The following is a 57,671-nucleotide window of genomic DNA, read 5'->3' on the forward strand; positions in this document are numbered from 1 at the left end:
TTCTTAAACAAAATGGTAAAAATGTTATTCCAAATACCCCATTAGAAGCACTTGAGGAGCTAACCGATAAGCTTGGCGGGAACTTTTATCAAGGCAGACTAAGCCGCCAAGAAGTTGCCAGCATTACCAACAAAAAACGTGATAACAAGCAAACACAGCAGGCTGATAATAAGAGCATTAATTGGACAGAACAGGGCCATTGGTTTGCTTTACCCTTCTTATTATGGCTTGCCTTACAGTTCAGAAAAGGCGCCTTGATGCTGCTACTGCTCGGTATTTTTACCTTGCCTTCGCAAAAACTCATGGCGTCCCCACTTGATTGGTTTATGACTCAAGACCAAAAAGCACAACAGGCTGTCGATCAAGGCAACTGGCAACAAGCCGATGAACTCTTTCAGCTACCAGAATGGAAAGCCGCTTCCTCATATGCCCTAAAGAACTATCCAGAGACGATAGCATCCCTTGAAAAAATCGATCGTAACGCGGCAGCAAATTACAATCTCGGTAACGCCCTAGCCTTAGCCGGCAAAACACGAGAAGCCATGCAAGCCTACGAGAAAGCATTAGAGCAAGATCCTTCTTTCAAGGAAGCAAAGGACAATCTAGACTATCTAAAGCAACAAGAAAAACAGCAGCAAAAACGTCAGTCCGACAACAAAAAACAAGATAGCCAACAAGGTCAAAAGCAAAACCAACCATCAGCGAACGATAAGAAAGATCAAAACCAGCAACCTGACTCAAAAAAAGATAATAAAAAGAACGAAAAACAAGACAACAAGAAAGCGTCTGAGGATAATGAAGAAGATGGCGATCAAGACAAACAACCATCACTTGAAGAAGCGCAAAAGCAAAAAGAAGATAAGCAAGCTCTAAACCAGTGGCTTAGACAAATTCAGGATGACCCAGGATTACTTCTTCAGCGTAAGCTCTGGTATCTACACCAAGAGCGACGTAATGAAAACCGATATAAGCAAGAGGATGGGCTAAACCCATGGTAGCAAAGCACTATTTCTTTTTTCTAAAACAAAAGGATAAATTTTATCCTTTGCTTTTTATACTCATGCTGGCCTTGCTATTCACCCTGCTACCCACATCAGTCTATGCAGATACCGTTAGTGCTTCTCTGGACAAAACAACCACGACAGAAAATGAAGTCGTCCAACTCACTCTACGAGCAGATTTTACCAATACGGGAGATGGGCCAGATTTAAGCTCTTTGCAAAGAGATTTTGAGGTGCTAGGAAAAAGCCAAACCAGTCAATTCAGCTTTAATTTAGGTACCAATAAGGCTTTAAGCTATTGGGTCGTATCCCTGATGCCTAAGTCTGTCGGCACCTTTGAGATCCCCCCAATTAAAATTGGTGATCATCAATCACAGCCTCTTAAATTAATTGTGAAAAACTCACCTCAATTACTCGATGCCAACGGCAACCCTCCTGTCATAGTTAAAATATCGGTGTCCGAGCTCAACCCCTACCTACAACAAGAAGTCGTATTAAGCGTCAAACTCTATACCTCAGTGACCTTACAAAATGCCAATCGCTCGGTTCCCACTCATCCAGATCTTGTCATTGAGCGACTCACTGATGACCAGATGGATTACCAAACCGTCAATGGCACCCAATATCAAGTATTAATACGCGACTATTTAGTGTTTCCACAACGTAGTGGTGAATTGTCTATCCCACCACAAACCTTACAGGCGATGATCAATACTTCTACTGGCAGAAGAATGATCAAGGTACAAAGTGAAGCAATTAATCTGCAAGTGCTCCCGATTCCAGCCAGCTACCCAACGGATACCTGGCTACCCAGCAAACAAGTCTCTATCTCCACTGCACTCACTAAAACCTCAGACAAACCTAGAGTGGGCGACACTTTAATCTGGACCATAAATATTGATGCAAAAGGCGCCTTACCTGAGCAAATCCCACCATTGGATTTTAATAGCACCCGATCCTATAAGCTTTATCCAAAGCCAGCACAATTTAGTAGTCAAAAAACCATCAACGGTGTCACTGGCAAGCAAGTCATCAGTGTCGAAGTGGTTCCGACAGATAAGGGCGTTATTTCTCTACCTGATGTCAGCATCACCTATTGGAATACAAACAAACGCGCTGTTCATACAGTAAGCGCCAAGACTAAAGGCCTTGATATTGCCCCCTTACCTATGGGCTCAAAATTATCCAATGAAACCACCGAAAATAAAAAACTCAGTGAACCGCTACCACCACAAACGCGCTCTGTAGCCCCTATTTCTCTGGCTAAAAAACAGCTAGAAGACACTAACAATGTGGATACGCCAAAATCCATTGATGTGGCACTAAGTCATAAAAACTCTGGCTTTTCATGGCGTGACTATACTATTTTTGGCTTGCTCATTGTCTCAGCTGCCATGCTTGCTAGTTGGACTTTTATTTGGTTCAAAAGGAAACAGCAAACACCTACAGAAGAAGCGGTTCCAACCTTACAAGAGTTTGCTCCGTTAAGTTCATCAGATGAAAAAAGCGCCTACAGAAACCTAATAGCCTGCTGTCGAAACAGTGATTTAACACAATTGCGCTCTCACCTTTTAGAATGGGCACGCCATAGATGGGGTGACAGCGAAATACGCACAATTGATGATATAAAACGCCTTTCCTCCTCAGTACTCATCACTCAGCTACTAATGGAAGCCGAGTTAATGATGTATTCCAATAATACTAGCCACCAGTGGCAGGGAGACGCTCTTGCTGATGCATTGGAAGAGTATTCAACGGGAGAGGCAAAACAAACTCAAGAAAGTCAGTTAAAGAGCCTCTACCCTAACTTTTAAAAACAGCAACGCATACTAAGGAAAAGACAATCATCATGGTAGCATTTCAATCTGGCATTATTGCAGAAGCGTCAAGTGATGCCCTTTTTATTACATTCAATGTTAATTTATCTCAAATTGATAAAGTCAAAGCCGCCCTAGCGACCTACCCTGAACGGGTAATACAGTTTCAACAGCAATTCCCTAATGCAGATCCTCACGCTGTAGTTGGCATTAGCAGCCAACTCTGGGATCATTTAGATCACAAACGGCCTATTCATCTCACTACCTTCCCTCATATAAAGGGCGCTGAATTTGAAGTAAAGCCCACCGATGTCGATCTCGTACTGCACATTCGATCTTCACGACGCGATGTGACCTACCAGCTATCTAACGCTCTATATGACACACTAAAATCAAGCGTTTCACTGGTAGAAGAAATCAGTTGTTTTCAATACTTAGACAACAGAGATTTAACTGGCTTTGTTGATGGCACAGAGAACCCTGAAGGAGATAACCGCAAAAACGTTGCGCTAGTAGGAAATGAAGACACAAACTTCCAAGATGGTTCTTATTTTAACTTAATGCGTTTTATTCATGACTTAAATAAATGGGAAGCAGAGGATCTAAAAACTCAAGAGGACACTTATGGCCGAACAAAATACGCCAACGAGGAATACCCTGCTACGGAAAAGTCCGCCCACGCCCATACTAAGCGAACCTCACTGAAAGATGAAAATGGTCAGTCTATGGAAATACTCCGCCATAGTATGCCTTATGCCTCAATGACAGAAAAAGGTTTAATGTTTGCCAGCTACAGTAAAACACCGGTTATTTTTAACCTTATGCTTGAAAGCATGATAAAAGGCGATCAAGACGGTAATACTGATCACATAATGAAGTACACCAGAGCAAAAACAGGACAAGCCTTCTTTGCCCCTTCTAACCACTGGCTAACCTCATTAGCTCAATAAATCATTCGTTCAAAAAGCTATTATTGGATAAATCGGCGTAAAAAAAAGACCACTCAATGTTTGAGTGGTCTTTTTATTTTAGAGTAGAATAATTTTGTTAAATCCACTCCCTATGTTTAGAAAGCAGCCTATAACCTAACGCTGAATTTCTGCTTTACCCTTCAGTAAATCCAGTTGCGACTGAGTACTCAGACTCGTTTGAGTTTGATTCAAGTAACGTTCATACGCCAGTTTCTGCTCTTCTGGAACCTCTTCAGAACTAGCAACCACGTCATTCAACTTAATCACCGCCAAGTCACCATTAGTAAGGCTCTTCACCTCAACCACTGGCTGCCCTTCTGGATGCGGTAACGTGAATGCCAAAGAAGTCAATTCATCCTGACCACGCTTAGCAAGAGCAACAGAAGTCCATTTAGTATTCACGGCACTCTTAGCAGCTTCCGCTTTAACTTTCAGTGACTCTAATGCTTTTTCTTGCACAACCGCAGAAGTTACCTTGTCTTTGACCTCATCATAAGACTGAACCGCTTCTGCTTTATGATCTTTCAAACGCAATACAACTACCTGATCATCACTTAACTCAATCAGGTCACTGTTTTGGCCATCTTCAAGCACAGCGGCAGAAAATGCGGCAGCAATGGCTGCTGCATTGCTTGTGACATCATCTGAGCCACCGTCACGGCCAAAATAAGCACTTTGCAGAACATCTACACCGTATTCTTTCGCTAACGGTTCTAGCTTGTCGCTTGCGTAGGCCAAATCGGTAATATCCTCATGGGCACTCAATAAAGCATCACGCTCTTTAGCGACCGACAGGCTTTGTTCTAATTCAGCTTTTTTAGACTCAAAACTTGGCACATCCGCTTTTGCAATATCATTCAGCTCAACGAGATGAAAACCATATTGAGTTTTAACCGTTTGTACTTCACCTTTTTGCATAGCAAATAGAGCATCTTCAAAATCTTTGTCCATTGCCCCTTTGGCAATATAACCTAGACTACCGCCATCATTCTTAGAACCAATATCATCAGAATATTCAGCAGATAGATCAGAAAATGTTTGGCCTGCTGCTAATTTCGCTTTGACTTCATCGATACGCGCCTGCGCCTCTTCTTCTGAGCGACTAGTAGTATCAATCAGAATATGTGAAGCCTGCCTTTCTTCTTGCGGCACATCGGCAAGAGAAGCTTGATAAGCGTCCTGTAATTCAGCATCTGTCACACTGACTTTATTTTTAAAATCAGTAGAAGAAATAACGACATAATCCACCTTAACTTGTTCTGGTGTTTTAAAGCCTTCTTTATTCGCTTCATAATATGCGCTTAACTCGTCATCTGTAACATTGGTATTCTCAGCTTCGTCAGCCAAAGACAAGGTCACATAATCATAAGTTCGTTGTTGTGACTGAAGTTGCGCCACATCCTTAATTTGATATGGCAAAACAAACTCAGAACCAGCAATCGCATTACGTGGTTGCTGAATCAAAACATCTTGCTTAATACGTTGCTTAAACGCTAAAGGCGTAAAACCAAGCGAACGTATAAAGTTCAGGTACTTATCCTGATCAAACTGACCCTCTGTCTTAAATTGCTCAGCCTGTAACAAATAAGCGTTTACTTGAGCATCAGAAACACCAAGCTCTAAGCCTGTTGCCTGATTAAATAAAATAGCGCGTTGAATAAGCTCATCCAGTGCTCGACGCTGTAATAAATTATCTTCTAATAACGCGGGATCAACTTGCCCCCCCATCATAGATATTAACTGGCGGCGCTGAGTTTCTGCCCCTTGCAACATTTGAGTTCGCGTAATATCAGTACCATCTACTTCAGCGACGGTATCAGAAGAATTAAAACTGCCTACTAAGGCATCGACGCCAAATAGAGCAAAAGTCACGACGATAAAACCAACGATGATCTTTACCACAATACCTTGTGACTTATCTCTTATATCTTGGAGCATTACTGCCTCCATAATGAGTTTAAATAAAAAAGGTGCATTCCGCTTGGAATACACCTTTTGTGTCTAATGGCGGAACAGACGGGACTCGAACCCGCGACCCCCTGCGTGACAGGCAGGTATTCTAACCAACTGAACTACTGCTCCACATGCATTAGTTTACAGCGTCTTTAAGACCTTTGCCGGCTTTAAAGCCAGGAACCTTCGCTGCTTTAATTTGGATTTCCTCACCAGTTTGAGGATTACGGCCTGTACGCGCCGCACGCTCTTTTACTGCAAAAGTACCAAAACCTACCAATGTAACTTGGTCACCTTTTGCCAAAGCCGCTTCAATTGCTTTTAGTGTAGCGTCAAGTGCGTTGCTTGCAGAAGCTTTAGATAGGTCCGCAGACGCAGCAATAGCATCAATCAATTCAGATTTGTTCACGTTTTACCCCTTCAGTATTTTTTTTTCATGGTTCCTTTAGTAACATTTCGGCACTGTATAAAAGCCTACCGACAAGGCCGAGCAAGAAGTTATACAAGCCTGTACTACTTCCTGTCAACACAGTATCTAACTTAATGATGACTCACAGACTCTTGTTCATCAACAGTTTTTTCCTTCGAAGGTAAGGTTTTTACCTTTTTTGGTGAAGGAATGTACTCCAAAGCAATATCCAGCACTTCGTCAATCCATTTTACAGGAACAACTTGAATATCCGCTTTGATATTATCCGGTATTTCTTTTAAATCTCGTGCATTTTCTTGCGGGATAATAACGGTCTTGATACCCCCCCTGTGAGCCGCGAGAAGCTTCTCTTTAAGCCCACCTATAGGTAGCACCTCCCCACGCAGCGTAATCTCCCCAGTCATCGCCACAGACGCCCTTACAGGAATTTTTGCAAGCACCGAGACGATAGCAACGCACATAGCAACCCCAGCACTTGGCCCATCCTTCGGTGTCGCCCCTTCTGGAACATGCAAATGCAGGTCAATTTTTTCATGAAAATCTTCTTCAATTCCCAAGCCAGCCGCCCGACTCCGTACAACGGTCAGAGCTGCCTGAATAGATTCTTGCATCACATCCCCCAAAGAGCCGGTTTTTACATGACGCCCCTTACCCGGAACGCCCGCCGCCTCTATGGTGAGCAACTCTCCGCCGACAGAAGTCCAAGCCAAACCAGTAACTTGCCCAATCTGATTTTTTTCTTCTGCTTTACCGTAACTAAATTTGTGCACGCCAGAAAATTCTTCGAGATTCGCACTGGCCACTTCAACCGCTTTCTTTACACTTTCTTTACTTAGTGCTTGCTGTTTAACGACACGACGACAAATTTTACTCAACTCTCTTTCTAACCCACGAACACCAGCTTCCTTAGTGTAATAGCGAATAACATCCATCAGCGCATCGTCCGAGACCTGAATTTCTTGCTCCTTCAAACCCGATAATTTTATTTGTTTCGGTAGCAAGTAACGCTTAGCAATATTGAGTTTTTCATCTTCGGTATAACCAGGAATCCGAATCACTTCCATACGATCCAACAATGGCCCCGGAATATTCATGCTATTAGAGGTACAGATGAACATCACGTCCGAAAGATCATAATCCACTTCAAGGTAATGATCGTTAAAGGTGTGGTTTTGCTCTGGGTCAAGTACTTCTAACAAAGCTGACGCTGGATCACCACGCTGGTCCATGCCCATTTTGTCAATTTCATCGAGCAAGAAAAGCGGGTTTCTAACCTTCACTTTGGCAAGTTTCTGCAGCAGTTTACCCGGCATTGAACCAATATAAGTACGGCGATGGCCTCGAATTTCAGCCTCATCTCGCACTCCACCTAGGGACATACGAACGTATTTACGATTCACCGCTTTCGCGATTGATTGCCCTAGAGAGGTTTTACCAACACCTGGAGGCCCAACTAGGCAAAGCACGGGCCCTTTTACCTTTTTCACTCGCTGCTGAACAGCCAAGAACTCTAAAATGCGTTCTTTCACATCCTGCAAGCCATAGTGATCTTGGTTAAGAATTTTTTCAGCATAAGCTAGGTCGTTACGTACTTTGCTGCGTTTTTTCCAAGGCAGAGAAATCAACCAATCAATATAACCACGAACCACAGTTGCTTCAGCCGACATAGGAGACATCATGCGCAGCTTTTTCAATTCAGCTTCTGCTTTCTCCGTCGCCTCAACAGACATACCTGATTCAGTAATTTTTTCTTGCAGCATATCCAATTCGTTGCCGCCATCTTCCATATCACCCAGTTCTTTTTGAATGGCTTTCATTTGCTCATTCAAATAATACTCACGCTGGCTTTTTTCCATTTGCTTCTTAACACGACTACGAATGCTTTTTTCTAAATGCGCTATATCTAGCTCGCCATCCATCAAGCCCATCAGATATTCGCCACGCCCAGTCAAAGACTCTATTTCTAGCACTTTCTGCTTATCTTCAAGCTTAAGGCTCATATGCCCCGTAATACTATCAATCAGCTTAGACAAATCATCTATCGATTTAACCGAGGTGACGACTTCAGCAGGAATACGCTTACTACCAGCAACATACTCATCTAATTGTTTAAGCAAGGCATGACGAATAACACTATGCTCTTCTTGGTTTTCACCCTCCGCCTCCACTTCAACAACTTTACCTAGCACAAAGCCATCAGCATCTTCCATTGACTCAAGACGAGCTCGGCTTCCCCCTTCAACCAAGACTTTAACAGTCCCATCAGGGAGGCGAAGCAATTGCATCACCTTGGCCGTTGTACCAATAGAATATAAATCCGCCAATTGCGGATCATCCTTAGAAGCATCTTGCTGAGCCACTAAAAAGACATATTTATCATTTTCCATTGCCGACTCTAGAGCCGCGATAGATTTGGCTCGACCCACAAACAAGGGCAATACCATATGAGGATATACCACCACATCACGAAGTGGCAGCATTGGAAGGAGCAAAGATTCTGACATAGATTTTTTTCCAATCTGGGCGCATAAAAGAAAAAGCGCACTTTATATTTCAACTTTGATTAGGAAAGAGATAAGGACTAACCCAAAAATTACAAGCGTAGCAGTACTTTGAATTTAGTCTAGTTAGTGTTTTATATACAATTTTATAATAAAAAGGCCGAAATTAAGTCACTAATACTCAATTTCGGCCTCATAGACAGATAACAGTAAAATCAGCCTTTTTTAGCCAACTCTTCTTTTTCCAATACCATCAATGGTGGTGATTCACCTCTAATAGAAGACGCATCCATCACCACTTTAGTTACATCATTACGCGTTGGAAGGTCATACATACAATCCAGTAAAGCAGACTCTAAAATACTACGTAACCCTCGAGCACCCGTCTTACGCTCTAGCGCCAACTTCGCAGCTTCACGCAGTGATTCGTCGGTAAACTCCAACTCAACACCTTCCAGCTCAAACAAGTGCTGATACTGCTTAGTAAGCGCATTCTTCGGCTGACTCAAAATGGTCATCAGCGCTTCTTCATCCAATTCTGAAAGCGTCGCCACCACCGGCAAGCGGCCTACAAATTCAGGAATCAGACCAAATTTAACCAAGTCCTCAGTTTCAACACGGTGTACCGCTTCAGAGAAGGATCGCCCTTCATCTTTGCTTTTCACTTTTGCTGAAAAACCAATACTGCTCTTTTCTGTTCTTTCACTAATAACGCGCTCAAGACCTGCAAATGCCCCGCCACAGATAAACAGAATGTTTGAAGTATCTACTTGCAAAAACTCTTGCTGAGGGTGCTTACGTCCGCCTTGAGGAGGCACAGAAGCAACCGTGCCTTCAATTAATTTCAATAAAGCCTGCTGCACACCCTCACCCGATACATCACGGGTAATCGAAGGGTTATCAGACTTTCTTGAAATTTTATCTATCTCATCGATATAAACAATACCGCGCTGCGCTTTATCCACATCATAGTCACAATTTTGTAAAAGCTTCTGAATGATGTTCTCTACATCTTCCCCCACATAACCTGCTTCGGTTAGTGTCGTCGCATCAGCAATCGTAAAAGGCACATCCAAAACACGAGCCAAAGTCTGCGCAAGCAATGTTTTACCACTACCCGTTGGACCAATCAGTAAGATATTACTTTTACCAAGTTCAATGCTGGTATCAGTTTTACCTTGATGGCGCAAACGCTTGTAATGGTTATAAACCGCCACAGCCAAAACACGCTTAGCTTTATCCTGACCTATTACATAGTCATCAAGAGAAGCACTTAATTTAGATGGTGTTGGCAAATCATCTTCAACATCACCTTCTGCACCAGCCTGAGAAAGCTCTTGTGTAATAATGTTATTACACAGATCCACACACTCATTACAGATATAAACAGAAGGCCCTGCAATCAGCTTCTTAACTTCGTCTTGACTCTTTCCACAAAAAGAACAATACAATAGTCGATCAGAGTGGTCGCCACGGCTAAAATTATCATCCGACATTTAATCCACCCTTTTTAAACTTCACGTTTCTGTAAAATATCATCAATTAAGCCATAGTCTTTTGCTGATTCTGGATTCATGAAATTATCACGATCCGTATCAATAGCTACCTGCTCAATGTCCTTACCAGTATGGAAAGAAATAATCTCATTAAGCTTATGCTTGATACTTAAAATTTCACGTGTATGAATTTCAATATCAGAAGCTTGCCCCTGATAACCACCTAGAGGCTGATGAATCATAACCCGTGAATTAGGCAAGCAATAACGTTTACCAGCCGCACCAGCCGTTAATAACAAGGCTCCCATGCTCGCTGCTTGACCAATACACATAGTACTAACATCAGGCTTAATAAACTGCATGGTGTCATAAATAGACATACCCGCTGTAACTGAGCCACCGGGGGAATTAATATACAAGTGTATATCTTTATCAGGATTTTCTGACTCTAAAAATAATAACTGAGCGACCACTAGATTAGCCATGTGATCCTCGACTTGACCAACCAAGAAAATCACTCGTTCCTTAAGCAAACGCGAATAGATATCAAAAGATCTCTCGCCACGAGCCGTTTGCTCAATAACCATTGGAACAAGTCCATTACTCGTAATCGCAACAGGACCAGTAGTTGGGTTCGTCAAATTCATATTGCATTCCTTAAAGCAAAAAAAGCCGACATAGCATTAGCTATGTCGGCCTATTTAAAAAGATAAGATGAGTCTTATGCTTCTTCCCCAGCTTCTTCAGCTTGGGCATTTGGCTTGATAGCATCTTCATATCCCAAAGTTACTTCCGTAACTTGAGCAGATTCTAGCAGTTTATCAACAACTTGCTCTTCAAGTACAGCAGATTGCACCTGCGCTAGTTGCTCTTTGTTCTTCAAGTAGTATTCAACCACTTGCTGTGGTTCTTGATACGCTTGAGCCATGTCTTCTAGGAAGGCACGTACACGGTCATCATCCACTTTCAACTCTTCTTGCTTAATCACTTCAGAGATCAACAAACCAAGTTTAGCGCGTTTTTTTGCTTCGTCTTGAAATAGTTCAGCAGGTAATTGAGAAGCATCAAAACCTTCCCCACCAAATTGTTGAGCTGCTTGCTTACGCAAAGCATCTACTTCTTGATCAATCAAGGCAGAAGGAACTTCCACTTCGTTGATAGATGACAAACCATCAAACAAAGCCGTCTTAAGCTTAGCCTTAACCGCTTGATTAAGCTCACGCTCCATATTCTTGCGCACTTCTACACGCAAAGCATCAACTGTCCCTTCTTCTAGACCAAATTTCTCAACAAAAGCATCGTCAATTTCTGGAAGAATTTGCTCGGCAACTTCAGACACTGTAATTTTGAAGCTAGCCTCTTTCCCTTTCAGGTTTTCAGCTTGATAATCGTCTGGGAAAGTAACAGCGATTGTACGCTCTTCGCCAGCCTTAGCACCAACAATGCCAGACTCAAAGCCTGGAATCATAGTATTAGAACCAAGAACTAATTTATGACCTTCAGCTGAACCACCTTCAAAGGCTTCATCACCTAGGTAACCAACGAAGTCGATAGTAACTTGATCGCCATCTACAGATGCACGCTCAACAGCAGACCAATCAGCATTCTGTTTACGCAAGGTTTCTAACATAGTATCAAGGTCAGCATCCGTTACTTCTGACACAACACGCTCGACTTGAATCGTCGCGTTATCAGCCAAAGTAACTTCAGGATAAACCTCTACCTTAACAACAAACTCTAGATCAGCCCCTTCGTCGAAGTTCTTAGGTTCAATGGAAGGCATGCCAGCAGGCTGAATAGATTCTTTTTGGATCGCCTCAACATAAGCATCACGCATCGTTTGCTCAACAACATCCATGCGAATGCCTTGGCCGTAGCGTTTTTTTACAAGACTAACAGGCACTTTACCTTTACGGAAACCATCAATACGAACAGTCTTTGCGGTTTTAGCCACTTCAGAACTTACTTTCTCTTCAATACGAGCAGCTGGAACACTAATTGTTAGAACGCGCTCGATTGGAGACGTTGTCTCTACAGAAACTTGCATAAATCTTCCTCTCGGGAAACTTGCTTTATTTGTTGACGTCGTCGTGAAAAGCACGACCCGTATCCGATTACAGCCAACAAAACCTAAATTAAAACGTATAAAGTAATGGGCTGAAATGGTACGCCTGAAGGGATTCGAACCCCTGACCGTCCGCTTAGAAGGCGGATGCTCTATCCAACTGAGCTACAGGCGCAATACTCATTACATTTCATGTGGTGGGCTATTATAGGGATGGATTATCAATCGTCAACCAATAGACATAAAAAAGCCCAGTTAAACTGGGCTAAAATGACTTATTGCCACCAAGGAACCGAAAATAGAAGCAACGAATGCTTTTACTAACTATCCGGTACAAAAATCACAAAAGGAACGGGATAAATGATATAAGCAATGATCAAAAAAAACAAGCTGAACGCGCCACGATGAAGCATCTTGCATCATATTTGTGCATTTGACACAAAAGCACTCACAACCCTTAATAATCAACACTCTCTTATGGTATTCTAGCAACTTCTTTTTTACACAAAAGCTGCCCCATTATCATGTTTGAGCGTTTCACATCCATCAATCTAATCATCAAACGCTACGGACACCTCACTCTTACTAGCTTTAAAAGCAGCAATCTCTCACAAAAAGCCGCCCAGTTAACACTCTCAAGTCTGCTAGCAGCCGTTCCCATTATCACGATTATTCTTGGCATTCTCAGCTTCACCCCCACACTCAAGAATATGCAAGCTCAGCTATTTCAGTTTATAGAAGTACACCTAGCACCCGGCTCTAGCGATATCATACTGCCTTATTTTATCCAGTTCTCTGAACAAGCAAAAAATCTACCATTAGCAGGTTTACTTGCCCTCTTTGTTACCGCTTTGTTGCTGTTAAACAGTTTTGAAAGCAGCGTACAATCCATCTGGCAAATAAAAACACCTAGAAAAATCAGAGAAAGACTTCTCACCTACTGGGCAATTTTAACACTAGGACCTATTATTTTTGCCGCATCTCTTAGCCTATACGGCACCTTAATTTCAATGCAAATAGGAAAAATAGAAACCAACTATTTCATCAATGCTTTACTAGAACTAGGCTCTGTTATTCTCTATTTCCTAATGTTACTAACACTAAACTTTCTAACCCCTAATGCTGATGTCTCAATAAAATGGGCCTCCATAGCAGCCCTATCTGGCAGCCTTGGGCTTTTTATTCTTAATGGAATTTTCAGCTCATTTGCCCAATTTTTTTCAAACTATCAGGTTATTTACGGAGCCTTTGCCGCCGTCCCCATTTTTCTTATTTGGCTACAAACCACCTGGTTAATCATACTAGCCTCCATTTGCCTATGCGCTTCATTACACAGAATTAAGCCTTAGCAGCTTCCATATATTCATGTAAAATCCGTTCTATCATCTACAATCAAGGTACACCATGACAAACTCAATCAATGACCTCAACAAAACTTTAAGTGAAGCTGATTGCTTAATTAATGAGGCTCAGATCAATGAAGCCCTTGATAAAATGGCAACACAAATTACTAAAGACTTAGGCGAAAAACGCCCGCTTGTTCTTTGTGTAATGAACGGTGGACTCATACCTACCGCAGGCCTATTAGAACGCTTAAACTTCCCGCTTGAGCTAGACTACATCCATGCAACTCGCTATGGCATGGCGACAGAAGGCGCCTTACTTAAATGGTTGAGCTACCCGCAATCCAGCCTGAAAGACAGAGACATTCTGGTGATTGACGATATATTTGATCAAGGCTATACGCTTCAGGCCATTATCCATTGGCTAGAGGGACAAGAAACCAAGAGCGTTTCAACAGCCACTGTCATCAACAAACTACACGACAGAAAAGTAGACATGATGCCAGATTATATTGGCGTCGACGCTGAAGACCGCTTCCTATTTGGTTACGGTATGGACTACAACGGCTTTTTCAGAAACCTAAAAGGTGTATACGCTATTAAAGACAGCTAAAGCTTATTCAGCACAGCTCATGAGAAACGAAAAAAGCGCCAAACAGGCGCTTTTTTTTGAATCCTATAAAAAACTAGAAGACTCGGTTAATACCATTCAAAGCTGCCACCCGGTAGGCTTCCGCCATGGTCGGGTAGTTAAAGGTCGTATTAATAAAGTACTTCAGCGTATTCTGCTCACCCGGCTGCTTCATAATCGCTTGGCCGATATGTACAATCTCTGATGCCTGGTCTCCAAAGCAATGAATCCCCAACAATTCCAAAGACTCTCGATGGAAAAGTATTTTCAACATACCTACATCTTCACCAGTAATCTGTGCGCGCGCTGTGTTCTTAAAGAAAGCACGACCTACTTCATAAGGCACTTTTTCGGCGGTTAATTCTGCCTCGGTTTTGCCCACAGAACTGATCTCAGGAATAGTATAGATACCTGTTGGCACTTCATTAATAAATTCACCACCCGGCACCCCCATCATATTCGCTGCAGCGGCACGACCTTGGTCATAAGCCGCACTCGCCAAACTAGGCCAACCAATCACATCTCCGGCAGCATAAACATTCTCGACTTGCGTCTGGTAAGTATCGTTAACCGCAACCTGACCACGGCTATTCACATCCAAGCCAATGGCATCTAGACCTAGGTTATCCGTATTGCCCGAGCGGCCATTACAAAACAATAGAGCATCAGCTCGTAATTTCTTACCAGAAGCCATCTGCATCACAACGCCACGGTCGGTTGTTTCAACAGACTCAAACGTCTCATTATGACGAATTAATACACCACCATCACGCAAGTGGTAACTTAAAGCATCAGTGATTTCGTCGTCCAAGAAGCTCAACAATTTCTTCGCTGGATTGATCAATTCAACTCGGACACCAAGACCACAAAAGATTGAGGCATATTCACAGCCGATAACACCCGCACCATAAATAATCAAGGAGCGTGGCGTATGACCTAAACTTAAAATGGTATCAGAGCAATAAATACGAGGATGAGAGAAATCAATATTTACCGGGCGGTAAGGACGAGAACCCGTAGCAATAACCACTTGATCGGCAACCAGTAATTCTGGTCCGCGTTCATAGGTATTTACTTCAACCGTGTTCGCATCTTTGAACTTGCCGCGACCAAAATAAATATCAATTCTATTACGCGCATAGTATTCAGTACGCCCCATTACCTGCTTATCAATCACTCGATTAGCACGGTCTAACACCTTAGGAAATGAAAACCAACGAGGCTCACCGATATCACGAAACATTGGGTTAGTATTAAAAACGATGATCTCTTTAACGGCATGACGCAACGCTTTCGAAGGAATGGTACCTAGGTGCGTACAACTCCCCCCAACCTGCGAACTTGCTTCAATAACGGCGACTTTTTTGCCTGCTTTTGCAGCACTCATAGCCGCACCCTCACCCGCAGGTCCGGTACCTAACACTACGACATCATAATGTCTCGTAGTCATAATATCTCCTTAGAATTAATTACTTTGATGCGTCGTAAAATTCACTATCTGACATCTTTTTTGCGGCCGCTTCTTTTGTTTCTTTCTCACATTTACCTTTATCGCCGCCACAGATATCACAAGCCACTTCCATACCCAAAGCACTCATACCACCACAAGAGCCAGAAATAGGCTTTCTTCCCATTATGACGCCAACTGCCATCGCAGCGACTACCAAGAGCATAAAAGCAAACACTAAAACAACGGTTAACATAATCATTCCTCTAAAAGCGTAGTAATTTCACAGGCTTATTTATTGAGCTAGCTATTACACTGCCTATTACATGTAGGGTTTAAAAGCATCGGATGGACGCTCTTCATAACCGAAATCAGTTTTCACCAGCAGATAAGCGGCTATGCCATTTTTTTGGGCAAACTCAAGCCCTTTATCAGGCCCCAGCACAGTAATTGCCGTCGCTAACCCGTCCGCCATCGTTGTCGTTTTATCTATCACGGTAACAGACACCAAGTGGTGAGCAATCGGCCGCCCAGTGACAGGATTAATAGTGTGAGAGTAACGCACACCATTTTTCTCAAAATAATTTCTATAATCGCCTGACGTTGCTATCGCAATATCTTTAGCCGATACAATACGCTCAGCCATAGTGTGACCACCAGCAGGACTTTCAATTGCAACCTTCCAAGCAGACCCGTCTGGTTTCACGCCTTTAGAGCGAATCTCACCACCCACTTCAACCAAATAGCTCTCAATGCCATTTTCTTCTAACGTCTTGGCAACCCTATCAACGCCATAACCTTTTGCGATAGAAGATAAATCTATATAAACATTCTTTTGTTTCGTTAAATGACGACCATCCAATGTTAAATAATGATAACCAACTCGAGTCTTAGCCTCATCAATCGCATCCTGACTTGGCACCTTATCTTCTCTATTACCCGGGCCAAACCCCCAAAGATTTACCAAAGGACCAATAGTGACATCATACTCCCCTTGACTCATCTCACTAATCAGCAAGGCCCTATCCATTACATAGGCCATATCCTCACTTAGATCAGCAGAACCGCCAGAGGGTAATTTATTAAAGCGTGATAGCTCAGAAGTTGAGTCATAGGTAGACATCAACTTATTGATTGTCACCAAAACAGCATCAACTTCATCTTTTAAATTTTGAGAACGCTTAATCGCTTCCGTGGTATAGAACTTTACAGTGTAGGTCGTCCCCATTGTTGGACCAGAAAAGCCAACCAACTCAGGAGTAAAAACGGAAAAACGATAAATAGCTGCAATAACAACAAGCAGCAAGGTAGAAAATAGTATTTTTTTACGCATATACATTCTTTTTAGTATAGACAAAATAAAGACCCACCAATTGGTGGGTCTTTATTTATTTAGGTGCTAGCCACCGAAATCATCTAGCATGATGTTTTCTTTTTCTACACCTAGATCTTCTAACATTTTAATAACAGAGGCATTCATCATTGGAGGCCCACACATGTAGAACTCACAATCTTCTGGTGCCGGGTGATCTTTCAGGTAACTTTCATAAAGCACATTATGAATAAAACCTGTTTTACCATCCCAATTATCTTCAGGCTGAGGATCTGAAAGAGCCAAATGCCATTCGAAGTTATCATTCTCTTCTTGTAGTTTATCGTATTCTTCCATATAGAAAGCTTCACGCATACTACGAGCACCATACCAGAAAGTCATTTTACGCTTAGAACCCAAACGCTTAAGCTGATCAAAGATATGTGAACGCATTGGCGCCATACCAGCACCACCACCCACAAAGACCATCTCAGCATCCGTATCTTTAGCAAAGAACTCACCGAAAGGACCATATACTTTGATTTTGTCGCCAGGCTTAAGGCTGAACACATAAGATGACATTTGACCAGGAGGCAAATCATCTTTACCTGGTGGTGGTGAAGCAATACGGATATTAAACTTAACCACGCCCCTTTCTTCAGGGTAGTTAGCCATTGAGTAAGCTCGAATAACCGTTTCATCTACCTTAGAAACAAATTTCCAAAGGTTGAACTTATCCCAGTCGCCACGATATTCTTCTTCGATATCAAAGTCTTTATAGTGTACCGTGTGTGCTGGCGCTTCTAATTGAACATAACCACCGGCACGGAAATCAACATTCTCACCCTCAGGCAATTTCAATGTTAATTCTTTAATAAATGTCGCTAGGTTAGGATTAGACTCAACCGTACATTCCCAAGCTTTTACGCCAAACACCTCTTCAGGCACCTCTACATCCATATCTTGCTTTACAGCAACCTGACAGGATAGACGATAGCCTTCTTTTTCGTCACGACGAGTAAAATGCGACTGTTCAGTAGATAACATTGAACCGCCACCACTTGTCACCTTACATTTACACTGAGCACAAGTACCACCGCCGCCACAGGCAGACGATAAGAAAATGCCACTATCAGCTAACGTTTGAAGTAATTTACCGCCCGCAGGAGCAGTCACTTCTTTTTCACCATTGATGCGGATTGTAACGTCACCAGTACTAACCAAGCGCGCACGAGCAGCAAGGATAATTGCCACTAGCGCAAGCACGATAGCTGTGAACATCACCACACCTAGAATAATCTCTAAGTTGACCATGTTAGTTAAACCTTATTCTTGGTTGTCCAAATGCGCAGGTAATTAAAGCTGCACACCAGAAAATGACATAAAACCTAAGCTCATTAGGCCAACAGTAATAAACGTGATACCAAGACCACGTAGACCCGCAGGCACATCTGAATACTTAAGTTTCTCCCGAATACCGGCCAGCGCAGCAATTGCCAACGCCCAACCAACACCAGCACCTACACCGTAAACTAGACTTTCACTAAAGTTATAGTCACGCTCAACCATGAACAAAGAAGCCCCCATGATGGCACAGTTTACGGTAATAAGTGGTAAAAATACGCCCAACGCGTTGTACAAGGCTGGCATGTATTTATCTAATGTCATTTCCAGGATTTGAACTACGGCAGCAATAACCCCAATGTAGCTCAAAAGGCCTAGGAAGCTGAGATCAACGCCAGGAAGACCGGCCCAATCAAGCGCACCATCTACCAACAGGTTTTGGTACAACAGGTTATTCAGTGGAACGGTAATCGCCAATACGACAATAACCGCAATCCCCAAACCTATGGCCGTTTCAACCTTCTTAGACAAAGCCAAGAACGTACACATACCAAGGAAGAAAGCCAACGCCATGTTTTCAACAAAAACGGCCTTGATAAACAGACTAATTAAATGTTCCATTTAAAGCGCCTCCTGTGCACGTGAATTGGCAGCAATTTTAAATTCAGGCTCTTCAACTTGCTCTGTTTTATAAGCACGTAATACCCAAATAACCAAACCAATAACAAAAAATGCACTGGGTGGAAGAAGCATTAAACCATTAGGCTGATACCAACCGCCGTTTTGGATAGTAGCAAATACTTCAACACCAAATAGTTTACCGGCCCCCAACAACTCGCGGAAAAAGGCAACAATAATCAACATGGCGCTATAGCCTAAACCGTTACCAATACCGTCAACAAAGCTCATTACCGGACCGTTCTTCATAGCAAACGCTTCCGCGCGCCCCATTACGATACAGTTAGTAATAATCAAGCCAACAAATACAGACAACTGCTTACTGATCTCAAAAGCAAATGCTTTCAACACCTGATCGACCACGATTACCAAAGAAGCAATAATGATCATTTGAACAATGATGCGAATACTATTTGGGATATGGTTGCGGATAATGGCAATAAAAAAGCCAGAGAACGCCGTCACCAAGGTAAGGGCAATCGCCATCACCAAACTAACGCTCAGACTACTTGTCACCGCCAACGCAGAACAAATACCCAAAATCTGTAGTGCGATTGGGTTATTTGAAAGAATCGGTCCAAAGAGGACTTGTTTCACATTAGACATTATTGAACTCCTTCGCTACGCAGTTTCGCCAAGAAAGGACCAAACCCTTCTTCACCCAACCAGTATTGAACAAGATGAGTAACACCACGACTCGTCAGTGTTGCACCAGATAAACCATCTATTTTATGGGCCGCCTGTGGATCAGAACTATCTACACCGCCTTTCGCAAGCCTGATGACAGCATCACCCTGCTCATCATAGACTAGCTTACCTTGCCACAACGCTTTCCAATTAGGATTATCTACTTCGCCACCCAGTCCAGGTGTTTCACCCTGGTCGTAGAAGCCAAAGCCAATAACGGTATTAAAATCATTTTGCAACGCAATAAACCCGTACATAGTCGACCATAAGCCGTAGCCATGGACAGGAACAATGATTTTATCAAGGGCATTATTCGCTTTAACTAGATATACCGAAGAAAAGTTCGCACGTCGTTTAATGCCCGCTGGGTCATTCTCACCGCTTAAAGCAACAGACAACTGAGGATTTTTCGCGGCAGCTTTCTGATCATAAGCAACAGGATCAATCCCTGCAGCCTGCAACTCAGCTTGTGTTGCAAACGCACCAGTTTGCAAGTTAACAATACGAGCTTCAACCGAGGAAAAAATCTCATCTACGGATTTACTTGGGTCAAGCATATTCGCGGCAGACAGAATATTACGCTTACGGTCTAAGTCTTTATTAGCGTTCTGAATAGGCTTAAGGCCCACCGCTGCTGCTGCAACAAATACAGAACAAACCAAACATAAAGACAAGGCAACTATGATGGTTTTTTGAATACTATCGTTACTGCTAGCCATTGCGTGCAATCCTCCGTTTAATGTTCGCCTGAACAATAAAGTGATCAATAAATGGCGCAAACAAGTTCGCAAATAGGATCGCCAACATCATACCCTCTGGGTAAGCTGGGTTTACTACACGAATAAGAACAACCATCACACCAATTAATGCACCATAAAACCACTTACCACGGTTCGTCATTGACGCAGAAACAGGGTCAGTCGCCATATACATCATACCGAAAGCAAAACCACCTAACACTAGGTGCCAATACCAAGGCGTAGCGAACATAGGATTGCTGTCAGAACCAATCATATTAAACATGACTGAGGTCGCAACCATACCAAGTAAAACACCCGCAACAATTCGCCATGCGGCAATCCGCATCACCAAGAGCGCACCACCACCAATTAAGATAGCAAGTGTTGAGGTTTCACCCATTGAACCTTGAACGAAGCCAAAGAAAGCATCAGACCAAGCAACCGTAACGCCCGCTATGCCATCAGCAGCAAGCTGACTTAATGCCGTCGCTCCAGAGAAACCGTCCACCGCAGTCCATACCGCATCACCTGACATAGAAGCAGGATAAGCGAAGAATAAGAATGCACGCCCCGCCAACGCAGGGTTAAGGAAGTTTTTCCCTGTACCACCAAACACTTCTTTCGCCAACACCACGCCAAAGGTGATACCCAGGGCAACTTGCCATAAAGGAATCGTTGCAGGAAGTGAAAGAGCGAATAAGATAGAGGTAACAAAGAAGCCTTCATTTATCTCATGGTTACGTACAGAAGCAAACAAGACCTCCCAGAAACCGCCAACAGCAAAGGCCACAAGATAAATAGGCAAGAAATGCATTGCCCCATAAATCATGTTGTCCCAAACACTAGAAGCATCGTAACTGGTTAAGCCGCCAATAATGGCATGGCGCCAAGAATCAGGTGCTGAAATCCCCATAGCATCTATGGCTGTATTCGCTTGAAAGCCAATGTTATACATGCCAAAAAACATGGCAGGGAAGGTACACATCCAAACCAAAATCATAATGCGTTTCATATCAACCGCATCACGAACATGGGAGCCATTTTTAGTAACAGAACTTGGGCGATAAAAAATAGTATCTACCGCTTCAAACAGTGAATACCATTTTTCATATTTTCCACCTGAGTGAAACTCAGGCTCTATTTTATCGAGTACTTTTCTAAGCCCCATGAATTAACCCTCTTTCTCTATTAGAGTTAGGCAATCCCGAAGGATCGGGCCATATTCGAACTTGCCTGAGCAACTATACGTACACAAGGAAAGATCTTCTTCATCTAATTCAAGCGCGCCCAACTTTTGAGCTTGCTCGGTGTCATTGACCACCAACGAACGCAACAATTGTGTTGGTAAAATATCAAGTGGCATTAGACGTTCAAAATGCCCAAGCGGCAACATAGTACGATCACTACCATTTGTCGTAGTCGTCATAGCAAAAGAGGTCTTGCCAAGGAGCTTAGATAAAAACACGTTAAGAACAGAATGTTTTTCTACACCGGCACGCAGATAATGCATCATTTGACGCTCACGACCTTCAAGTAATACAGATACCTGACTGTGGTAACGACCTAAAAATGCAAAAGGGCCAAAGGCTTTACGTCCCGAAAGAACGGAACCAGAAACCACACGATTATCACCTTCTGCCAATTCACCCGCTACCAGTTCATCCAAACTAGCACCTAGTTGAGTACGGACGAGACGAGGAGATTTAACTTGAGGTCCGGCCAACGCAACAACACGATCAGAACTCAGTTCACCCGTTACAAAGAGCTTACCAATGGCAAGCACATCTTGGTAATTGATAGACCACACTGTTTTTTTATCGCTAACAGGATCAAGGAAGTGAATATGAGTACCAGCAAGACCCGCCGGATGAACGCCCTCAAAGGTTTCAACAACAACATCCGCTGTGGTTGGAATTTTTGCCTCAGGCGCTTTACATAGAAAAACCTTACCTTCCGTTAAACGCGTCAAAACGGTAAGGCCATCGGCAAAGGCTTCACCTTGATCGGCCAACACCACTTCAGGAGAAGCAGCAAGAGGATTGGTATCGATTGCGGTAACAAAAATTGAACTCGGTGCTGATTCAACCTCAGGCACTTTCGAGTATGGACGAGTACGAAATGCTGTCCACAATCCAGAATCGACTAAATTCTCAACAACCTTGCTACGCTCTAAACCCTTAAGTTCAGACCCTGAATAAGCCGCGAAGCTCTCTGCTTCATTGCCTTCCAGTTTGATCACCACAGATTGCAACACACGTCGCTCACCACGATTAATCGCATCAATAGTGCCTGCAGCAGGGGCTGTGTACTTTACACCTTCCGTTTTCTTATCTGTAAAGATAACCTGCCCTTTCTTAACCTTATCACCTTCCTTTACTAACATAGTCGGTTTCATACCATGGTAGTCAGGACCAATCACAGCAACAGTTTTTACTGTCGCAGCATCCGCAATCACCTGATTGGGAGCACCAGAGATCGGTAGATCAAGGCCTTTTGTAATTTTATACATATGTTCTGCCCAACAATAAATTGAACACAAAAAGCGTAATGTGCAATACCTATACCCCCCTCCGGGAAAACATGCATAAGTAAACGACTAACATTAAAGTAATCGTAATACACAAACTCACTTCACCAAAAAACCGCTGTATTATAGAGATCATTACTGGCCTTGACCAGCTTATTGAAGCAGTCTTTGCCGACCAAGTTTTACTATTTAATACCACTTTTTGGCACCCATTAAGTGTCTCCACACAAAAAAAACACACAAAATTTCGTTTTATAACAACAAACGATACAAACAAGCCTTAGGTCACCCTCTTTTGTCTATCAAGAAGAAGCTTGCTCAATGAGTTGCCATAGGTGATCGAAAGCGACACAATATCGCCCAATCAACTGAGCCCAATAACAAATGGAATCGTAACTATGATAAAACCAGAAGCTCAAATTAATATTAAGAACCTACGCCTAAGAACCTATATTGGATTCAATGACTCAGAAAAACAAAACAAGCAAGATGTCGTCATTAATGCTTGGATTCACTACCCAGCGTCACAAGCTTATGACACAGATAACGTTGATAATGCCGTTAACTACCGTACTATCTGTAAGAAAATGATAGCTCATACAGAAAACAACCGCTTTCTTTTACTTGAAAAACTCACTGCAGACTTACTTGAACTCTGCATGGAACCAAGCAATGTAACCTTCGCTAAAGTAGAAGTCGCCAAACCACACGCCTTAAGGTTTGCAGACTCGGTATCCTTAACACTCTCAGCAAATAGAGAAAACTAAGCATTCGCATGACAGAAAACGCATCGTTAAATTTAAAACCTGGCTACAAAAATCTGGTCAATGGTTTAGATGGCAGCCGTAAGGCACTAGAAATACTGGCTATTGCCTCGCAACATAAACTTCCCATTCTATTTTTAGCCAATACGGTCGCAGAACTCAACGAGCTTGAAGATGAAATTCAGTTTCTAAACGATAACAAAAGAGAAGTCCTTCGCTTCAGTGATTGGGAAACGCTACCTTACGATGCCTTTTCGCCACATCAGGACATTGTTTCTCAACGTTTAGAAACACTCGCCAAGCTAACTGAAAGCAAGGCTCCTATCATCTTAACAACTGTGGCATCCTGCTTAACACGTCTCTGTCCACGACAACATTTAGATGCACAACGCTTTCACCTTAAAGAAGGCCAAGAACTACCTCTTGAGAGCCTTTCTAAAAAACTTACTAGTGCAGGTTATTTGAACGTTGATAATGTTCATGAACATGGCGAGTATTCGGTACGTGGCGCTCTAATGGACGTCTATCCGATGGGAGCAGAGAATCCAATTCGGATCGACTGGTTTGATAATGAAATTGACTCTATTCGCTGGTTTGATGCGGAAACACAACGCAGTATTAATAAAGTAGAAGAAATAAACATGCTGCCGGCCAAAGAATTCCCTACGACCTCATTGGGAATCCAACAGTTTCGTCAAGCCTTTCGCGAGCGTTTTGATACAGACCCGCTATCCAGCCCACTTTACCAAGACATTTCCAGCGGTCTCATTCCAGCAGGCATAGAATACTACCTTCCTTTATTCTTTGAACAAACCGCCAGCGTCTTTGATTACTTAGCAAAAGACACTCTAGTCATACGTTCTGATGTTTTCAACGAACAACTGGCCAGCATCCAGCTAGACTTCCGTAGCCGCCACGAGTCATTAAACTACAACATTGAACGCCCCATTTTAAAACCAGATGAAATCTGCCTAAGAGAAGATGAGCTGTTTGGACTACTCAACCAGTTTCCTAGCCTTATTTTTTCTTCTGCTGGAGAGCACCCAGACTATAAAGCATCTGAAAATGTCAAAATCGACTCCAAGTCTTCTTCACCACTTAGCAAGTTACAAGACTTTTTAACTCAAACCAGCGCTCGGGTTTTAATCGTTGCCGAATCAGCCGGTCGCCGTGAAGCATTACTAGAACTGCTAAAAAAGCACCAGATCACCCCCAAGCAAATAGATGATTGGAAAGCTTTTAAAAAGTCCAAGCAACCACTCGCGATCACAGAAGGCAATATAGGTCGCGGATTCGCCATTCGCGATGAACTAGTACTTATTGCTGAAAACGAAATTCTTGGTGAGCGAGTCGCCCAACATCGCCGTCGTAACAAACATAACAACATCAGCGAAGATGCCATCATACGCAACCTCACTGAGCTAAGAATGAATGCGCCAGTGGTACATATCGATCATGGTGTAGGCCGCTACCTAGGCCTTACCAACCTTCAAATAGATGGACAAGAAACCGAGCTATTGACATTAGGCTATGCAAACGACGCCAAACTGTATGTGCCTGTCTCTTCTTTGCAATTAATTTCTCGCTATACAGGAGCCGACGAAGACACTGCGCCACTACATAAGTTAGGTACGGAAAAATGGAGCGTCGCTAAGCAAAAAGCCGCCGAAAAAGCCCGTGATACAGCTGCTGAATTATTAGAAATTTACGCCAAACGGGAAGCCCGTATTGGCCATGCTTTTGCCAAACCCGATGATCAATACGAGATCTTTTCTGCGGGTTTTCCATTTGAAGAAACGCCCGACCAGCAAACCGCCATTGATGCTGTCATGCAAGACATGTTGACAAAAAAACCAATGGACAGATTAGTCTGTGGTGACGTGGGCTTTGGTAAAACAGAAGTCGCCATGCGCGCAGCCTTTCTCGCGGTACAAGATGGCAAACAAGTTGCCGTGCTTGTTCCCACCACCTTATTAGCTCAACAACATTACGAAAATTTCTGTGACCGTTTTGCTGACTGGCCGGTTGAAATAGAACTGCTGTCTCGCTTCCGTTCTGGCAAGCAATCTAACGCCTCGGTTGATCGCTTAGAATCAGGTAAAGCAGATATTGTGGTTGGCACCCACAAGCTAATCCAAGGTGACATTAAGTTTGCTAACTTAGGACTGGTTATTATCGATGAAGAGCATCGCTTTGGTGTGAAACAAAAAGACCAATTTAAAGCGTTAAGGGCCGAAGTAGACATTCTCACACTGACCGCCACCCCCATACCACGAACACTCAATATGTCCCTGTCTGGTATTCGCGACCTATCCATCATCGCCACACCACCGGCGAAGCGTTTATCCGTTAAAACCTTTGTTAAAGAAAAAGACACACATCAAATTAAAGAAGCTGTGTTGCGCGAGCTACATCGTGGTGGGCAAGTCTATTACCTGCACAACGAAGTACAGACGATTCAAAAAGCCGCGGAAGAGCTGGAAGAACTGATTCCCGAAGCTAGGGTAATTGTGGGCCACGGCCAAATGCGCGAACGAGAACTAGAACAGGTCATGTCTGACTTTTATCATAAAAGAGCCAATGTACTGGTCTGCTCCACCATAATAGAAACAGGTATAGACATCCCCAATGCCAACACCATCATCATAGAACGTGCCGATAAATTTGGTTTAGCACAACTCCACCAATTGCGTGGGCGTGTAGGCCGATCTCATCATCAAGCCTACGCTTATTTACTGACCCCCAATGATCGCAAAGTAACAGGCGATGCTGAAAAGCGCCTCGAAGCCATTACTCTTGCGGATACACTAGGCGCTGGCTTTACCTTAGCTACCCATGACCTTGAAATTCGAGGAACAGGAGAGCTGCTGGGGGATGGGCAAAGTGGCCACATAGAACACGTTGGCTTTTCGCTCTTTATGGACATGCTGGATCGCGCGGTAAAATCCCTAAAAAATGGCGAGTCTCCCAATGTGGATATCACCTCACCAGCACAAACCGACATCAACTTAAGAATTCCCGCCCTCATCCCAGAAGACTATTTAGGCGACGTTCACTCCCGCCTTATCTTATATAAGCGCATTGCTAATGCCGCAACTGATGAAGAGTTAAAAGAATTACAGGTTGAAATGATTGACCGCTTTGGCTTATTACCGGATGCTACTAAGAACTTATTCCGTCAGACGGAGCTCAAACTTAAAGCTGAGCGCCTAGGCATCAAGAAAATTGAAGCCAACCAAAAAGAAGGCAAAATATTCTTTAACGCTAATACCCCTGTCGACCCGATGAAGCTCATTAGGCTCATTCAAACCAAGCCAGATACATACAAGCTGGCAGGGTCAGACACTTTAAAATTTTTGGCCACCATGAACAGTGCCGAAGAACGTTTTCAACAAACCACCAAAACGCTGGAATTATTACATTGAAAAAGCATCTCGTTATTTTATTATCCTTAACGATATTAACCTCTCGCGCTTTTGCTGTTGATGATCCAATTGATCCAGACACAGCAAGAGCCTATGAAGGCTACCTACTCACTTTCATCTGGCCAGAAGACAAAAGCAGTGAACACATTGATTACCAAGACGTACTCAATCTGACTGACCTAATCCGTCTTCCACCTAAGACTATAGAAGATGACACCTCAACTGGCGCAGACATTGCCGCCATCTCTGTGCCATTTGATGGTTTCAAAGAAGCCTTAGATAAGCAGGTTCAGGTATTATCTAACCAAAAATGGACACTTATTTTTAAGCACCCTGGCGATATGATTAGCAAGACATTTCATAGTGAACAAGAAAAAGATGGCTACCCAGAACTGACTGGAAAAATAGATATTAAGCTTGGTCGTTATTTGGAGTCAGATATTCGTTACCAATATTATTTATTTGACAGCTTCACTCTACCTAACATCCCTGACACCCCCACAACAGATCTAAACAGCCCTGATGCCGCCATACAAGAAAAGCAATTCAAACAATTTGAGCCAGCACTTGTTTTAGAACTAGAGCAAAAAAATAAAACCGCCAGCAAAAAAGTAAACTACTTGGATCACCCGACCATTGGCACCTTATTGTATTTTGAGCCCATTGACCTAGAAGATGCGATCGAGCAAATCGCCCTGCAATCACTGGATGCAGAAACAGGTCAAAGCCTTAACTACGATGACCTACAAAGCACCAACGAATTAACCCCTTTCCTCCCCCTTATTGAAACGGACACCCCATTACCCTAAAAGAAAACGGCAAAAAAAGGCAAAGAGCACATTGCTCTTTGCCTTATCAAGATTACCAAAAATTAAATTATCCGATCAGATCAATAACCTCGAGATTGAGTCAGTTTCCCCACCCAAGACACGGCCTTCTGCTCTAATGCAGAAAAGAAAGACAAACCTAAGCGCTCCGCCATCCCTTTAGGCTGTTTATAAGTCACCTGTACCACTTCCGTATCGGCATAATGAGACACTAAATAAGCGTCACTCGTCATCACAACATCGACCAACTTATTATCTAATGCTTCCGAACCATACCAGGTATCGCCTGTGGCAATATTTTCAATGTCAAGCTGTGGTCGCTGAGCAGATACAAAACGTTTAAATAAGTCATGAGTATCTTCAAGGTCTTGCTTGAATTTTTCACGACCTTCGTCGGTATTTTTACCCAGCATAGTAAGGGTTCGCTTGTAACGTCCTGCCGTATGCAACTCAACATCAATCAAACTTTTATCAAGCAACCTATGCACATTAGGAACTTGCGCAACCACCCCGATAGAACCAAGAATAGCAAAAGGTGCCGCAATAATTTTATCCGCAACACAGGCCATCATATAACCGCCACTAGCAGCAACTTTATCAACACAAACCGTAAGCGGAATCTTAGCTTCGCGAATTCGCTGTAATTGAGAAGCGGCTAACCCATAGCCATGCACCACACCACCGCCACTTTCTAGACGAACCACCACCTCATCTTCTGGCTTAGCGACGCTTAAAACAGCCGTTATTTCTTCTCGCATTGTCGACACTGCGGAGGCTTTTATATCCCCATCAAAGTCCAAAACGTAAAGTCGTTTTTTGCTAGGCTCTTCCTCTTTAGCCGATTTCTTATGCAACTTCTTGTCTTGCTTTTCCTGCTTCTTTTTTTCTTTTGCTAAGTTTTTCAGTGTTTTTTTATCAAGTAACTGCTTATCCAACTCAGCTTTCATGTCATCGTAACCTTCATTTAACTTGGTTACCGACAGGCTGCCAGGCTGCGACTTCTTTTTACTGCCAGCCACCGCCGCCAACAGAAAACCAATCACCAAGGCAACACTTACCAGCTTCAATAAAAAGCCCGCGTAATCCGCTAAAAATTCCAACATCACCTTCCTCTAAATAATCATAAGTTCTTGGCATATTGGGGGTATTTTTGTAAATAACAATCTCTTTTGATGATAATTGTCTATAGATACTGTTTCTTATATGCCTTACTATCTGCACACTTTGAAAAAGCCTCTAAATATAACAAGCATAAGAAAGCTAACAAGATCCTTCTGCCCCACCAAAACAACAGAAAAATCTTGTTAATTTTTTTGCACATTTCAGTGCCTTTCTATAAAGGAGAAATCAATGAAAGCCTCGCTGTCACAAGCGCTTGGGAGAAACTTCCTCGGTGCTTCACCACTTTGGTATAAACAAGTAATCTTAGCTTTTTTAATTATTAACCCTATTGTTTTAGTCGTATTAGGCCCATTCGCCGCTGGCTGGTTATTAATTATTGAGTTCATCTTCACATTAGCAATGGCACTGAAATGCTACCCACTTCAACCTGGTGGACTGCTTGCTATTGAGGCCGTCGTTCTAGGCCTTACCACACCAGAAGGCGTTTACACTGAGGTTTCTCATAACATTGAAGTGATCTTGCTACTTATGTTCATGGTGGCCGGCATTTACTTTATGAAGGATATGCTGCTGTTTATCTTCAATAAGCTGCTGGTGAAAATTAAATCCAAAATCGTTATTTCTTTAATTTTTAGTTTTTCTGCCGCTCTGCTCTCTGCATTTTTGGACGCACTAACCGTCACTGCGGTTCTTATCAGTGTCGGTGTCGGCTTTTATTCGGTTTACCACAAGGCCGCTTCTGGTCAAAGCGCTAACAAAAGCCATGACCTTGGAAAAGACGACTCCATACTCCCCATCAACACAGAAGACCTAAATGAATTCCGCTCATTTTTACGGGATTTATTAATGCATGGCGCTGTTGGTACCGCTCTAGGTGGTGTCGCTACCTTAGTAGGCGAACCACAAAACCTGCTGATTGCCAAAATAGCGGGTTGGAACTTCGGTGAATTTTTCCTCCATGTGGCCCCAGTCTCAATACCCGTTTTAGCTTTTGGCTTATTAACCGTTGTGGTGCTAGAAAAAACCGCCTGGTTTGACTATGGCGCTCAGCTACCCGATACCGTTAGAGATATTCTGAATAATTTTGAAAAAGAAGAAAGTCAAAAACACACCAACAAAACTAAAGCCCAACTCATTATTCAAGGTATTGTTGCGATTATCCTAGTACTATCCCTTGCCTTCCACGTTGCTGAAGTAGGCCTAGTCGGTTTAATGGTTATTGTTCTATTAACGTCGTTTAATGGCATTATTGAGGAACACCGCATTGGTCATGCGTTTGAAGAATCACTGCCTTTTACCGCTCTATTAATCGTATTTTTTACCGTTGTCTCCGTGATTCATGCTCAACACTTGTTCCAACCTGTGATTGATGTCGTGCTAAATATGCCAACGGATCGCCAGCCCATCATGTTATTCATCGCCAACGGTTTGCTTTCGGCCATTAGTGATAACGTCTTTGTTGCCACCGTTTATATCAATGAAATTAAAGCGGCATTGGACGCAGGTTCCATCACTCGTGAGCATTTTGATAAGTTAGCCGTTGCAGTCAATACGGGCACTAACCTTCCAAGTGTAGCAACACCAAACGGTCAAGCGGCTTTCTTATTCTTGCTAACATCAGCGATTGCCCCACTGTTACGTTTATCCTACGGAAAAATGGTATGGATGGCGCTACCTTACACCATAGTACTCAGTATTGTTGGCGGGCTGTGCGTTATATACCTACTATAAAACGCCCCCCCTGAGCACACAAAAAAGCCCTCTTCATCGGAGGGCTTTTTGCTGGTTGCTTTATAAATTCATAGTATTGCTAGACTAATGCTTAATCCGCCATAAAGACTGACCAGACTTTTTATCAATCAGATCCAAGCGTTCTTCATGCATTTTTAATTCCTCTTCATTTGCGCGAATCACTTTCAGAGCCGGACGATTTGTCGCTAGGCGTCGTATTTCTCCAATCACATCTTCTTGTTTAGAATCAGAGTCTGAACTATTCGCTAAACCTAAACTGGTTTGCCCACCAGTCATCAATAAATAAACATCCGCCAAAATCTCGGCGTCTAATAAGGCACCATGCAATTCACGATGGGAGTTATCGATACCATACCGTCGGCATAAGACATCTAGGTTATTTTTCTGTCCTGGGTGTTTTTTGCGAGCATAAACCAAACTATCAAAAACGCCACACACCTCAGCGGTTTTGGGGTATCCCCCAACACGAGCAAATTCATGATCCATAAAGCCAATATCAAAAGGCGCGTTATGGATAATCAATTCAGCGCCTTTTATAAAATCAAAAAACTCTTGGGCAATTTCATGAAAACGCGGTTTATCAGTAAGAAACTCATTACTGATACCATGAACCCTAAACGCTTCTTCTTCTACTTCTCGATCAGGATTTATGTAAACATGAAAATGGCGATTCGTTAATTTTCGACCGATCATTTCGACACAACCGATTTCAATAATTCGATGGCCTTTTTTAGGATCGATACCCGTTGTTTCCGTATCCAGAATGACCTGTCTCATGACCTAGCCCTTAATTCGTCAATACCCTGATTCGCCAAATCATCGGCAATCTCATTACCTTCAATACCCGCATGACCCTTAACCCACTTCCACGTCACTTCATGACGTAGACACTGCTCATCTAGAGCCTGCCAAAGGTCTTTATTCTTTACCGGTTGCTTAGAGGCCGTTTTCCAGCCCTTACGTTTCCAGCCTGCCAACCACTCAGTAATGCCTTTTTGTACATACACAGAATCGGTATAAAGCGTCACTGAGCACTTTTCTTTCAAGGCACGCAAGCCTTCAATCGCCCCTAACAACTCCATTCTATTATTGGTCGTGTCATGCTCTCCGCCACATAAGCGTTTTTCATGATCACCAAAAGTGAGCCAAGCTCCCCAACCACCAATTCCAGGATTGCCCTTACAGGCTCCATCGGTATAAATCACAACGTCTTTCAATCTTTCATCTCTTTTGCTGTTGGCTTAGTTAATGGTGGTACTCTTACTCGAGCTCCAGACCAACGAGGTTTAAGGGGAATATAGCGTTTCACCTGTTTTGTTGCTGTCATCACATAAAGCCCACTAAAGGGAAGCTTCAAAGGCCTCAACAATTTATCTATCCACATAAAACGCATCCGCCACTTACCACTATTTAAGGGCGGCTCGTAATGAACAAAGCGCTTTTTTTCTAATGTTAATCCAGCGACTTTCAGCCAGTCCTCTAAGCGCTTATGAGCAATAAAGCGTCCACACCAAGGCGCCTTAATACGCTTAGAAAATAAACGTCGAATCCCCCATAAGCCCCAAGGATTAAAGCCAACAATGATTAATTTGCCACTTGGCAATAAGGTTCGTGCCGCTTCCCTTAAATCATCATGGGGCGTTAGGGAAATATCCAACGTATGATGCAAAACATGAATATCAACCGCATCGGGTTCAAGGGGCAGCTCATTGGCTCGGGCAACAATGGTATTTTCAGGTGCACCAAACTCTAATTCTGGCGCAACAATAATACTTTCACGTAATCGATGATTATGTAGAGGAAAGGCCTTAAGAGGTGACTGAATCACCAAATAATACCCCACAGCAAGATCAAGCTCTTTCTCAATTTCAGCCAATTCTAACTGGCATAAGCTTTTACCTAAGTCTGTGTCGTACCATGTTTGGAACAATTGTCTTGATTGATCATCCAACATACAATGAAATCTCTGTTAAAACGACATGGCGTTGTCTTTATTATTTTAAAGGCTTCGTCATAAGCAAAGTAACTAAGTAAAAAATGGGATGCCCATGACTCTTCTTCCTCTGCCAGCCTTTCAAGACAATTATATCTGGATCATCAGCGATAAAGATAGCTCTCTCATCTGGGCGGTAGATCCAGGAGATGCACAAGTTGTTTCAACCTATTGCGCTGAAAACAATAGCAAGCTTGGCGGCATACTAATCACCCACCATCATAGAGATCATACTGGCGGCGTCGCAAAACTAAAAGAGCAATTCCAATGCCCTGTCTATGGACCAAAGCATTTAACCGACCTAATTACCCATGGTGTAGATGAAGGAGATAGCATCAGCGTTCTTTCCAACACCTTTCATGTCCTTGCTACACCAGGACATACTCTTGACCATTTATGCTACGTCACAAAAGAAGAAACTCCGCGACTACTGTGTGGCGACACATTGTTCAAGGGTGGTTGTGGTCGCATCATGGAAGGCACAGCAGAAATGATGCTGGCAGCCATGGCAAAACTCTCACACTTGCCCGACAACACCTTAGTATATTGTACCCATGAATACACCTTGGCCAACTACCGCTTCGCCCTATCCCTAGAACCTAATAATGAACAGCTCATAAACAGCATTAGCGAATGCGAAAAAAAACGCCAACACAATGAAGCCACCTTACCTAGCTTACTCAGCTTAGAAAAAGCCACCAACCCCTTCTTACGCAGCCATCTTAGCGATATTCAGCAGCACGCTGCAAAGCAATTAAGCGAATCGGTAGCAAATGATCCAGTGGCTTCATTCAGTCAAGTTCGACGAGCTAAAGACACTTTTAGTTGACCTTACCTGTCACACCTTTAAAATGGCTAAACTTTATTCAACTCTGTGGAATCCATGATCAACAAATTTATTTGGGCTTTGCTAATAGGCCTTACTCTAAGCGGCTGTCAAACAGCCTCCAAAATAGAAAACACTAACACTTCAGCAGACCCTCTTGTAGAACAAGAACCACCTGCTGATGAAGCCGTCCTCGTTGATGCTGAAACAGAACGCTTAGGCGTTATTGACATAGTTACCCCCATAGCCCCTGACGCAATAGACGACACGGAAGAAACTGAGCCAACCCTTGCCGAACCCGCACTTGCCAAACCTATCATTGCTGAAGTTGAACCTAGCCAACCAGACGACATATGGGACAGAATTCGCGCTGGCTATCAATTAAACCTAGACATGGACAGACCTCGCCTTTCTTCCCAGTTGCGTTGGTATAGCTCACATCCTGCCTATTTGGATCGCGTATCTAAACGTGGTGAACGCTATCTGTATTACATTGTCAAAGAGCTAGAAAAAGCAGGCATTCCCACAGAAATAGCCCTACTCCCCATTGTTGAAAGTGGTTTCGACCCTTTCGGATACAGCCATGGCCGCGCCTCTGGCCCTTGGCAGTTCATTCCTTCCACCGGACAAATGTATGGTTTAAAGCAAACCTGGTGGTATGACGGACGCCGCGACATCATAGGTTCAACCCAAGCTGCCATAGCTTATTTGACCCGCTTACATAAAATGTTTAAAGGTGACTGGCTACACGCACTTGCGTCTTATAATTCAGGGGAAGGCACGGTACTAAAAGCCATTAGAAAAAATAAACGCTTAGGTAAAGCGACGGATTTCTGGTCTCTCGACCTACCAAGAGAAACTCGTGCTTATGTCCCTAAACTCATCGCCTTGGCTAAGATCATCAAGAACCCAGAAAAATACAGCTATTCCACTCACTTTATTCCTAACAAGCCCTACTTTGACGTCGTTAACATAGGCGGTCAATTAGACCTTGCCCAAGCAGCAGAAATGGCTGACGTTAGCATAGATGAAATTTATCTGCTGAACCCTGGATTTAACCAATGGGCGACTTCTCCAAATGGCCCCCATAGACTACTCATACCAGTGAGCAAGTCGAAAAACTTCCGCGCTCAACTTGCTCAAATTCCGAGCAACGAGAGAGTGACTTGGGTTCGCTACACAGTCAAGGCGAACGATAATTTATTACTCGTGGCCAAACAGCATAATACGACGGTCAGCGTGCTGCAAAACGTCAACAAAATCTCTTCCACCATGATACGTGTTGGCCAAGAACTGATGATTCCTGTTGCTGGCAATAAGATTGAGAGCTACACCTTAAGCTCGCATCAACGCCTATTAGCGAAACAGTCTCGCGCACCAAGCCGTAACCGCATCAAGGTCAATTACACGGTTGCTTCTGGCGACAGCCTATGGCTAATCGCTAATAAATATGGCACAACCAGCAAAACCCTTGCTCGCTGGAATAGCATGGGACTCGGAGACCCCCTTATGCCGGGAAGAAAACTAGTCGTTTGGTTAGAACCGAAAAAAACGGCCAACACGAACACCACCCGTAGTGTGATGAAAAAAGTGGTTTATACCATACGCTCCGGCGACTCACTTGCGGTTGTGGCTAATAAGTTTAAGGTTTCTGTGAACGACATTCGTACTTGGAACCCTAAGGTTGGTAGTAAAAAATATGTTCAACCCGGTGATCGAGTAACCCTATTAGTCAATGTGGTTGGCGGTTAAATTAAGCACCCAACCTAATCGACAGATATAAAAAAAGAGCGGATCATTCGCTCTTTTTTTATATCTAAATTTGTACGCTTATTTTTATTCATAGCGACAATGGTAAGCCGTCGCCTCTGCTACTTTGACTTGAAACTTCTGGTTTGCCTCAACAATAAAAGTGTCGCCTTTGACATAAACTTGCCATTCACTTTTTTCAGGTAACAATACGTTTAACAAGCCAGAAACCACTGTCATATATTCCCGCTGACTGGTACCAAATTCATACTCACCAACGGCCATCACTCCTACAGTAGAAACACCCTCAGCGTTATCTAAAGCGATGGATTTTACTTGATCATTAAAATAACTGTTTACGGCTAACGCTTTGCTCATAGATATCATCTCTGTTCAGGTTTAAAAATAACGTTATTATTTAGGATTCTTTGCTGCCTACCATTTGTTCAATAATCCACTCTTTAAAGGCCAACATAGCAGGTGTTACAGATCGGCGCTTCTCATACACTAGGTAGAAAGACCGGTCTGTAATCAAATGCTGATCGAATAGCACCTTCAGAGTCCCTGACTCAATCTCAGGCATGACTAACTCAGGATCAGATAAGGATATCCCTAAGCCTTGTGCCGCTGCTCCAGCGGTTAAAGAGCCACTGGAGAACATCAAACCACGACGAAATACTTTAGGATCTAGATCATGTTGTTGCAGCCAATCATGCCACTCATCTTTTCGCTTTGTCACATGCAATAAAGGATAAAAGCTCATATCCTCTGGTTTATTAATCGGCTGATTCGGTTTAATTAATCTAGGGTTACATACTGGCGCCAAACGAGCTGGGCGTAAATAATGAGCCTCAACACCTTCCCAATCGCCGCTGCCAAAATATACCGCCATATCGATATCGCCAGCCGCAAAGTCAACCAAGCCAGTTAGCGAACTAATTTCAATTTGAATATCTGGATAACGATCTTGAAAACGCTCCATTCTCGGCATCAACCAACGGGTAAGGAAAGCTGGGGCAACAGCCAGTCGCAAGGACCCCACTTTTTGCTTACTTTTTAACTCAGAGGTCGCGGCGTCTAACTGCTCGAAAATGCTTTTGATCGGTTTTAAATAAGCTTCCCCTGCCTCCGTTAATATCACTTTGCGTTTAGTACGACGAAATAACTCAATACCTAGAAAGCTTTCTAGGCCTTTTATTTGGTGACTAATCGCTGAAGGCGTAACAGACAATTCATTAGCCGCTTTATTAAAACTGCTATGACGCGCAGCAGACTCAAAGCACTTCAGTGAATTTAATGGCGGTAAACGATTAATAAGCTCATCTCCAATAGATAAGAAAGGCAATAGATAAAATGAAATTACTGTCTCTATACTTTACTTAATCAATAGCTTGAATGGGACCATTCTGTCAATAAATAAGCTTTAAAGCCCTAACAAAACAACTCACCCCAAAAACTAATCCTCATCCCCCATGTCATCTTTTTTCTCAAAACGTCTAGGGGGCAGTTTAAATGCCTCAAAACCATCTTGCTGATTATCATGGAACTGAGCTTTACCTGTCGTTTTACGTGGCGCTTTTTTCGCTTGCTTCACCGTTTCTTTACTTACTTTATTTTTCACCACACGAGCGGGTTTAGGTGGTGTTAAGCCTTTAAACTTAGGTTCTAACCCTTCGATCACCTCTGGCGCGAAGGTTTTTTGCAGAAAGGTTTCAATCGCTTTAAAATTCAACCAATCTTTTGGTCCGACTAAAGAATAAGCATCACCTTTAAAACCAGCTCGACCAGTTCGACCGGTTCGATGAACGAACTCTTCCGCTTGCTTTGGTAAATCAAAGTTAAAAACATGAGAAACATTGGCAATATCAAGCCCACGAGACGCCACATCCGTACTGACCAAAACGGTAAACTGATCTTTTGCAAAGCTCTCCATCACCTTATTTCGAGCACTTTGAGAAAGATTGCCATTCAGCGCCTGAGTGGTTAACCCCCAATCTGCGATAATTTCAGACAAACGCACCGTATCGTTTTTTGTGGCCGTAAATAAGATGGCTTGCTTGATGGTTTGTCCTAGCAACAAGTGTTTTAGCAGAGCCTCTTTATGATCCAAATGATCACAAAGGAAAACATGCTGTTCTATGTCTTTATGCTCATCAAAACCTTGACCCACCGCGACCCGTGACGGCTCTCGCAGCAACTCATTAGCAATGTCACTCACTTCGGTATTGTCCAGCGTCGCAGAAAAAAACAATGTCTGGCGCTGACGATGGTTGGCGGCGGCATTAATTGCTCGCATGGCTTCTGCAAAACCTAAATCTAACATACGATCAGCTTCATCAAGAATCAGTAGCTCAAGCCCTTCGAGAAACACATTACGTTGTTTTAAATGGTCGACCAAACGTCCAGGTGTCGCAACAATGAAGTGAGGATCTTTCTGCAATAACTTATGTTGATCATTAAAGTTTTCTCCGCCTTGAATCAGAATAGAAGTAAAACGACTACTGGCCAATAAAAGACGTAATTGACCAAAGACTTGCTTGGCCAACTCACGGGTCGGGACCAAAACCACCACGCGAGGATCACGTTTAGATAAGGCACGAGTTTTATACACTCGATGTAAAGCAGGTAATAAATAGGCGAGTGTTTTTCCCGAACCGGTTTTTGATGACGCCAATAAGTCTCGCCCAACCATCGCTTCTGGTATCGCACGGGCTTGAATCTCTGTGGCCTCTTCAAACCCCAGATGCCCAATAGACTTTAAAATACGATTATCAAAACCAAATTCTTCGAATAACAAGCAAACTACCCCTTAAAAATAACGCTAATACGTAAATAAAGACCTTTACGTTCAATTTTTTAATTATACCCCAGCCGATAACAGAAGGTTATTCATCTTGCATTAAAAGGTAGGATTTACCCGCGCTAATAAGACCTAATCCCATACCATTCAATGTTTCGACTTGAACAAGGTTCTCTGCCAGAGCATAAAAAACATGACGGCCCACCAGCGCCTTCATACCATAGCGCATGGAGATATAAGGATGTTCTTCCTCAGCAAAAGGCTCGAGCCAGATATCACAATCCACCCCCAACACCCTCACATCATCTGTCTGGGTGACAAACTCAATCGCTCGTCCCTTATCGGTTTCTATCCACTGCCAAGTGGTCACCAGAAAGGGCGCATCCTCGACCTGAATACGCACCTTTTCAACGGGTGTCATCAAAAAATACTCACCCTCTTCTAACCATAGGATACGGCTAAACATGGTCACCATGGCTGGGCGCTTCATTTTCCCACCTTGATGCACCCAGTCACCATTGGCTTTAATGACCATATCCATATCACCACAGAAAGGTGGCGACCAAGTATGCACTGGTGGTAAACCTTGCTCCCCCCCCTTTTCCAGTATTTTCAAATCAATATCAGGCATGATCCCTCCTTAAAAATGAAGCAACAAATTTAGCCATCCTCACTTCATATACAATATTATTCAAGTTAGAAACAGGATCTTGAATTAACTTCACTGTTAGAATAAGTCATATCAAACAGATTCACCCATTTTCAATAGATGGCAACAAATCAACCATCTTATCTTCATTTTTAAGTGTGGCATTATGAAATCGGAATTAGCAAATAAGTTTCAAGACCCTAGCCGAGGCGTCTATTTTATCGGGACAACACCACCGAAATCCTCATTAGAAGAAGACAAGCTAGTAGAGATTAGTCAAAAACTCCTAGATCGCCTGACAGGTATCGATGTTGATGGCCTTATCGTCTATGACATCCAAGACGAAAGCAGTCGAATTGATAAGCCTCGCCCCTTCCCTTATATGGAAACCCATGACCCAAGAGCTTGGTCAAAACGCCTTCATCAACAATCTAACAAACCCGTTATCACCTACAAATCCGTTTCATCTCGCAGCTCAGAAGAGTTTACTGGCTGGCTAAGCGAAGCATGGGAAGATTTCGGCATTCGCGACCTCGTACTTGTCGGCTCGCCCTCTTCCGATGGTGACATCAAGCTACCACTTCCAAAAGCTTATGAAACCTTAAAAAGTTCGCCACAAGACTTCAATTTAGGTGGCGTTACCATTGCTGAGCGCCACGCTAAAAAAGGCGATGAACACCTACGTCTGTTGAAAAAAACGCAATCTGGCTGTGACTTCTTCATTTCTCAAGCCGTGTACAACCATCAAGCAACAGCAGATCTAATCAGTCGCTATGCACGTACCTGTAAAGAAAGAGGCGAAGCGCCAAAACGCATTATCTTGACCTTTACCCCATGCGGTAGCGCCAAAACATTAGAGTTCATGGAATGGTTAGGTATCTCTGTACCAGACGCCACCAAACACCGCATTCTGGATTCAGCCGCGCCACTAGACGAGTCCATCAAAATTTGTCGCAATGCCTTAGAGCAAATTATTGAAACCGCCTTACCACTTGGTGTGCCACTTGGCTTAAACATTGAGAGCTTAACCAACCGCAAAGAAGAAATAGACGCTTCTATCCAGTTATATAAATTACTCAAAGCCACGTTAGACCTGAAACTCGCAGAGCAAGGACTTCTTTAATTTAAAGTAAGAAGCTCGTCGAGTTTAGACAACACCCGCTCAATAGTAATATGCTGCATGGCCTTAGGGTCATGCACACGCGTTGACCAAGGCAGTTCTGACACTGGCTTATGATATTCTTCTTCTGCTAATTCTTCATACGCACTCACTACTTTATCTAAATCACTGTATGGGCCAGTGCGTGATGGATCTGAATGCGCGTACAACCCTAAAACGGGTGTACCAACCAAGGTCGCCATATGTGCAGGCCCAGTATCTGGACTAATCACCAGCTCGGCGTCTTTTAATACGGATAACATTTTATCTAAAGGCGTTTTACCAACCAAATTAATTACGTAATCTTCCCTTTCAGCCAAAATAGCCTGAGCAAAACTCGCCTCATCAGCTGATGGGCCGCCAGTCAGAACCACGACATGACCTTTCTTATAAAGGTGGCTTACTACAGCCCTATAACCATCAAGCGTCCAGTTTCTTTCCGCTTTTGATGCCGACGGGTTAATAACAACATAGCGATCCGGTAAATCTCCCCCCAAACTAGGAAGAGAAAGTTCGCAGGGCAAAACTGGAGAAGTAATACCCAAGACACTAGCGATAGACAAAAATGAGTCGAGTACATGACCACCCTTGGGTTCCGGAGCCTGTTCATTAACAAACCAATGTTGTTTTTCTCGCGAATGGGATAAAGCAAAACCGATCCTTCTTTTTGCCCTTATCATTCGGCTAACTAAGCTCGCCCTAAAAGACCATTGCAAATGGAGTAATACATCAAAGGTCTGGCCTTTTAGGCAGGACCTTAATGCCAACAAACCAGATAAACCACTTTTTTTATCGTACTCAATCACCTGAACACCAGCCAACAAACGAACAAGATTAGCTTCTAAAGGAGAGGTAATCCAAGTTACCTTCATCGACGGGTAGCGTTTCATTATCGCTTGAACCACACTCATGGCATGGCACACATCACCCAACGCAGACAATCGAACCACTGCTATCTGTTGAATATTCTCTTGCTGCATTTCGCCCTCTGGTGCTGTTTAAACTCAGCAAGTATTATAGAATAGCGCACCTTGAATGTGTCTAACTTTATAAGCTGTTTAATTAAGCGAGCCCTATGCCACAAGCAACAATAATCACTTCTAATACCACCTTGTTAAAAAGTGATACGAACTTAGCGATCACAGCTTCATGGTTTGAGCCTGATTTTTGGCAGCAACAACAAGCCTTAGCAGGCACTGGAAGTGGTAGAGGCGAAGTCTGGTTTATTAACAGCCAATTTGGGCGCTTTGTGATGCGCCGTTATCGTCGTGGAGGGCTAATCGCCAAACTCAATAAAAGACATTTTCTATTCACTGGATTAAAACAGACTCGCCCATGGCTTGAACTAAGCTTACTGGAACATATGCGCTCACTGGACTTACCCGTACCTCGCCCTATCGGTGGCATTTATACCCGTGAAAAAGGCTTTTATCAAGCTGAGCTCTTAACCGAAACAATCGACAAGGCTCAAGACCTTTTCGAGCTCATCAAAGCTGGAAACAGTGGGCAATTAAATTGGCAAGAAATAGGACAAGTAATTAAGAAGTTCCATGATAAGGGTATTTATCACTCAGACTTAAACTGTCACAACATCATGATCGATCACGCGAATAAGGTCTGGGTCATTGACTTTGATAAGTGTGAGCAAAGAACAAAAAACGAAAAATGGATGCAAGCTAACATCGATAGATTTAAACGCTCTTTAGATAAAGAGTCTACACTGCATTCACAATTCAATGTCTCTGACGCGCAGTGGCGCGCTTTTTTGGAAGGCTACCGTGGCTAAAAAAAGTACTCTAGATACAAGCATTACTCAATTTCTTGGGCCAAAACACTGGTTTTCTTGGTGCGCGATGGGCATCGCTTATTTATTAAGTTTTTTACCTTGGTCACTACAACAAGGATTAGGTAAGCACATTGGTCGATTACTTCATTCAATTGCCAAAAGACGACGTCACATATGTGATGTAAACCTAAAAATTTGTTACCCCGATATGAGCGACAAAGAACGTCAAGCTCTTACCAAAGCCCATTTTGAAAGCATGGGAAAAGGCACACTTGAAACCTTCGCCTCTTGGTTCCAAGAGCAGAAAAAATTCCAATCAAGAACCACCTTTGAAGGGCAAGAAGTGATTGACAAGGTACTGGCTGAAGGACGGGGCTGCATATTAATCAGCGGACACTTTTCCTCTCTCGATATTTGTGGTGGGCAAATGGCACGCTTTCTTGATGTTCACCCCATTTATAAGTTACAGACAAACCCAGTGATGAACTGGGTCATGGAACGTCAACGTCAGGCCATTTTTTCCAAGACCATCGAACGCACCAATATGCGAGAAGTACTAAAATCGCTCAAGCAAAATAAAGCCGTCTGGTATGCCGTCGATCAAGACTATGGTCGAAAAAACTCGGTATTTGCGCCATTTTACGGGCGCCAATGCGCCACCATCGCCCATATTGGACGCATCGCAAAGATGACCAATGCACCAGTCGTGCTTTATGATTACGGCAGAACAGACAATGGCTATCACTTAAGCCTGACCGAAGTCGAAAACTATCCAAGCCAAGACGACGTCGACAATGCCACTAGAATAAATGAGCTAATGGAAGCCGTTATTGAGCCTAAAAAAGCACAGTATTTCTGGTCCCATCGCCGCTTTAAAACCCAGCCAATAGAAGGTGCCCCCTCTCCTTACAACAAATAAAATAATAAGCCGCAAAAGGCAGTCACCTTCTGCGGCTTATTCATTTCACTCCGTTGCTTTGCTAAATACTATCGCGCACTTCCGCCATTAGCTTAAGTGATTTTAACCTAGCCTCAGGATCATGAATCGGCATAGAAACAATCAATTCATCAACCTCTGTCAATTCCATAAAGCGACTCAGCTTAAATTTCACAGAAGCTTTTGAGCCTACCATAGCGTATTGCAACATGTGCTCCACCATATGCTTTTCACTCGGCGACCAAATATCGTCCATAGATTTTACCGGTGCCGGGAAAGGAAAATTTCGGTTACGACGTAAATTCACAAACTGCTGCTGGGCTGATGTAAATAAATATTCAGCTTCTTCATCGGTATCCGCCACCACCAGCATCACGCCAGCCATAGTATAGGGTTTAGCATTTTGTTCTGAGGCTTTAAAATATCGGCGATACAGAGTAAAGGCTTCAAGCAATTGGTCGGGGGCAAAATGAGAAGCGAAAGAATAAGGCAAGCCAAATTCCGCCGCCACTTGAGCACTGTATAAACTCGAGCCCAACATCCAAATCGGCACATGAGTTCCGTGTCCAGGCGTTGCAATAACCCCCTGATCACCTTCGCCTAACAGACGCTGCAACTGCAACACATCATCTGGGTATTGATCCACTGAGGCGTTCATATTTCGGCGCAACGCCCTCGCGGTTTGCATGTCCGTGCCCGGTGCACGACCCAACCCAAGATCAATACGCTTTGGATACAGCTCTGCGAGTGTGCCAAATTGCTCAGCAATCACCAAAGGAGAATGGTTCGGCAACATAATCCCACCCGAACCTAAACGTATCTTAGAGGTTGCAGCGCCTAAATGAGAGAGCACCACCGCCGTGGCAGAACTCGCCACCCCCACCATGCCATGATGCTCCGCCAACCAAAATCGATGGTAATTATATTCTTCCGCTGCCAGCGCCATGGTACGGCTCGTTGCAAGCGATTCGGCAACAGAATAACCATCACCAACAGGTGCTAAGTCGAGAATAGAAACAGGTATCATGAGGACATCCATCAGTAAGAAAGATTCTTATTATTTGAGGCATATTTATTGAGATACAAGCTTCAACGCCTTATTTCAATATTCAAAAACTAAGCTTTACTTATCGAGACCTTTGCACGAAGTCGCGAGCAAAGCAGTCGTGCGAAGGTTTCTTATCTATTTTCTAAACGATTATAATCAAGAATACCGCCCTCCCTCGGCCTATCTTGCTTATTCAGATTAGCAATGGCATCACTAACAAACCAAAAATTAGGATGAGTACGGCGAATGCCAAAGTTATCAATCAGCGCTTTATAATCATCACGAGTCTTCAATGATGCGACTTGTTCAGCCCAATCAATCAACTCACCTTCTTCAACTTGCATCAGCACATTGGGATAATCGCCTAATACTCCTTTCGCCAATGTGATGCCATCTTCATTAGGTAATCTGGCACCAGCTTCATCCAATAAACTGGATATATTCGCATGGGCTTTATTGTGTATTAGGCTAATAACTTCTTCTGGAACACCCTGCTTTGTCACCAAAACCAGTGCCGTATTAGGTAAAAACTCCAGTCCGCCACCACGTATCCTTTGTAGCTTCTGCAATGCCAAAATATATTGCTGTGGCAATTTACTTTGCTCTAGATCGTAACCGTGATCTAACACTTTAGATAAATGCTCTCTCAGCTTTTCATACAGCTCAGCCTGAGGGTCATCAGTAGTGTATTCAACCTGAGTCTGGATATTCACCTTCATATAATCGCTAAAAATATAGTCTTTGATACTCTGATTGGCCTTACGATACCAATACTGACGAATCGATGCCCTATCCTCTTTGGGTAATAACAACAGAAAATTCATCTCGCCTTCCATCCGTAGAAAATCCATGTACAAGCGCGTCACTAATTGATGACCCACATTACCGTACACATCAAACCCCGCCACCAGCAAATAATGAATACGCTCAAGTAAAGGGTAATCGATCAGCCATGCCGTTTTAGGGTGCTGACCAACCATCCCCTTAACCACAGAGGCATTATCAAAGTGTCTAAATATGGTTAAGGCCGCATTCTTATTCGTACCATAACCGTCCCAAATCAAGCTCAAATCTAGGGGAATCGTCTTACCAGCTTCATTTTCAATTAACTTAGCTTTGGCAGACAAATAGGATTTCTGCTGCTCAGAAAAGCGCACCCATGAGGCAAGCGGCAAAGTGTTACTAGAACTCTCCGCAGGCAAATCCAAATGCTGAACCTGCCCCTCTAACAAATCAGCAGACCCCTTGTTATAAACCACCTCAGGATTAACGAAATAAACCCAGAATTGCTCATTAATCACATTCACCGCCACTTGACCACGACACACAGGCCCCTTAATAAAAGCCATGATGGTTTTTTGAGCATGATCTAATAAGAAGTGATAACGAGCATTGGCAGGTATTTCACGAAACGCTTTGAATGGATTCGTTGCCACCTCGCGATCATAACCAGGATCTCGCGTCACCCTGTATTCTTCAGCGTAAAAGTAGGACTGCCAACGCGCATAACGGGCTTCATCCAAACGCAGTGGAATATGATTCTTTTGAACCTTCACTTCCGGATCAGCCCACAGTCGATAATAAACATGATCAACACCAGGAGGATCATAAGGGCGGCGAGTAGCAATGCGTTCAATAGGTTGGCCTGATGGCGTTTTTGATCTTACCAACTGAAAACGATGTTCTTCTCCATCCTCCAAATACAAGCTATACAAATAAAGATGCTCGTATATATAACGGGATATCAAACGCCCTTTTAAGCCTTTACCATTCAGACGTGACTCCCACAAGCGAACCTGATCCTGAAGATCTTGTGGTAAAGGCTGCGCTTTCGGCATCTTTCCGCCCTTTGCCAACCAGCGAGTCAGCACATTATATTCTTCGGTGCTTAACGCTGGCAGGCCATAGGGCATACCCCATTTTGCGTATTTTTTTTCGAAGCTCTGATACTCCTCGATACTAGGACATTGCTGATCTCGAGCAAGAGAAAAATCGTAATCATCAGACAATACCGGAGTCGTAAAAGCACCTTGCTTATTACGCAACGCAATAGCACGGTACAATAAGCTGCCCTGTAAATTTGCCTCAGGGGTTTGGTCACGTTCATTAAGAACGGGGTGAAAGCCTTTCGTTCGCCACTCTTCCGTAGTCTTTGCGTCGATAAATAAGCGAGATGGGGAAGAAGCTAATAAACGCGTACCATCGTAGACAAGGTCTTTAGATCCCCCCCTTTCAAGCCCAGCTGAGGCCGTTAGCTTCAACTGACAGGGAGCATCGTAGCAGGCATGACACGAAACACATCGGCTATCTAAAATGGGCCGCACTTGATCATTATAAAACTTAGCATCTTGGTCACTGACATCGCTAACTCGGTTCGCTGGCGATTCCGAGCCAAACACCACATCTAACTGATGACTTGCATAGACAGCACAACCAGAAATCAACAAAACCACGCCAATAATTGTCAGCCACCGTGACATAAAAATTCCTATACCTTTAATTTTAGACTGTATTTAAATCAACCAAGCCTTTCAACTATACAAGCTCGCAGAAATAAAAAAACGCCTATAAAGGCGTTTTTAGACAGAAGCGAAAAGCTAAGGTTTATTTATCTAGTTCTTCAACAACATCAAATTCTTCTTCGTAATCGTCCGATAATTCATAAGCGTTATCACCCATATCATCATTAGCCAGTAACAGAGCATCTTCATAAGCCCCACCAAATTCAATGCGGGTAATATCATAAAGGTCGTATTCAAAAGTATCGTCAAACCAACGGGCATCTGATCCTATTTCTTCAAGTTCATAGGTCACCGCATCAGCACGAACAACACGACCAATCTCACAACTGTCGGGCTCAACCTCTTCACGATGTAAAGTCACCAAACCAAACTCTTCACTAATGTCAATCAGCAAAACAGCTAAGTCATCCAGATCAACCTCTGGATCAACGACTTTCTCACCGCGAAGTGCCAAGACCTTCTTTTGAAAATCATTAAAAGGAGCAGGGTGGGCAAAATCGCTAATGTCTTCCAAAAAAAGCACTTGGTAGCCATTTAAACGCACACTGTCATCTACTAATTGGAGTAGTACCATCTCTTCATTCGCAGCCACAACAAAACCGTCCGTCCAACTCTCTGGTCCGTCCAATTCTTCACGAAAAATGCGAACGACATTATTTCGCGTGCGGGCTTTTTCCAATTCGATGAGCATATCGGCTCCCTAAAAGCGTCAAAAAATAAACAAGCGCTAGTGTAAACTCAGCCAGCGCAAGGAACAACTACTGTAGAACTTGATGCCAATCTTCAATCAGACCAACAAGATCTTCTAAGCCACATTCGGCTTGAATACCATCCGTTGAGGTTTGATAAAAGCTCTCTTGCGAATCAAACATGGCTTTTATTTCTTCGTCAGCAGCATCCATATCTACCAAACGAGTGACCGCCACACCTTCTTCACTGATAATAACCTCAAACGGCCCATGTTTGAACTGGGTCACTTCTTTCTCAATTTCCGCCAAACGGGCAGCAAGCAGTACACGCTGAATATTCTCTAAGTCTCGAACATACTCAGACACCCACTCGCCAATCGCAGCAAATTCATAACCCGTGCTAATACGATAAAGATTTTCGTCCTGATCAAAGGCTATTTCATAATCCATGACCTTGAACCTCACTTTTGCTCATTAATATTCTCATCTTGATGTTGCGCTTTCTGATTCCGATAAGCACGATTTTTTTCCTGTTGTCGCTGGGGAATAGCGGCGTTTAATCTAGCCTGCCTTTCGGCTTCTTTTTTGGCTTTCGCTTCTTCCACCAAACGCTCTTCATGTGCAATCATCTCTGGCGTTTCCATAACGTAGGGTCCAATCGCTCCCGTTCTTACGTCATTTAAAAATACTTCTGCGGCTTTATGCATATCGACCTTACCACCGGAACGCAATGCACCTCGCTTTGAACCAATCACTCGCAATACGTCATACGCTTCAACAGACACTTCTTTTAACTTATAGCGGGTCACCAAAGCATCAGGGTAGTTTCTGAGAAAGAACCTTAATCCGGCCAAAGCCACATCTTCATAATCAATCGCGGTATCACGAACGGCTCCGGTGACGGCCAAGCGATAACTGGCATCCGGATTTTCAATTTTTGGCCATAAGATACCCGGCGTGTCTAACAGTTGGAAACCATTCGTCACTTTCAATTTTTGTTGCGACTTAGTCACCGCAGGCTCATCCCCTACTTTTGCGACACGGCGCCCTAGCAAGGCATTCATCAAACTTGACTTACCCACATTAGGAATACCCGCAATCATGGCACGGATCGGCTTTTCAGCACTGCCTCGATGGGGGACCAACTGACTCACCCACTGACTAACCTTAGCCACATCGGCTTTATCTAAAGTAGAAAACGGATAAGCAAGTACAGAGTCGTTACCACGCCAATGGGCTAGCCACAAATCAAGGCGAACACTATCAGCAAGGTCTTTTTTATTTAATAAGCGAAGTACAGGCACTTCACCACGCAAAGTATTCAGCATAGGGTTCTGGCTTGAGTCAGGAATACGCGCATCCAATACTTCGATGACAACATCGACCTGCGTCATGACTTCCTCGATCTCTCGACGCGCCTTGTTCATGTGCCCTGGATACCACTGAACGCTCACCCTAATTACCTCTCTAATACTACAAGTTTTTCGCGGGTGCGAAGTCTACCACAAGTTGCCATCACAATTGGGGAAATCCCATACCAAGAACCTATACTCTAATCGTAAGTAACTAGAAGCTATCCAAATTATAGAAACAGAAGGCCACTGCTCGCTGACCTAGATCAATGTCTTATCCTCTGATAAGTCTATACTTTTTCTGGTTAGGCAAGTTTAGGCGAGGCTTCTGCACCATGCTCGAATTTGTTTAACAATTCTCTCGATCGGACTGAATAAGTCCATTAGCCGAGGCTGTGTGTGGCCTCGGCTTTTTTCGTTTGCAGTGCAACAAAATCCAAGACATCTGGGTATAAGCTTAAAAACGTTTGTTCCCCCTGCTGAATAACGTCTGGCAAATCATCAACAAAAGCTTGTAAATATTGACCATGTCGCCAACGGCGCATGATGGACAATATGGCTTTTTCTACACCCTCATGGGTACCTAGATTAGGTAGCCAATTATACTTTTCTAACGATTTAATCATGCCTTTTAAACGTTCTGGACTACGATCAACATCCACTAATAAACCGGCCACTGCCTGATCGCAAAAAACAGGCAAGGATACCCGACTAAAATCCTGCCAGTACTGTATTAACCAATAGTCCATCACAATGTCTTGCACTATCCCTGAAAAGCGCCGACGACCTTTCCTCGGAAAAGCACGGAAGGCTAAACTGGCAGCATGATTATCCACCATTACATCAACCTGTTGGTGTAAACGCCAGCCTTCAAGCAAGTCCACATCTAACATCTTACTATCAACCGGAAAGTCACCAAGCAAATTCCCTACCCAAGAAGTCTGAGTAAGAGAAGCAATATGAAGGTGCGCAAAATAGTTCATAACTACCTATAAAGCTAAAGCAAACGCGTATGGTGATAAAACAGAATATTCCCCCTAACGATTAAAAGCATTAGCTCGCTGTCTTTTTGTTGATTTTTTTGCAAAAATGCTCAGTCAACTATATGGTCAAGATTTATGTAGAATGGATGCTTGCTCACCATAAATACTAGAAAAACATACGCTCAACACCGTCATACATGCAATTAGTATAAGAGGCATCCAATAATGAAAATAAAGGCCATTCTATTCGTTTTTCTGGCCCTAACACTCTGGAACCCAGCAACAGGCACCACACTTAAAATGGCCTTTGATGCGGATCCCGTTTCATTAGACCCTCACGAGCAACTTTCAGAAGGCACTCTACAGTTCTCACATCTAGCCTTTGACCCTTTATTGCGCTGGAAACAAGATGGTCATTTCGAGCCACGCCTTGCAACCCATTGGCAACAAATAGACTCATTAACCATGCGTTTCTTTTTACGCAACGATGTCAAATTTCATACCGGCAACGCACTCACCGCAGAAGACGTTGTTTATACGATTAGGAGATTAAAAAACTCACCGGACTTTCGAGCCATGTTTGATGCCATAAAGTCGGTCTCCATTATCGATAGCACCACCATAGATGTGCATTCCACTTACCCTAACCCCTTACTACTCAACATCATGACCTATGTCTTTCCAATGGATGAAGCGTTTTACCAAGGTAATGATCAAATCATCAAATACGGCGATACCTTTGCTTCTCGTAACGTATCAGGAACAGGCCCTTTTATCGTCACAACAAGAGAGCTAGGTTCTCAAATGGTATTAGACCGTAACCCCAATTATTGGGATAAAAAATCAAAGGGCAATGTTGATAAAGTCGTCATCACCCCCATACGTTCCGATTCAACAAGACTAGCTGCTCTGCTTTCAGGCGACGTAGACTTTATTTTCCCCATTTCGCCTATCGACATAGCCCAAGCTAAAAAAGCCCAAGGAATACAAGTTGTCACATTAGCAAGCGGCCGTATTTTATTGCTGCATATGAACCAAAAGCGCCGCAAGGAACTACAAGATATCAGAGTGCGAAAAGCCATTAACCTTGCGATCAATCAAAAGCTTATCGTGGAAAAAATCCTCAAAGGCTACGCCACGCCCGCGGAACAACTCAGCCCTGATAACTTCCTAGGCCATATTAGCGATTTAAAGCCTGAGTATGATTTAGCCAAAGCCTTACAACTAATGAAAGACGCAGGATACGAAAAAGGCTTTCGCATCAGCATGATGGCACCAAACAACCGTTATATGAATGACGAAAAAGTCGCCCAAGCCATCGCGGCTATGTTGGCCAAAATACATATCAAAGTAGAACTGAAAACCTTACCTAAAGCTCAATACTTCAAAGAATTTGATGATCGCAGTGCCGATATTATGATGCTAGGTTGGCAGTCAGACACCGAAGACTCCAATAACTTATTTGAATTTATTATTGCTTGTCCGAACCCTAAAACAGGGCTAGGTGCTTACAACGCAAGCGAATACTGCAACCCCAGTATTGACAGTGACATTCATCAGGCTAATCGCGAAATGAATCCGGAAAAACGCATTCGCCTGATGCAACAGATTGAGCGAACCTTACATAATGATGCGCCTATTGTGCCCCTTTTTTGGCAATCACTAACTTGGGCAGCCAAAGATAAGGTTCATATTAAGGATATAGTTAACGCGCAAAACTACCCTTATTTGGGGGATATTGTCATTGCAAACTAATCAGGCTAAACAATCTATTGTCCTTAAAAAGACAAAAAACACCGAGGACAAGACCGACTAATGCTGGTTTTTTTATTACGCCGCTTGATGCAGGCCTGCTTTGTAATGATCATCATCAGTGTGATCAGCTTTGCCATTCAAGGCAAACTCGGCGACCCTGTACAGCAAATGGTTGGCATGTCTGCCTCCCCTGCTGAACGCGCACAGCTCAGAGAAGAGCTTGGCTTAAATGATAGTTTTATCAGCCAATATTGGCGCTTTGCAAAAAATGTCGTGCATGGCGATTTAGGTATGTCTTACTACTATAAAGAACCCGCCCTCGACGTCATTCTAAAAAAATTACCTGCCACGTTAGAACTGGCCTTTTGCGCCATTATACTTGTTATCCTAGTCGCAACCCCCTGCGGTGTGATTGCTGCTATCAGGCCGAGACATCTCTTTTCACGCTTCCTTATGATACTCAGTTCCATCGGTCTCTCTGTGCCAGTTTTCATTGTCGCCATTTTTTTGGTCTATCTGTTTTCTGTCAAATTAAACATGGCTCCCAGCTTTGGCCGAGGACAAACAACGGAAGTATTAGGCCTATGGAACAGCGGCCTGTTCAACAAGGACGGCCTTAGTCACCTCATTCTTCCTAGCTTAACGCTCACCATTGCTTTAATGCCGGTTTTTGTGCGCTTAATTCGAGCGGAAATGATGGAAGTACTGCAATCTGAATACATTCGCTTTGCTTGGTCCAAAGGCTTATCTGCACCACGTATCTACTTTCTTCACGCCCTAAAAAACACCATGCTGCCAATTATTACCGTTGGGGGTATTCAGGCGGGAACCCTCATTGCTTACACCATACTCACAGAAACGATATTTCAGTGGCCGGGCATGGGCTTCTTATTTATGGATGCGGTGAGTCGAGTTGATACACCACTTATCTCAGCCTACCTGATTGTTGTAGGTGGTCTATTTGTTATTACCAATACTCTCGTTGACCTAATCTATGGCTTGGTTAACCCTACAGTACGCTTAGCGAGCCATGGCCTATGAGACACCTTAAAAAAGATCTTATCCATCCTACCTCAGTGAGTCGCTGGAGCCACATCTGGTCCGGTTTCATCGGTGACAAACTGGCTGTCCTGTCGCTGGTTATTTTTGTCTTTTACTGCTTATTTGCTTTGATGGCACCGCTAGTAGCGCCCTTTGACATCAATGACCCAGCCTTTATGGATCTAATGAACGCAGAAATCGCCCCCAGTTGGATTAGCAACGACAGTCGCTTCCTACTAGGCACCGATGCCCAAGGCCGCGACCTACTTTCTGTCATCCTTTACGGCACTCGACTCTCCCTTACGATTGGCGTCTGTGCTGTGCTCATACAAGCCACACTGGGGATTTGCATTGGACTGGTCGCTGGCTACTCAGGTGGGCGAGTGGACAACTTTTTAATGCGCTGTGCAGACATCCAATTGTCTTTTTCCACCATGATGGTGGCTATCGTCTTTTTGGCTATCTTCCAATCTTTATTTGGCATTGCCATGTATCAGCAACTGGCGATGATCATACTCATTTTGGTCATAGGCCTAACCGAATGGCCACTGTTTGCTCGCACCATTCGAGCCTCTGTCTTAGCAGAAAAGCAGAAAGAGTACGTGGATGCTGCTCGCGTGATGGGTATTAGCTCAAAACGCATCATGTTTCGCCATATCTTGCCCAATACCCTGTCTCCCGTATTGGTTATCTTTACCGTGCAAATTGCCAATGCCATCGTCGCCGAAGCCGCACTTTCCTTTTTAGGCCTTGGCATGCCGGCGACGGAGCCCTCTTTAGGCTCCCTTATTTCCGCTGGCTTTAGCTATATGTTTGCTGGCTCTTGGTGGATCTGTGTCATTCCTAGCCTTACCTTAATTGTATTGATTTTGGTAATGAACTTACTCGGCGATTGGTTACGAGATCACCTCAATCCAAGGGTTTACAAAGACTAATGAATTTACTTAGTGTCAGTAACCTAAACGTCAGCTTCCGCTTAAAACACCAAGATCTAGCGGCACTCATTGACATCAGCTTTACCCTCAATCGCGGAGAACGCATCGCCATTGTTGGGGAGTCTGGGGCCGGTAAATCCGTATTAGGTTTCTCCATTGTTAACCTAATCGGCAAACCCGGCCATATTGAATCTGGCTCCATCAAACTAGAAAACAAAGAACTCACCACAATGAACTTGCGCCAGTTGCAAGAAGTACGTGGCAAGCGCATTGCAATGATTTTTCAAGACCCAATGATGACCCTAAACCCAGTCATTACCATTGGCGACCAACTGGTTGAAACCATTCGCAGTCATACCAAAATTTCCTATAAAGACGCGCGTAATATCGCCATAGAAAAACTCCATCACGTACAAATATCGTCCGCCGAAAAACGTTTTTACCAATACCCCCATGAACTTTCTGGCGGCATGCGCCAACGGGTCATTATTGCCTCGGTGCTGTTACTCAACCCAGACATTATTATTGCGGACGAACCCACAACCGCATTGGACGTCACCATCCAAGCCGAAATACTCCAGCTGCTACTGACTATTTGCCGTGACAACGGCGTGGCTCTGGTACTGATAAGTCATGACCTTGGTGTGGTCTCCAAAGTAGCGGAGCGCACTCTCGTTATGTATGCAGGACGCGTTGTTGAAGAAGGCCCGACCCTAGAAATCATTAACGACCCCCAGCACCCCTACACTCAGGGATTGTTAAATGCGTTACCGCAAATGACGTTACCGGGGCAACGTCTTAACCAAATTAAAGGCAACATGCCTTCCTTAGCGGAACGCCCAACAGGTTGCGCTTTTCATCCGCGCTGCCCCTACGCCACACCAAGGTGTAAACAAGAACAACCCGGTTTTATTCACAGTGGCGAATCCAGTGTCGCCTGTTTTATGGTAGAAGATATGCTCAGTGAGTTTGCTGATCAGTCTGATCAGGAGGTGAACGAATGACCACGCCTCTCATCCAAATCAGCGGTCTAGAAAAAGCCTTTAGCACTGATGAAAGCTGGCTAAACCAATGGCGTCTGCAGCAAGGAAAAATCAAAAGACGCAAGGACAATGTGCATGCCTTAAACGGCGTCAACCTCACTATCAATCAAGGGGAAACCTTATGCGTAGTAGGAGAAACTGGTTGCGGTAAATCCACTCTTGCCCGTGTTATCATGGGCTTAACGCCCCCTAGCGCAGGTGAAATATATTACCTTGATCAAAGAATTGACCAACTTAATGATAAAGAACGCATGTTCTTTAGACGCCGTATGCAAATGGTTTTCCAAAACCCTTACGCCTCTTTAAACCCAAGAATGACGGTGTACCAAACACTCAGTGAGCCCATTGCTTTCCATAACCCGCAATTGTCACGCTATGAAATAGACGAACAGATTGAAGTACTTTTAGAATCCGTGGGTATTTCAGCAACCAGTTCAGACCATTACCCCCATGAATTCTCTGGTGGTCAACGTCAAAGAATCAGCCTAGCTCGTGCTCTATCCGTTGAACCAGACTTTATCGTTGCCGATGAGCCCTTATCTGCTCTCGACGTCTCTGTGCAAGCTCAAGTACTCAACTTGATGATGGACAAGCAAGAAGAGCGCAATCTCAGCTATCTATTCATTACCCATGACCTTGCCGTAGTCGAACACTTTGCGACCAGAGTGGCTGTGATGTACCTAGGTCGAGTTTGCGAATTGGCTTCTACCACGACGTTATTTGATTACCCCAAACACCCATACACTCAAGCACTGTTATCCGCGATTCCAAGGTTAGATAGCAACACAGCACAACCTATTCGCTTGATCGGTGAAGTGCCAACCCCAATAGAAAAGCCCATCGGCTGTGTTTTCCAAGCACGTTGCCCCTACGCGAACCAACGTTGCTACGAATCCTCGCCAAAAATGATTCTGCAAAGCGATGCCAGCAGCGTTGCCTGCCATGCTGTTGAAGAGGGTCGCTTATGATTTATTCTCTTCTTGTTACCTTGTTACACAAGGGGGCATCATGGAAATAAGATGGCTTGAAGATTTTATTGCGTTGGCAAGAACACGGCATTTTTCCCGTGCCGCTGATGAGCAAAATGTCACCCAACCGACCTTTAGTCGGCGCATAAAATTACTCGAAGAAGAAATGCGCGTCACACTCATTGACCGCAATACCCTGCCTTTGTCGCTGACACCGGCGGGAGAAGTTTTTCTACAAAGTGCTGAGTTAATGACGCGACAACTGAAAGACACCAAGGCACGATGCCAAGAAATACGCAAACAGGAAGAGTCTCAAATCCGTTTCGTCACCACCCAAACGCTCTTTCTCAGTTTTTACAAAGAAGTCATTGAACCATTTTGCCAAAGCATTGAAATGAATATGGACATCAATATGAAGTCCAGTTCTTGGTTGGGGATTGATTTTGTAAACGCTTTGATGGAAAAACAATGCGACATTATGCTGTGTTACTGGCACCCAGCCATTAACTTCATTCGCGCCCTCGATGAAGAACAATACGAGCACATTGTCATTGCGGAAGAAACCTTAATTCCCTGTAGTGCCACCGATGCCTCAGGAGAGGCAAAATACAGCTTACCCGGCATTAAGCGCAAGCCCACGCCCTACATAGGTTACTACGAAAACTCTTTCTTACAGCCAGTGATTCAACATCATCTGCAAAGACAAAGGGAAATTCCACAGCTGCAAACCCTCACCGAAAACTATCACTCAGTGAGCGTCAAAGCCATGGTCAAAGAAGGCTATGGTATTGGCTGGATTCCACAACGCCTGATGCTGGACACACTAAATTATGGCAAAGTAGCCCTAGCAGGAGAAGAAAACTGGCACATTCCGTTAGAAATACGCCTCTATCGATCTCGCTTTAATCAAAACCCCAACCTCACACAATTTTGGGACGCGTTAAAAGCAAAAATGCGCTATCAAGGCTGATTGTAAAACCTGCCCCTAACCGGAAAGGCCACCTAATCGATGCTGTCATCCTGCTCATTTAGCGCGACTATCATGGGGTCACTGCTCATAGAATTGGCCCCTAACGCTTTGCTGAAAAAGTAACCTTGGCCGATATCACAACCAAACTCTTGCAAGTAAATAAGCTGTTCAATATTCGTAATGCCCTCTGCAATCACTTTTAGATTCAAGTCATGACTCAAACCAATGATGGCCTTAGTTAAAATGGCATGGTTTTTATCTTCAATAATATCGCGAATAAATACCTGATCTATTTTGACATAATCAAAAGGTAAATCTTTCAGGTAACTCAAACTGGAATAACCTGTACCAAAATCGTCAATCGCCAGTTTGATACCAAGACGACTTATTTGACGTAACAACTCAGCGCAACCCTCTGCGTCCTTAATCAAAATAGACTCAGTCACTTCGATCTCTAAAAGGCTTGGATCCACTTTATACTGGTCTAACAAAGCCAACAATTTAGATAAAAAATCTGGGCGTCTTAATTGTGCCGCGGAGCAATTAATAGCAATAGGAGGAACCTGCACACCTTGTTCTTGCCATTCCAAAATATGTCGGAAAGCCTGCTCAAATACCCAATCACCGAGAGCTAAAATGATGCCTGTGTGTTCTGCAATCGGCACAAACTCAGCAGGAGAAACCGCACCAAGTTCCTCATCATTCCAACGTAATAACGCCTCCATACCCACACAGCGTTCGCTAAGTAAATCGACCTTAGGCTGAAAATGAAGCTCTAATACATCATTTTGCAAGGCTTGGCGTAACCGAGTTTCTATGCGGACATTACGGGCAAAGCGTTTGCCCATTTCACCATCATAAAAGTGATAAGTCGCACGACCTGCCGTTTTGGCTTCATACACCGCCATATCCGCATTTTTAATCAAGGTCACCGCATCCAAACCGAATTCAGGATACAAGGCAACACCAATCGAGCAACCTATATTGAGAGTACGCTCTTCAACAAAATAACTTTGACTAATCTGTAGAATAATTTCTTTAGCCAGTGAATGAAGCTGACTCTCATCTTGTTCTTCATCCAAAACAACCAAGACCAGAAAAGTATCCCCACCCAAATAACCTATATTGACGTCATCAGGTAGCAATGAAGTTAAGCGCTGGGCGACTTTAGCCAAAAGCTGGTCCCCCGTTTCATGCCCAAACGCATCATTGATGGTTTTAAAATGATCTAAATCTAGAAATAAAGTCGCGAAGCGCTTTTTATCTTTTCGGCAGTCCTCAATTAAAGCGCTCAACACCTGTTGAATTTGATAGCGACTCAACAACCCCGTCAGTTCATCCACTTCAATGCGTTTATTGGCGGAATTCAGTGCCAAAAGATAAGCCTGAGAGAGCTTTCGAACATAATGGGCTAAAAAGAAAGCAAGCAGACCAAAAAATACTAAAGGTCCGAACACTAAGTCCCAACGAATGAAACTCGAAACATCAGAAAAATAACGGGTATCAATACGCCACTCACGATCAGCAAAATTTAGATACTGAGTATTATATGCTCCCTCTTTCCAAACCGATTCATCGGATGCAAACGAAGCCTTAGCCAATATATGAGAATCCGCAAACCAAATAGGGTCTG

At 43.5% G+C, this 57,671-nt stretch carries 51 protein-coding genes and 2 tRNA genes (2 of these 53 cut by a window edge); 20 read left to right on the forward strand and 33 right to left on the reverse strand.

The genetic code is table 11. The features are described from left to right. The 3 genes in view from I8J31_RS14205 to I8J31_RS14215 are tightly spaced (at most 47 nt apart) and all read left to right on the forward strand, a layout consistent with a single transcriptional unit that may run on beyond the window. Positions 1-998, forward strand: partial view of a vWA domain-containing protein gene (locus I8J31_RS14205; protein WP_199469244.1) — the 3' portion only. The gene continues 718 nt to the left of window position 1, outside the view; only the last 998 of its 1,716 coding nucleotides appear in the window; its start codon lies beyond the left edge, outside the window; the stop codon is at positions 996-998. 47 nt (positions 999-1,045) lie between these two features. After that, a complete protein-coding gene (locus I8J31_RS14210; RefSeq protein WP_233402789.1) occupies positions 1,046-2,815 on the forward strand; it encodes a BatD family protein in 1,770 nt (589 codons plus the stop codon). A 35-nt stretch (positions 2,816-2,850) separates the two neighbouring features. After that, a complete protein-coding gene (locus I8J31_RS14215) occupies positions 2,851-3,768 on the forward strand; it encodes a Dyp-type peroxidase (protein WP_199469246.1) in 918 nt (305 codons plus the stop codon). Positions 3,769-3,903: 135 nt separating this feature from the next. On the opposite strand, the gene I8J31_RS14220 is transcribed toward I8J31_RS14215, so the two are convergent. From I8J31_RS14220 to I8J31_RS14255, 8 genes are all read right to left on the reverse strand, one after another. Beyond that, positions 3,904-5,727 (reverse strand): SurA N-terminal domain-containing protein, encoded by a 1,824-nt coding sequence (locus I8J31_RS14220; RefSeq protein ID WP_199469247.1) that lies wholly within the window; start codon positions 5,725-5,727, stop codon positions 3,904-3,906. Between the two features lie 67 nt (positions 5,728-5,794). Next, positions 5,795-5,871: transfer RNA gene (locus tag I8J31_RS14225), tRNA-Asp, on the reverse strand. A 7-nt stretch (positions 5,872-5,878) separates the two neighbouring features. Continuing rightward, entirely contained in the window at positions 5,879-6,151 is a 273-nt protein-coding gene (gene hbs / locus I8J31_RS14230) for a non-specific DNA-binding protein Hbs (RefSeq protein WP_012069435.1), read from the reverse strand. A gap of 131 nt (positions 6,152-6,282) precedes the next feature. Next, positions 6,283-8,676, reverse strand: a complete 2,394-nt coding sequence (lon, locus tag I8J31_RS14235) for an endopeptidase La (protein ID WP_199469248.1) — start codon at positions 8,674-8,676, stop codon at positions 6,283-6,285. 212 nt (positions 8,677-8,888) lie between these two features. Beyond that, entirely contained in the window at positions 8,889-10,169 is a 1,281-nt protein-coding gene (clpX, locus tag I8J31_RS14240; RefSeq protein WP_199469249.1) for an ATP-dependent protease ATP-binding subunit ClpX, read from the reverse strand. Positions 10,170-10,183: 14 nt separating this feature from the next. Further along, complete coding sequence (gene clpP / locus I8J31_RS14245; protein ID WP_199469250.1) at positions 10,184-10,816, reverse strand: ATP-dependent Clp endopeptidase proteolytic subunit ClpP; 633 nt, start codon at positions 10,814-10,816, stop codon at positions 10,184-10,186. Between the two features lie 74 nt (positions 10,817-10,890). After that, the gene (tig, locus tag I8J31_RS14250; protein WP_199469251.1) at positions 10,891-12,216 is read right to left on the reverse strand and encodes a trigger factor; all 1,326 of its coding nucleotides are present in this window, start codon (positions 12,214-12,216) and stop codon (positions 10,891-10,893) included. Positions 12,217-12,332: 116 nt separating this feature from the next. Beyond that, positions 12,333-12,409 (reverse strand) — tRNA-Arg (locus I8J31_RS14255). Positions 12,410-12,758: 349 nt separating this feature from the next. Here I8J31_RS14255 and I8J31_RS14260 point away from each other — a divergent pair. Both I8J31_RS14260 and I8J31_RS14265 read left to right on the forward strand, forming a co-directional pair. Next, entirely contained in the window at positions 12,759-13,583 is an 825-nt protein-coding gene (locus tag I8J31_RS14260; protein ID WP_199469252.1) for a YihY family inner membrane protein, read from the forward strand. 55 nt (positions 13,584-13,638) lie between these two features. Beyond that, the gene (locus tag I8J31_RS14265; RefSeq protein ID WP_199469253.1) at positions 13,639-14,190 is read left to right on the forward strand and encodes a hypoxanthine-guanine phosphoribosyltransferase; all 552 of its coding nucleotides are present in this window, start codon (positions 13,639-13,641) and stop codon (positions 14,188-14,190) included. A 73-nt stretch (positions 14,191-14,263) separates the two neighbouring features. Here I8J31_RS14265 and sthA read toward each other — a convergent pair whose 3' ends face one another. The 9 genes from sthA to I8J31_RS14310 form a co-directional block, all read right to left on the reverse strand. Then, positions 14,264-15,658: a Si-specific NAD(P)(+) transhydrogenase gene (sthA, locus tag I8J31_RS14270; protein ID WP_199469254.1), complete on the reverse strand. Its 1,395-nt coding sequence runs from the start codon at positions 15,656-15,658 to the stop codon at positions 14,264-14,266. Between the two features lie 19 nt (positions 15,659-15,677). Then, complete coding sequence (nqrM, locus tag I8J31_RS14275; RefSeq protein ID WP_199469255.1) at positions 15,678-15,911, reverse strand: (Na+)-NQR maturation NqrM; 234 nt, start codon at positions 15,909-15,911, stop codon at positions 15,678-15,680. 66 nt (positions 15,912-15,977) lie between these two features. Beyond that, positions 15,978-16,988 (reverse strand): FAD:protein FMN transferase, encoded by a 1,011-nt coding sequence (locus I8J31_RS14280; protein WP_199469256.1) that lies wholly within the window; start codon positions 16,986-16,988, stop codon positions 15,978-15,980. A gap of 66 nt (positions 16,989-17,054) precedes the next feature. After that, entirely contained in the window at positions 17,055-18,281 is a 1,227-nt protein-coding gene (gene nqrF, locus I8J31_RS14285) for an NADH:ubiquinone reductase (Na(+)-transporting) subunit F (protein WP_199469257.1), read from the reverse strand. A 42-nt stretch (positions 18,282-18,323) separates the two neighbouring features. Next, the gene (gene nqrE / locus I8J31_RS14290; RefSeq protein WP_199469258.1) at positions 18,324-18,932 is read right to left on the reverse strand and encodes an NADH:ubiquinone reductase (Na(+)-transporting) subunit E; all 609 of its coding nucleotides are present in this window, start codon (positions 18,930-18,932) and stop codon (positions 18,324-18,326) included. After that, complete coding sequence (locus I8J31_RS14295; RefSeq protein WP_199469259.1) at positions 18,933-19,595, reverse strand: NADH:ubiquinone reductase (Na(+)-transporting) subunit D; 663 nt, start codon at positions 19,593-19,595, stop codon at positions 18,933-18,935. It lies immediately after the preceding gene. Next, positions 19,595-20,395, reverse strand: a complete 801-nt coding sequence (locus tag I8J31_RS14300; RefSeq protein WP_199469260.1) for a Na(+)-translocating NADH-quinone reductase subunit C — start codon at positions 20,393-20,395, stop codon at positions 19,595-19,597. Before I8J31_RS14300 ends, I8J31_RS14295 begins: the two co-directional genes overlap by 1 nt. Beyond that, positions 20,388-21,584: an NADH:ubiquinone reductase (Na(+)-transporting) subunit B gene (locus I8J31_RS14305; protein ID WP_199469261.1), complete on the reverse strand. Its 1,197-nt coding sequence runs from the start codon at positions 21,582-21,584 to the stop codon at positions 20,388-20,390. Before I8J31_RS14305 ends, I8J31_RS14300 begins: the two co-directional genes overlap by 8 nt. Before the next feature lie 3 nt (positions 21,585-21,587). Next, a complete protein-coding gene (locus I8J31_RS14310) occupies positions 21,588-22,925 on the reverse strand; it encodes a Na(+)-translocating NADH-quinone reductase subunit A (RefSeq protein ID WP_199469262.1) in 1,338 nt (445 codons plus the stop codon). Positions 22,926-23,341: 416 nt separating this feature from the next. Between I8J31_RS14310 and folX the strand changes: the two genes are divergently transcribed. The 3 genes from folX to I8J31_RS14325 are packed head-to-tail and all read left to right on the forward strand — an operon-like array spanning position 23,342 to position 27,941. Then, on the forward strand, positions 23,342-23,710 hold the full coding sequence (folX, locus tag I8J31_RS14315; protein WP_199469263.1) for a dihydroneopterin triphosphate 2'-epimerase: 369 nt from the start codon (positions 23,342-23,344) through the stop codon (positions 23,708-23,710). Positions 23,711-23,718: 8 nt separating this feature from the next. Next, a complete protein-coding gene (mfd, locus tag I8J31_RS14320) occupies positions 23,719-27,132 on the forward strand; it encodes a transcription-repair coupling factor (RefSeq protein WP_199469264.1) in 3,414 nt (1,137 codons plus the stop codon). Beyond that, on the forward strand, positions 27,129-27,941 hold the full coding sequence (locus I8J31_RS14325) for a hypothetical protein (protein ID WP_199469265.1): 813 nt from the start codon (positions 27,129-27,131) through the stop codon (positions 27,939-27,941). The genes mfd and I8J31_RS14325 overlap by 4 nt, the downstream gene beginning before the upstream one ends. An 80-nt stretch (positions 27,942-28,021) precedes the next feature. On the opposite strand, the gene sohB is transcribed toward I8J31_RS14325, so the two are convergent. Beyond that, positions 28,022-29,062, reverse strand: a complete 1,041-nt coding sequence (gene sohB, locus I8J31_RS14330; protein ID WP_438941494.1) for a protease SohB — start codon at positions 29,060-29,062, stop codon at positions 28,022-28,024. A 247-nt stretch (positions 29,063-29,309) separates the two neighbouring features. Here sohB and nhaB point away from each other — a divergent pair, with 247 nt between their 5' ends. Further along, complete coding sequence (gene nhaB, locus I8J31_RS14335) at positions 29,310-30,812, forward strand: sodium/proton antiporter NhaB (protein ID WP_199469266.1); 1,503 nt, start codon at positions 29,310-29,312, stop codon at positions 30,810-30,812. A gap of 84 nt (positions 30,813-30,896) precedes the next feature. Here nhaB and dnaQ read toward each other — a convergent pair whose 3' ends face one another. The 3 genes from dnaQ to I8J31_RS14350 are packed head-to-tail and all read right to left on the reverse strand — an operon-like array spanning position 30,897 to position 32,787. Next, positions 30,897-31,610, reverse strand: a complete 714-nt coding sequence (dnaQ, locus tag I8J31_RS14340) for a DNA polymerase III subunit epsilon (RefSeq protein WP_199469267.1) — start codon at positions 31,608-31,610, stop codon at positions 30,897-30,899. After that, entirely contained in the window at positions 31,607-32,050 is a 444-nt protein-coding gene (gene rnhA / locus I8J31_RS14345; protein ID WP_199469268.1) for a ribonuclease HI, read from the reverse strand. The genes dnaQ and rnhA overlap by 4 nt, the downstream gene beginning before the upstream one ends. Next, positions 32,047-32,787 (reverse strand): methyltransferase domain-containing protein, encoded by a 741-nt coding sequence (locus tag I8J31_RS14350; protein WP_199469269.1) that lies wholly within the window; start codon positions 32,785-32,787, stop codon positions 32,047-32,049. Before I8J31_RS14350 ends, rnhA begins: the two co-directional genes overlap by 4 nt. Before the next feature lie 94 nt (positions 32,788-32,881). Here I8J31_RS14350 and gloB point away from each other — a divergent pair, with 94 nt between their 5' ends. Next, positions 32,882-33,655: a hydroxyacylglutathione hydrolase gene (gloB, locus tag I8J31_RS14355; RefSeq protein ID WP_199469270.1), complete on the forward strand. Its 774-nt coding sequence runs from the start codon at positions 32,882-32,884 to the stop codon at positions 33,653-33,655. 54 nt (positions 33,656-33,709) lie between these two features. Next, a complete protein-coding gene (locus tag I8J31_RS14360) occupies positions 33,710-35,404 on the forward strand; it encodes a LysM peptidoglycan-binding domain-containing protein (RefSeq protein WP_199469271.1) in 1,695 nt (564 codons plus the stop codon). Between the two features lie 84 nt (positions 35,405-35,488). Here I8J31_RS14360 and ppnP read toward each other — a convergent pair whose 3' ends face one another. From ppnP to I8J31_RS14380, 4 genes are all read right to left on the reverse strand, one after another. After that, positions 35,489-35,779, reverse strand: a complete 291-nt coding sequence (ppnP, locus tag I8J31_RS14365) for a pyrimidine/purine nucleoside phosphorylase (RefSeq protein WP_199469272.1) — start codon at positions 35,777-35,779, stop codon at positions 35,489-35,491. A gap of 40 nt (positions 35,780-35,819) precedes the next feature. Next, entirely contained in the window at positions 35,820-36,746 is a 927-nt protein-coding gene (gcvA, locus tag I8J31_RS14370) for a transcriptional regulator GcvA (RefSeq protein ID WP_233402790.1), read from the reverse strand. 111 nt (positions 36,747-36,857) lie between these two features. Next, a complete protein-coding gene (locus tag I8J31_RS14375; RefSeq protein ID WP_199469273.1) occupies positions 36,858-38,198 on the reverse strand; it encodes a DEAD/DEAH box helicase in 1,341 nt (446 codons plus the stop codon). 88 nt (positions 38,199-38,286) lie between these two features. Then, positions 38,287-38,832, reverse strand: a complete 546-nt coding sequence (locus I8J31_RS14380) for a DUF1285 domain-containing protein (RefSeq protein WP_199469274.1) — start codon at positions 38,830-38,832, stop codon at positions 38,287-38,289. Between the two features lie 184 nt (positions 38,833-39,016). Between I8J31_RS14380 and I8J31_RS14385 the strand changes: the two genes are divergently transcribed. Beyond that, complete coding sequence (locus I8J31_RS14385) at positions 39,017-39,973, forward strand: methylenetetrahydrofolate reductase (RefSeq protein ID WP_199469275.1); 957 nt, start codon at positions 39,017-39,019, stop codon at positions 39,971-39,973. Here the strand turns inward: I8J31_RS14385 and I8J31_RS14390 are convergent. Further along, entirely contained in the window at positions 39,970-40,989 is a 1,020-nt protein-coding gene (locus tag I8J31_RS14390; RefSeq protein WP_199469276.1) for a glycosyltransferase family 9 protein, read from the reverse strand. The two genes, I8J31_RS14385 and I8J31_RS14390, sit on opposite strands and share 4 nt — an antisense overlap. Before the next feature lie 95 nt (positions 40,990-41,084). Here I8J31_RS14390 and I8J31_RS14395 point away from each other — a divergent pair, with 95 nt between their 5' ends. Then, positions 41,085-41,795 (forward strand): 3-deoxy-D-manno-octulosonic acid kinase, encoded by a 711-nt coding sequence (locus tag I8J31_RS14395; protein ID WP_199469277.1) that lies wholly within the window; start codon positions 41,085-41,087, stop codon positions 41,793-41,795. Further along, complete coding sequence (locus tag I8J31_RS14400) at positions 41,788-42,714, forward strand: lysophospholipid acyltransferase family protein (RefSeq protein ID WP_199469278.1); 927 nt, start codon at positions 41,788-41,790, stop codon at positions 42,712-42,714. Before I8J31_RS14395 ends, I8J31_RS14400 begins: the two co-directional genes overlap by 8 nt. A 61-nt stretch (positions 42,715-42,775) precedes the next feature. Here the strand turns inward: I8J31_RS14400 and I8J31_RS14405 are convergent, their stop codons facing one another. From I8J31_RS14405 to I8J31_RS14430, 6 genes are all read right to left on the reverse strand, one after another. Beyond that, the gene (locus I8J31_RS14405) at positions 42,776-43,759 is read right to left on the reverse strand and encodes an LLM class flavin-dependent oxidoreductase (protein ID WP_199469279.1); all 984 of its coding nucleotides are present in this window, start codon (positions 43,757-43,759) and stop codon (positions 42,776-42,778) included. 152 nt (positions 43,760-43,911) lie between these two features. After that, the gene (locus I8J31_RS14410; RefSeq protein WP_199469280.1) at positions 43,912-46,260 is read right to left on the reverse strand and encodes a fatty acid cis/trans isomerase; all 2,349 of its coding nucleotides are present in this window, start codon (positions 46,258-46,260) and stop codon (positions 43,912-43,914) included. Positions 46,261-46,384: 124 nt separating this feature from the next. Further along, positions 46,385-46,993 (reverse strand): hypothetical protein, encoded by a 609-nt coding sequence (locus I8J31_RS14415; protein WP_199469281.1) that lies wholly within the window; start codon positions 46,991-46,993, stop codon positions 46,385-46,387. A gap of 67 nt (positions 46,994-47,060) precedes the next feature. Continuing rightward, positions 47,061-47,441 (reverse strand): YacL family protein, encoded by a 381-nt coding sequence (locus I8J31_RS14420; protein ID WP_199469282.1) that lies wholly within the window; start codon positions 47,439-47,441, stop codon positions 47,061-47,063. An 11-nt stretch (positions 47,442-47,452) separates the two neighbouring features. Continuing rightward, complete coding sequence (gene ylqF / locus I8J31_RS14425; protein ID WP_199469283.1) at positions 47,453-48,445, reverse strand: ribosome biogenesis GTPase YlqF; 993 nt, start codon at positions 48,443-48,445, stop codon at positions 47,453-47,455. 281 nt (positions 48,446-48,726) lie between these two features. Further along, positions 48,727-49,326: an acyl carrier protein phosphodiesterase gene (locus tag I8J31_RS14430; RefSeq protein ID WP_199469284.1), complete on the reverse strand. Its 600-nt coding sequence runs from the start codon at positions 49,324-49,326 to the stop codon at positions 48,727-48,729. Between the two features lie 225 nt (positions 49,327-49,551). On the opposite strand from I8J31_RS14430, the gene I8J31_RS14435 reads away from it, so the two are divergent. The 6 genes from I8J31_RS14435 to I8J31_RS14460 are packed head-to-tail and all read left to right on the forward strand — an operon-like array spanning position 49,552 to position 56,038. After that, the gene (locus tag I8J31_RS14435; RefSeq protein ID WP_199469285.1) at positions 49,552-51,081 is read left to right on the forward strand and encodes an ABC transporter substrate-binding protein; all 1,530 of its coding nucleotides are present in this window, start codon (positions 49,552-49,554) and stop codon (positions 51,079-51,081) included. Positions 51,082-51,141: 60 nt separating this feature from the next. Further along, positions 51,142-52,122 (forward strand): ABC transporter permease, encoded by a 981-nt coding sequence (locus I8J31_RS14440; protein WP_199469286.1) that lies wholly within the window; start codon positions 51,142-51,144, stop codon positions 52,120-52,122. Next, positions 52,119-53,057: an ABC transporter permease gene (locus tag I8J31_RS14445; protein ID WP_199469287.1), complete on the forward strand. Its 939-nt coding sequence runs from the start codon at positions 52,119-52,121 to the stop codon at positions 53,055-53,057. Before I8J31_RS14440 ends, I8J31_RS14445 begins: the two co-directional genes overlap by 4 nt. Beyond that, complete coding sequence (locus I8J31_RS14450; protein ID WP_199469288.1) at positions 53,057-54,061, forward strand: ABC transporter ATP-binding protein; 1,005 nt, start codon at positions 53,057-53,059, stop codon at positions 54,059-54,061. The genes I8J31_RS14445 and I8J31_RS14450 overlap by 1 nt, the downstream gene beginning before the upstream one ends. After that, positions 54,058-55,068, forward strand: coding sequence for an ABC transporter ATP-binding protein (locus tag I8J31_RS14455; RefSeq protein ID WP_199469289.1), 1,011 nt, complete (start codon positions 54,058-54,060; stop codon positions 55,066-55,068). The genes I8J31_RS14450 and I8J31_RS14455 overlap by 4 nt, the downstream gene beginning before the upstream one ends. 40 nt (positions 55,069-55,108) lie before the next feature. Next, positions 55,109-56,038 carry a LysR family transcriptional regulator gene (locus I8J31_RS14460; RefSeq protein ID WP_199469290.1) on the forward strand — a complete coding sequence of 310 codons (930 nt, stop codon included), beginning with the start codon at positions 55,109-55,111 and terminating at the stop codon, positions 56,036-56,038. Between the two features lie 32 nt (positions 56,039-56,070). On the opposite strand, the gene I8J31_RS14465 is transcribed toward I8J31_RS14460, so the two are convergent. Then, positions 56,071-57,671: the 3' portion of a bifunctional diguanylate cyclase/phosphodiesterase gene (locus I8J31_RS14465; RefSeq protein ID WP_199469291.1), read on the reverse strand. 769 nt of this gene lie beyond the right edge of the window; 1,601 of the gene's 2,370 nt are visible here — the last part of the coding sequence; its start codon lies beyond the right edge, outside the window; its stop codon occupies positions 56,071-56,073.

Source organism: Marinomonas transparens, assembly GCF_016463975.1.
Taxonomy (GTDB): domain Bacteria; phylum Pseudomonadota; class Gammaproteobacteria; order Pseudomonadales; family Marinomonadaceae; genus Marinomonas; species Marinomonas transparens.

Excerpts from the sequence above, each read along its gene's own strand:
- I8J31_RS14215 (WP_199469246.1), top strand. The coding sequence starts at position 2,851 with ATGGTAGCATTTCAATCTGGCATTATTGCAGAAGCGTCAAGTGATGCC.
- I8J31_RS14220 (WP_199469247.1), bottom strand. The coding sequence starts at position 5,727 with ATGCTCCAAGATATAAGAGATAAGTCACAAGGTATTGTGGTAAAGATC.
- lon (WP_199469248.1), bottom strand. The coding sequence starts at position 8,676 with ATGTCAGAATCTTTGCTCCTTCCAATGCTGCCACTTCGTGATGTGGTG.
- clpX (WP_199469249.1), bottom strand. The coding sequence starts at position 10,169 with ATGTCGGATGATAATTTTAGCCGTGGCGACCACTCTGATCGACTATTG.
- clpP (WP_199469250.1), bottom strand. The coding sequence starts at position 10,816 with ATGAATTTGACGAACCCAACTACTGGTCCTGTTGCGATTACGAGTAAT.
- tig (WP_199469251.1), bottom strand. The coding sequence starts at position 12,216 with ATGCAAGTTTCTGTAGAGACAACGTCTCCAATCGAGCGCGTTCTAACA.
- I8J31_RS14260 (WP_199469252.1), top strand. The coding sequence starts at position 12,759 with ATGTTTGAGCGTTTCACATCCATCAATCTAATCATCAAACGCTACGGA.
- I8J31_RS14265 (WP_199469253.1), top strand. The coding sequence starts at position 13,639 with ATGACAAACTCAATCAATGACCTCAACAAAACTTTAAGTGAAGCTGAT.
- sthA (WP_199469254.1), bottom strand. The coding sequence starts at position 15,658 with ATGACTACGAGACATTATGATGTCGTAGTGTTAGGTACCGGACCTGCG.
- nqrM (WP_199469255.1), bottom strand. The coding sequence starts at position 15,911 with ATGTTAACCGTTGTTTTAGTGTTTGCTTTTATGCTCTTGGTAGTCGCT.
- I8J31_RS14280 (WP_199469256.1), bottom strand. The coding sequence starts at position 16,988 with ATGCGTAAAAAAATACTATTTTCTACCTTGCTGCTTGTTGTTATTGCA.
- nqrF (WP_199469257.1), bottom strand. The coding sequence starts at position 18,281 with ATGGTCAACTTAGAGATTATTCTAGGTGTGGTGATGTTCACAGCTATC.
- nqrE (WP_199469258.1), bottom strand. The coding sequence starts at position 18,932 with ATGGAACATTTAATTAGTCTGTTTATCAAGGCCGTTTTTGTTGAAAAC.
- I8J31_RS14295 (WP_199469259.1), bottom strand. The coding sequence starts at position 19,595 with ATGTCTAATGTGAAACAAGTCCTCTTTGGACCGATTCTTTCAAATAAC.
- I8J31_RS14300 (WP_199469260.1), bottom strand. The coding sequence starts at position 20,395 with ATGGCTAGCAGTAACGATAGTATTCAAAAAACCATCATAGTTGCCTTG.
- I8J31_RS14305 (WP_199469261.1), bottom strand. The coding sequence starts at position 21,584 with ATGGGGCTTAGAAAAGTACTCGATAAAATAGAGCCTGAGTTTCACTCA.
- I8J31_RS14310 (WP_199469262.1), bottom strand. The coding sequence starts at position 22,925 with ATGTATAAAATTACAAAAGGCCTTGATCTACCGATCTCTGGTGCTCCC.
- folX (WP_199469263.1), top strand. The coding sequence starts at position 23,342 with ATGATAAAACCAGAAGCTCAAATTAATATTAAGAACCTACGCCTAAGA.
- mfd (WP_199469264.1), top strand. The coding sequence starts at position 23,719 with ATGACAGAAAACGCATCGTTAAATTTAAAACCTGGCTACAAAAATCTG.
- sohB (WP_438941494.1), bottom strand. The coding sequence starts at position 29,062 with ATGTTGGAATTTTTAGCGGATTACGCGGGCTTTTTATTGAAGCTGGTA.
- nhaB (WP_199469266.1), top strand. The coding sequence starts at position 29,310 with ATGAAAGCCTCGCTGTCACAAGCGCTTGGGAGAAACTTCCTCGGTGCT.
- dnaQ (WP_199469267.1), bottom strand. The coding sequence starts at position 31,610 with ATGAGACAGGTCATTCTGGATACGGAAACAACGGGTATCGATCCTAAA.
- I8J31_RS14350 (WP_199469269.1), bottom strand. The coding sequence starts at position 32,787 with ATGTTGGATGATCAATCAAGACAATTGTTCCAAACATGGTACGACACA.
- gloB (WP_199469270.1), top strand. The coding sequence starts at position 32,882 with ATGACTCTTCTTCCTCTGCCAGCCTTTCAAGACAATTATATCTGGATC.
- I8J31_RS14360 (WP_199469271.1), top strand. The coding sequence starts at position 33,710 with ATGATCAACAAATTTATTTGGGCTTTGCTAATAGGCCTTACTCTAAGC.
- ppnP (WP_199469272.1), bottom strand. The coding sequence starts at position 35,779 with ATGAGCAAAGCGTTAGCCGTAAACAGTTATTTTAATGATCAAGTAAAA.
- I8J31_RS14380 (WP_199469274.1), bottom strand. The coding sequence starts at position 38,832 with ATGCCTGATATTGATTTGAAAATACTGGAAAAGGGGGGGGAGCAAGGT.
- I8J31_RS14385 (WP_199469275.1), top strand. The coding sequence starts at position 39,017 with ATGAAATCGGAATTAGCAAATAAGTTTCAAGACCCTAGCCGAGGCGTC.
- I8J31_RS14390 (WP_199469276.1), bottom strand. The coding sequence starts at position 40,989 with ATGCAGCAAGAGAATATTCAACAGATAGCAGTGGTTCGATTGTCTGCG.
- I8J31_RS14395 (WP_199469277.1), top strand. The coding sequence starts at position 41,085 with ATGCCACAAGCAACAATAATCACTTCTAATACCACCTTGTTAAAAAGT.
- I8J31_RS14405 (WP_199469279.1), bottom strand. The coding sequence starts at position 43,759 with ATGATACCTGTTTCTATTCTCGACTTAGCACCTGTTGGTGATGGTTAT.
- I8J31_RS14410 (WP_199469280.1), bottom strand. The coding sequence starts at position 46,260 with ATGTCACGGTGGCTGACAATTATTGGCGTGGTTTTGTTGATTTCTGGT.
- I8J31_RS14415 (WP_199469281.1), bottom strand. The coding sequence starts at position 46,993 with ATGCTCATCGAATTGGAAAAAGCCCGCACGCGAAATAATGTCGTTCGC.
- I8J31_RS14420 (WP_199469282.1), bottom strand. The coding sequence starts at position 47,441 with ATGGATTATGAAATAGCCTTTGATCAGGACGAAAATCTTTATCGTATT.
- I8J31_RS14430 (WP_199469284.1), bottom strand. The coding sequence starts at position 49,326 with ATGAACTATTTTGCGCACCTTCATATTGCTTCTCTTACTCAGACTTCT.
- I8J31_RS14435 (WP_199469285.1), top strand. The coding sequence starts at position 49,552 with ATGAAAATAAAGGCCATTCTATTCGTTTTTCTGGCCCTAACACTCTGG.
- I8J31_RS14440 (WP_199469286.1), top strand. The coding sequence starts at position 51,142 with ATGCTGGTTTTTTTATTACGCCGCTTGATGCAGGCCTGCTTTGTAATG.
- I8J31_RS14445 (WP_199469287.1), top strand. The coding sequence starts at position 52,119 with ATGAGACACCTTAAAAAAGATCTTATCCATCCTACCTCAGTGAGTCGC.
- I8J31_RS14450 (WP_199469288.1), top strand. The coding sequence starts at position 53,057 with ATGAATTTACTTAGTGTCAGTAACCTAAACGTCAGCTTCCGCTTAAAA.
- I8J31_RS14455 (WP_199469289.1), top strand. The coding sequence starts at position 54,058 with ATGACCACGCCTCTCATCCAAATCAGCGGTCTAGAAAAAGCCTTTAGC.
- I8J31_RS14460 (WP_199469290.1), top strand. The coding sequence starts at position 55,109 with ATGGAAATAAGATGGCTTGAAGATTTTATTGCGTTGGCAAGAACACGG.